General features: G+C 69.4%; 53 protein-coding genes and 2 pseudogenes (1 of these 55 only partly in view). 28 read left to right on the forward strand and 27 right to left on the reverse strand.

Translation table 11 applies throughout. The annotated features are described in order from the left end of the window. Positions 1-823: 823 nt before the first annotated feature. Entirely contained in the window at positions 824-1,096 is a 273-nt protein-coding gene (locus ACWEPL_RS31065) for a TetR-like C-terminal domain-containing protein (RefSeq protein ID WP_452438324.1), read from the forward strand. Positions 1,097-1,179: 83 nt separating this feature from the next. On the opposite strand, the gene ACWEPL_RS31070 is transcribed toward ACWEPL_RS31065, so the two are convergent. The 4 genes from ACWEPL_RS31070 to ACWEPL_RS31085 form a co-directional block, all read right to left on the reverse strand. Continuing rightward, complete coding sequence (locus ACWEPL_RS31070; protein ID WP_363981319.1) at positions 1,180-1,377, reverse strand: ferredoxin; 198 nt, start codon at positions 1,375-1,377, stop codon at positions 1,180-1,182. A 7-nt stretch (positions 1,378-1,384) separates the two neighbouring features. Continuing rightward, the gene (locus tag ACWEPL_RS31075) at positions 1,385-2,608 is read right to left on the reverse strand and encodes a cytochrome P450 (RefSeq protein ID WP_452438263.1); all 1,224 of its coding nucleotides are present in this window, start codon (positions 2,606-2,608) and stop codon (positions 1,385-1,387) included. 151 nt (positions 2,609-2,759) lie between these two features. Further along, the gene (locus tag ACWEPL_RS31080) at positions 2,760-3,857 is read right to left on the reverse strand and encodes a hypothetical protein (protein WP_452438264.1); all 1,098 of its coding nucleotides are present in this window, start codon (positions 3,855-3,857) and stop codon (positions 2,760-2,762) included. A gap of 111 nt (positions 3,858-3,968) precedes the next feature. Continuing rightward, positions 3,969-4,850: an RNA polymerase sigma-70 factor gene (locus ACWEPL_RS31085; RefSeq protein ID WP_452438265.1), complete on the reverse strand. Its 882-nt coding sequence runs from the start codon at positions 4,848-4,850 to the stop codon at positions 3,969-3,971. 317 nt (positions 4,851-5,167) lie between these two features. Between ACWEPL_RS31085 and ACWEPL_RS31090 the strand changes: the two genes are divergently transcribed. The 3 genes from ACWEPL_RS31090 (at position 5,168) to ACWEPL_RS31100 (ending at position 7,593) form a co-directional block, all read left to right on the forward strand. Further along, positions 5,168-6,019 (forward strand): SDR family NAD(P)-dependent oxidoreductase, encoded by an 852-nt coding sequence (locus tag ACWEPL_RS31090; protein ID WP_452438266.1) that lies wholly within the window; start codon positions 5,168-5,170, stop codon positions 6,017-6,019. Positions 6,020-6,070: 51 nt separating this feature from the next. Continuing rightward, positions 6,071-7,312, forward strand: a complete 1,242-nt coding sequence (locus ACWEPL_RS31095) for an NAD(P)/FAD-dependent oxidoreductase (RefSeq protein WP_452438267.1) — start codon at positions 6,071-6,073, stop codon at positions 7,310-7,312. Positions 7,313-7,410: 98 nt separating this feature from the next. Then, positions 7,411-7,593 carry a hypothetical protein gene (locus ACWEPL_RS31100; RefSeq protein WP_452438268.1) on the forward strand — a complete coding sequence of 61 codons (183 nt, stop codon included), beginning with the start codon at positions 7,411-7,413 and terminating at the stop codon, positions 7,591-7,593. Positions 7,594-7,741: 148 nt separating this feature from the next. On the opposite strand, the gene ACWEPL_RS31105 is transcribed toward ACWEPL_RS31100, so the two are convergent. The 9 genes from ACWEPL_RS31105 to ACWEPL_RS31145 all read right to left on the reverse strand — a co-directional run bounded on the left by ACWEPL_RS31105 (position 7,742) and on the right by ACWEPL_RS31145 (position 15,644). Continuing rightward, entirely contained in the window at positions 7,742-8,074 is a 333-nt protein-coding gene (locus tag ACWEPL_RS31105; RefSeq protein ID WP_363981342.1) for a YnfA family protein, read from the reverse strand. A 265-nt stretch (positions 8,075-8,339) separates the two neighbouring features. Further along, entirely contained in the window at positions 8,340-8,786 is a 447-nt protein-coding gene (locus ACWEPL_RS31110; protein WP_363981345.1) for a MerR family transcriptional regulator, read from the reverse strand. Positions 8,787-8,949: 163 nt separating this feature from the next. Continuing rightward, entirely contained in the window at positions 8,950-9,297 is a 348-nt protein-coding gene (locus tag ACWEPL_RS31115) for a hypothetical protein (protein ID WP_452438269.1), read from the reverse strand. 484 nt (positions 9,298-9,781) lie between these two features. Then, positions 9,782-10,534 (reverse strand): hemerythrin domain-containing protein, encoded by a 753-nt coding sequence (locus tag ACWEPL_RS31120; protein WP_452438270.1) that lies wholly within the window; start codon positions 10,532-10,534, stop codon positions 9,782-9,784. 178 nt (positions 10,535-10,712) lie between these two features. Then, positions 10,713-12,509 carry a multicopper oxidase family protein gene (locus ACWEPL_RS31125; protein WP_452438271.1) on the reverse strand — a complete coding sequence of 599 codons (1,797 nt, stop codon included), beginning with the start codon at positions 12,507-12,509 and terminating at the stop codon, positions 10,713-10,715. 178 nt (positions 12,510-12,687) lie between these two features. Next, the gene (locus ACWEPL_RS31130; RefSeq protein ID WP_452438272.1) at positions 12,688-13,956 is read right to left on the reverse strand and encodes an APC family permease; all 1,269 of its coding nucleotides are present in this window, start codon (positions 13,954-13,956) and stop codon (positions 12,688-12,690) included. 195 nt (positions 13,957-14,151) lie between these two features. Then, positions 14,152-14,544 carry a VOC family protein gene (locus ACWEPL_RS31135; protein WP_452438273.1) on the reverse strand — a complete coding sequence of 131 codons (393 nt, stop codon included), beginning with the start codon at positions 14,542-14,544 and terminating at the stop codon, positions 14,152-14,154. Further along, entirely contained in the window at positions 14,541-15,329 is a 789-nt protein-coding gene (locus tag ACWEPL_RS31140) for a metalloregulator ArsR/SmtB family transcription factor (RefSeq protein WP_363981362.1), read from the reverse strand. Before ACWEPL_RS31140 ends, ACWEPL_RS31135 begins: the two co-directional genes overlap by 4 nt. 15 nt (positions 15,330-15,344) lie before the next feature. Next, positions 15,345-15,644, reverse strand: a complete 300-nt coding sequence (locus ACWEPL_RS31145; RefSeq protein ID WP_452438274.1) for a DUF3703 domain-containing protein — start codon at positions 15,642-15,644, stop codon at positions 15,345-15,347. Between the two features lie 62 nt (positions 15,645-15,706). Between ACWEPL_RS31145 and ACWEPL_RS31150 the strand changes: the two genes are divergently transcribed. After that, the gene (locus ACWEPL_RS31150; protein WP_452438275.1) at positions 15,707-15,889 is read left to right on the forward strand and encodes a hypothetical protein; all 183 of its coding nucleotides are present in this window, start codon (positions 15,707-15,709) and stop codon (positions 15,887-15,889) included. Here the strand turns inward: ACWEPL_RS31150 and ACWEPL_RS31155 are convergent. Continuing rightward, positions 15,879-17,060 carry a cytochrome P450 gene (locus ACWEPL_RS31155; RefSeq protein ID WP_452438276.1) on the reverse strand — a complete coding sequence of 394 codons (1,182 nt, stop codon included), beginning with the start codon at positions 17,058-17,060 and terminating at the stop codon, positions 15,879-15,881. The genes ACWEPL_RS31150 and ACWEPL_RS31155 overlap by 11 nt on opposite strands. A gap of 88 nt (positions 17,061-17,148) precedes the next feature. Between ACWEPL_RS31155 and ACWEPL_RS31160 the strand changes: the two genes are divergently transcribed. After that, entirely contained in the window at positions 17,149-17,754 is a 606-nt protein-coding gene (locus ACWEPL_RS31160) for a TetR/AcrR family transcriptional regulator (protein ID WP_452438277.1), read from the forward strand. A gap of 210 nt (positions 17,755-17,964) precedes the next feature. Next, positions 17,965-18,198, forward strand: a pseudogene (locus ACWEPL_RS31165) (Imm21 family immunity protein); the annotation flags it as partial. 55 nt (positions 18,199-18,253) lie between these two features. On the opposite strand, the gene ACWEPL_RS31170 reads toward ACWEPL_RS31165, so the two are convergent. Then, on the reverse strand, positions 18,254-18,682 hold the full coding sequence (locus ACWEPL_RS31170) for a DUF6086 family protein (protein WP_363981380.1): 429 nt from the start codon (positions 18,680-18,682) through the stop codon (positions 18,254-18,256). Positions 18,683-18,916: 234 nt separating this feature from the next. Between ACWEPL_RS31170 and ACWEPL_RS31175 the strand changes: the two genes are divergently transcribed. From ACWEPL_RS31175 to ACWEPL_RS31195, 5 genes are all read left to right on the forward strand, one after another. Next, positions 18,917-20,059 (forward strand): hypothetical protein, encoded by a 1,143-nt coding sequence (locus tag ACWEPL_RS31175; protein WP_452438278.1) that lies wholly within the window; start codon positions 18,917-18,919, stop codon positions 20,057-20,059. 343 nt (positions 20,060-20,402) lie between these two features. Continuing rightward, positions 20,403-20,957, forward strand: a complete 555-nt coding sequence (locus ACWEPL_RS31180) for an EF-hand domain-containing protein (RefSeq protein WP_363981386.1) — start codon at positions 20,403-20,405, stop codon at positions 20,955-20,957. Between the two features lie 395 nt (positions 20,958-21,352). After that, positions 21,353-21,736: a peptidase inhibitor family I36 protein gene (locus ACWEPL_RS31185; protein WP_452438279.1), complete on the forward strand. Its 384-nt coding sequence runs from the start codon at positions 21,353-21,355 to the stop codon at positions 21,734-21,736. 66 nt (positions 21,737-21,802) lie between these two features. Further along, the gene (locus ACWEPL_RS31190; RefSeq protein ID WP_452438280.1) at positions 21,803-22,660 is read left to right on the forward strand and encodes a hypothetical protein; all 858 of its coding nucleotides are present in this window, start codon (positions 21,803-21,805) and stop codon (positions 22,658-22,660) included. Between the two features lie 215 nt (positions 22,661-22,875). After that, positions 22,876-23,766, forward strand: coding sequence for a bile acid:sodium symporter family protein (locus tag ACWEPL_RS31195; RefSeq protein ID WP_452438281.1), 891 nt, complete (start codon positions 22,876-22,878; stop codon positions 23,764-23,766). A 19-nt stretch (positions 23,767-23,785) separates the two neighbouring features. Here ACWEPL_RS31195 and ACWEPL_RS31200 read toward each other — a convergent pair whose 3' ends face one another. Both ACWEPL_RS31200 and ACWEPL_RS31205 read right to left on the reverse strand, forming a co-directional pair. After that, positions 23,786-27,082: an ATP-binding protein gene (locus tag ACWEPL_RS31200; RefSeq protein WP_452438282.1), complete on the reverse strand. Its 3,297-nt coding sequence runs from the start codon at positions 27,080-27,082 to the stop codon at positions 23,786-23,788. Between the two features lie 295 nt (positions 27,083-27,377). After that, entirely contained in the window at positions 27,378-27,593 is a 216-nt protein-coding gene (locus tag ACWEPL_RS31205; RefSeq protein WP_363981401.1) for a 2TM domain-containing protein, read from the reverse strand. Positions 27,594-27,717: 124 nt separating this feature from the next. Here ACWEPL_RS31205 and ACWEPL_RS31210 point away from each other — a divergent pair, with 124 nt between their 5' ends. Beyond that, on the forward strand, positions 27,718-28,515 hold the full coding sequence (locus ACWEPL_RS31210) for an alpha/beta fold hydrolase (RefSeq protein WP_452438283.1): 798 nt from the start codon (positions 27,718-27,720) through the stop codon (positions 28,513-28,515). 431 nt (positions 28,516-28,946) lie between these two features. Here the strand turns inward: ACWEPL_RS31210 and ACWEPL_RS31215 are convergent, their stop codons facing one another. Both ACWEPL_RS31215 and ACWEPL_RS31220 read right to left on the reverse strand, forming a co-directional pair. After that, a complete protein-coding gene (locus ACWEPL_RS31215) occupies positions 28,947-29,453 on the reverse strand; it encodes a monooxygenase family protein (RefSeq protein WP_350733633.1) in 507 nt (168 codons plus the stop codon). A 497-nt stretch (positions 29,454-29,950) separates the two neighbouring features. Continuing rightward, positions 29,951-31,324, reverse strand: a complete 1,374-nt coding sequence (locus tag ACWEPL_RS31220; protein WP_452438284.1) for a serine hydrolase domain-containing protein — start codon at positions 31,322-31,324, stop codon at positions 29,951-29,953. A 324-nt stretch (positions 31,325-31,648) separates the two neighbouring features. Between ACWEPL_RS31220 and ACWEPL_RS31225 the strand changes: the two genes are divergently transcribed. From ACWEPL_RS31225 to ACWEPL_RS31235, 3 genes are read left to right on the forward strand one after another with little or no spacing between them, the layout of a single operon-like run. Continuing rightward, a complete protein-coding gene (locus ACWEPL_RS31225; RefSeq protein WP_452438285.1) occupies positions 31,649-32,266 on the forward strand; it encodes a DUF1989 domain-containing protein in 618 nt (205 codons plus the stop codon). A 7-nt stretch (positions 32,267-32,273) separates the two neighbouring features. Next, entirely contained in the window at positions 32,274-33,401 is a 1,128-nt protein-coding gene (locus ACWEPL_RS31230; protein WP_363981415.1) for an NADH:flavin oxidoreductase, read from the forward strand. Next, positions 33,398-34,300, forward strand: a complete 903-nt coding sequence (locus ACWEPL_RS31235; protein ID WP_363981418.1) for a polysaccharide deacetylase family protein — start codon at positions 33,398-33,400, stop codon at positions 34,298-34,300. Before ACWEPL_RS31230 ends, ACWEPL_RS31235 begins: the two co-directional genes overlap by 4 nt. Here ACWEPL_RS31235 and ACWEPL_RS31240 read toward each other — a convergent pair. Further along, the gene (locus ACWEPL_RS31240; RefSeq protein ID WP_363981421.1) at positions 34,288-35,862 is read right to left on the reverse strand and encodes a PucR family transcriptional regulator; all 1,575 of its coding nucleotides are present in this window, start codon (positions 35,860-35,862) and stop codon (positions 34,288-34,290) included. The genes ACWEPL_RS31235 and ACWEPL_RS31240 overlap by 13 nt on opposite strands. Before the next feature lie 237 nt (positions 35,863-36,099). Here ACWEPL_RS31240 and ACWEPL_RS31245 point away from each other — a divergent pair, with 237 nt between their 5' ends. After that, complete coding sequence (locus ACWEPL_RS31245; RefSeq protein WP_452438286.1) at positions 36,100-36,696, forward strand: hypothetical protein; 597 nt, start codon at positions 36,100-36,102, stop codon at positions 36,694-36,696. 54 nt (positions 36,697-36,750) lie between these two features. Here the strand turns inward: ACWEPL_RS31245 and ACWEPL_RS31250 are convergent, their stop codons facing one another. Next, the gene (locus ACWEPL_RS31250) at positions 36,751-37,407 is read right to left on the reverse strand and encodes a class I SAM-dependent methyltransferase (RefSeq protein ID WP_452438287.1); all 657 of its coding nucleotides are present in this window, start codon (positions 37,405-37,407) and stop codon (positions 36,751-36,753) included. Between the two features lie 163 nt (positions 37,408-37,570). Between ACWEPL_RS31250 and ACWEPL_RS31255 the strand changes: the two genes are divergently transcribed. Beyond that, positions 37,571-38,656, forward strand: coding sequence for a cytochrome P450 (locus tag ACWEPL_RS31255; protein WP_452438288.1), 1,086 nt, complete (start codon positions 37,571-37,573; stop codon positions 38,654-38,656). Between the two features lie 141 nt (positions 38,657-38,797). After that, entirely contained in the window at positions 38,798-40,111 is a 1,314-nt protein-coding gene (locus ACWEPL_RS31260; protein ID WP_452438289.1) for an aminoglycoside phosphotransferase family protein, read from the forward strand. A 3-nt stretch (positions 40,112-40,114) separates the two neighbouring features. On the opposite strand, the gene ACWEPL_RS31265 is transcribed toward ACWEPL_RS31260, so the two are convergent. After that, positions 40,115-41,104: an ArsR family transcriptional regulator gene (locus tag ACWEPL_RS31265; RefSeq protein WP_452438290.1), complete on the reverse strand. Its 990-nt coding sequence runs from the start codon at positions 41,102-41,104 to the stop codon at positions 40,115-40,117. A 68-nt stretch (positions 41,105-41,172) separates the two neighbouring features. On the opposite strand from ACWEPL_RS31265, the gene ACWEPL_RS31270 reads away from it, so the two are divergent. Then, complete coding sequence (locus ACWEPL_RS31270) at positions 41,173-42,354, forward strand: MFS transporter (RefSeq protein WP_452438291.1); 1,182 nt, start codon at positions 41,173-41,175, stop codon at positions 42,352-42,354. A gap of 161 nt (positions 42,355-42,515) precedes the next feature. Here ACWEPL_RS31270 and ACWEPL_RS31275 read toward each other — a convergent pair whose 3' ends face one another. The 5 genes and pseudogenes from ACWEPL_RS31275 to ACWEPL_RS31295 form a co-directional block, all read right to left on the reverse strand. Next, on the reverse strand, positions 42,516-42,875 hold the full coding sequence (locus tag ACWEPL_RS31275; protein ID WP_452438292.1) for a hypothetical protein: 360 nt from the start codon (positions 42,873-42,875) through the stop codon (positions 42,516-42,518). Further along, positions 42,875-43,309 (reverse strand): hypothetical protein, encoded by a 435-nt coding sequence (locus tag ACWEPL_RS31280; RefSeq protein WP_452438293.1) that lies wholly within the window; start codon positions 43,307-43,309, stop codon positions 42,875-42,877. Before ACWEPL_RS31280 ends, ACWEPL_RS31275 begins: the two co-directional genes overlap by 1 nt. A gap of 424 nt (positions 43,310-43,733) precedes the next feature. Next, a complete protein-coding gene (locus ACWEPL_RS31285; RefSeq protein ID WP_363981445.1) occupies positions 43,734-44,483 on the reverse strand; it encodes a hypothetical protein in 750 nt (249 codons plus the stop codon). 392 nt (positions 44,484-44,875) lie between these two features. Further along, positions 44,876-45,517, reverse strand: a pseudogene (locus tag ACWEPL_RS31290) (methyltransferase domain-containing protein); the annotation flags it as partial. Between the two features lie 18 nt (positions 45,518-45,535). Further along, entirely contained in the window at positions 45,536-46,129 is a 594-nt protein-coding gene (locus tag ACWEPL_RS31295) for a hypothetical protein (RefSeq protein ID WP_452438294.1), read from the reverse strand. 163 nt (positions 46,130-46,292) lie between these two features. On the opposite strand from ACWEPL_RS31295, the gene ACWEPL_RS31300 reads away from it, so the two are divergent. The 8 genes from ACWEPL_RS31300 to ACWEPL_RS31335 form a co-directional block, all read left to right on the forward strand. Further along, a complete protein-coding gene (locus tag ACWEPL_RS31300) occupies positions 46,293-46,430 on the forward strand; it encodes a hypothetical protein (RefSeq protein WP_350733660.1) in 138 nt (45 codons plus the stop codon). An 87-nt stretch (positions 46,431-46,517) separates the two neighbouring features. Next, positions 46,518-47,522: an MvdC/MvdD family ATP grasp protein gene (locus tag ACWEPL_RS31305; protein WP_452438295.1), complete on the forward strand. Its 1,005-nt coding sequence runs from the start codon at positions 46,518-46,520 to the stop codon at positions 47,520-47,522. Then, a complete protein-coding gene (locus ACWEPL_RS31310; protein ID WP_452438296.1) occupies positions 47,512-48,549 on the forward strand; it encodes a TIGR04500 family putative peptide maturation system protein in 1,038 nt (345 codons plus the stop codon). Before ACWEPL_RS31305 ends, ACWEPL_RS31310 begins: the two co-directional genes overlap by 11 nt. A gap of 60 nt (positions 48,550-48,609) precedes the next feature. Continuing rightward, on the forward strand, positions 48,610-50,751 hold the full coding sequence (locus ACWEPL_RS31315; protein WP_452438297.1) for a peptidase domain-containing ABC transporter: 2,142 nt from the start codon (positions 48,610-48,612) through the stop codon (positions 50,749-50,751). A 266-nt stretch (positions 50,752-51,017) separates the two neighbouring features. Further along, complete coding sequence (locus ACWEPL_RS31320) at positions 51,018-52,253, forward strand: glycosyltransferase (RefSeq protein WP_363981458.1); 1,236 nt, start codon at positions 51,018-51,020, stop codon at positions 52,251-52,253. A 74-nt stretch (positions 52,254-52,327) separates the two neighbouring features. Next, positions 52,328-54,481 (forward strand): RNA polymerase recycling motor ATPase HelR, encoded by a 2,154-nt coding sequence (gene helR / locus ACWEPL_RS31325; protein WP_452438298.1) that lies wholly within the window; start codon positions 52,328-52,330, stop codon positions 54,479-54,481. A 133-nt stretch (positions 54,482-54,614) separates the two neighbouring features. Further along, positions 54,615-55,034 (forward strand): TOBE domain-containing protein, encoded by a 420-nt coding sequence (locus tag ACWEPL_RS31330; protein WP_452438299.1) that lies wholly within the window; start codon positions 54,615-54,617, stop codon positions 55,032-55,034. Between the two features lie 86 nt (positions 55,035-55,120). Continuing rightward, on the forward strand, positions 55,121-55,725 hold the 5' portion of the coding sequence (locus tag ACWEPL_RS31335; RefSeq protein WP_363981591.1) for an ABC transporter permease. The gene runs 157 nt beyond the window's last position; the window shows 605 of its 762 coding nt (coding positions 1-605); the start codon lies at positions 55,121-55,123; its stop codon lies beyond the right edge, outside the window.

A 55,725-nucleotide genomic window follows, 5' to 3' on the forward strand; every position in this document is an offset into this window, starting at 1 on the left:
GTGTCCCGCGAGGAGAACGAGACCGCGTTCTCGACCAGCTCAGCCAGCAGGTGCACCACGTCGGTGACGGCCTGGCCGGCGATGGCGACGTCCTCGCTTTGTGTCCGGCTGTCTACGGCGATCCCCGGTGTCCTACGGCTTCTCACGGCCAATACCGCGACCAAGTTTGGAAGGGGTGTGGCCGTGTCCCAAGCCGCTCACGCGGGCGACGGAGCCTAGGTCGATCTTGCCGTGGGCGACGGGATTGAACGGTTGTGGTTGGCGCGGGCGTTGATCCGCCTGCCTGGGCCGGCAATGCGTAAGGGCAGCAGTGAAGTCGTTCCGCGAGGCCAGGCAATCGGGATGTGGAGCCCGACGACACAACCGCTGGGAATGTGCGGCGACGCGTCGATCGTTATGCCGCGGCGGCCAGGTGAGAGAGCCTGTCTCCACGGATCACGACCAGTGGTAGCCCAGGTTTACGGCTAGTACGGCTACCGCAGTGGCGAAGAATCCGGCCCAATTCACGAGCTTGCGGGAGCCCACTCGCAGGTGCTCAAGACGCGCGCCGAGGAAGTACAACACAAGGCTGAAGGCGGCGAGTGTTCCCAGCATTGGCACGGCGAACCCGCCCAGCAGCCCCAAGGAGCCGGGCCGGCGTCGGCAAACACACCGTCTACCGCTGCTGGCCCTCTCGGGGGCTGCTGTTCCTCGACGCGGTCCTCAGCTTGAACACGGCAGGCCTGGACCACCCCCGACACCGGCGACATCGTGGCCGATCTACGCGAGGTGATGACCAGGGCCGCCGACCTGCTAGGCCGGGACACCCTGGGGCCAGGACCTCATCGGCGAAGCTCAGCACGATCCCGAGGTCGCCGCCGCACTCAACCGGCGTCTCATCGAGCCACAGACCGCCAACACCCTGGCTGGCCTCCGGGCCGCCAAGGACCAGGGTCAACTCGCTCCCGACTTCGATCTGGACCTGGCGTTCAAGGTCCTGTCTGGCCCCTTGTACTACCGGTTGCTGATCACACAGCAGCCGTTGACCCCCGACTACATCGACCGCGTACTCCATGCCCTCTTCGCCGGGTTGAGCCCCAGACCGCAACCGCGATAGCGGCACCTTGCCTCCGGCGCAGATGCGCTGGAGGCAAGGTGCCGACGTACGGGTACGGACGCGTAGTTCACCCGGGGTAGGGCTTACTCCTGCAGGATGGACAGGGCTCGGGAGGGGCACAGGGTGACGGCGTGGCGCGCCTGTGCGGCGCTCTGGTCGTCGAGGTGGTCGGTCAGCAGGGCCACGATCCCGTCGTCGTCCTGGTCGAAGACAGCCGGTTCGGTCAGGACGCACTGGCCGGAGCCGACGCAGAGACTAGTGTCCGCGTTGATGCGCATCATGTCCGGCCTACCAGGTGACCGGGAGTTCGTGAACGCCGTAGATGACGGCGTCGGACTTGAACGGCAGCTCCTCGGCCGGTGCGGCGAGCCGCAGGGTGGGGATACGGCGGAACAGCGTGTCGAAGACGATCTGCAGTTCCATCCGGGCCAGGTTCTGGCCGAGGCACTGGTGCGGGCCGAAGCCGAAGGCGATGTGGTGGCGGGCCCCGCGCTCGACATCCAGTTCGCCTGGGTCCTTGAACACGGCCGGGTCCCAGTTGGCCGACAGCATCGAGACGATGACGCCTTCGCCGGCCTTGATGCTCACCCCGCCGATCTCCACGTCTTCGGTGGCCAGCCGGGAGGTGACTCCGTCGGCGATGGTGAAGTAGCGCAGCAGTTCCTCCACTGCCATGGGTGTCCGGCCTGGGTTGCCCTTGACCACGGCCAGCTGCTTCGGATGGGAGAGCAGCCCGACCACGCCGAGCGAGATCATGTTCGCCGTGGTCTCGTGCCCGGCGGTCAGCAGCAGGAAGGCCAGGCTCACCAGGCCCGCGTGGTCGAGGGTGCCCTCCTGGCGTTGCCGGGCGATCTGCCGGCCGAACAGGTCGTCGCTGGGTTCGGACTCCTTGCGGGTGACCAGGTCGTCGATGTAGGCGCGCAGCTCGGCGAAGGCCCGCTGGCGGCCTTCCAGCGACGTCCGGCGCACCATCATGGTGGTACGGCTCTGGAAGAAGTCGTGGTCGGCGTACGGGACGCCGAGCATTTCGCAGATCACCAAGGAGGGCACCGGCAGGGACAGCGCCTGCACCAGGTCGACCGGCCGCTGGTCGGCGGCGAGCATGTCGTCGATGAAGTGGTCGACGATGTCCTGGATGCGCGGGCGCAGCGCGGCCAGCCGCTTCACGGTGAACTCGCCGATCACCGAGCGCCGGGCCGCGGAGTGTTCCGCGCCGTCCATGCCGAGCATCAACGGCGGCTGGTTGCGGAGCTGCCGCAGGGTCGCCGCATCGAGGGTGAAGAGCGGGAAGCCGTCCTTGCGCTTGTCGGAGGAGAAGCGGCCATCGATGAGGACGGCCCGGGCCTCCTCATGCCCGGACACCCACCATGCCTCTCCGCCGCTGGCCAGGCGGACCTTGCTGATCGGCGCCTGCTCGCGCAGTTGCTCGTAGGCGGCGGGCGGGGCGAACGGGCAGCCCCGTCCGACCGGCAATTCCAGACCGGCGAGTTCGTCGGCAACGCTCTTCGTCATGAATGACCTCCCAGTACTAGATCTGGCGGGATGTGTTCTGCTTGTGGCGGCCTCCGGAACCGGCGGTGTCCTGCGGAGGCCGAGAGTCGCCTGTCGCGCCACCGTCAGGTCCATGTCGCTCCAAGGCCGTGGGCCGGTTCGTCACCGGTGTTCATCGCAGGCTGAGCGGGGTCTCGGATTCGCTGGGGACAACATCTCCGGGTCGCGGACGCGTAGGAGAGGCCGGTGATGCGGCCGTCCTGGGAAGGTCCGCGGTGGCGGCACGGCGCACGCGCAGGCCGCCGGCCAGGCACAGCACGACACCGAGCGTGAGCCAGGTGACCAGGACGATGACGGAGTGGGTGACGCCGTGGCCGTCGAAGAAGGCGGTGGAGCGCAGCAACTGGCCACCCGCCCCGGGCGGCAGCAGCTGGCCAAGGACGCCGGACCAGCCGGGCAGCATTTCGGGCGCGGTCGCGGCACCTGACAGGGGATTGCCGATGAGCATCATGGCGACGGCGCCGAGACCGAAGCCCGCCACCCCGAACAGTGACTCCAGCCCGAGGATGCTCAGCGAGGTGGCCGCGATGGTCAGGGCGATGGCGCCGCTGTTGGCCCAGTACGCGCCGCCCAGCGAGCCGAGCCAGAACTGCAGGATCGCCGCCGCGGCCAGGCCGCCGGTGATTGCGGAGGCGAGCGCTCCGGTGACCCGGCGGGCGGTGCCGCGGACCAGTCTGGTCAGCAGGAGCGCGGCGAGCAGGCCTCCCATGACCAGGGGAAGGGCTCCGGCGGCCAGGCCGGCGCCGCGCGGGTCGTCGGCCGGCAAGGCGACGAGGTCACGGACGGCGACCGCCGTGCGGGTGCCCGATGCCTGCGCCTGGCTCAGCCCGGTCGCGACGCTCTGCAGGGTCTGGGCGACCGCAGTGCCGGCGGCGGTGGCCATGATGACCTGTGGGGTGCCGGAGCTGACGTCGATCGCCCCGTACACCTCCCGGTCGCGGATCAACCGCTCGGCGGCCGCGGTGCCGGCGACCTCGGTGATCTCGAAGCCGTCCGGTAGACGTCGGCCGAGAGCGGCGCTGACCTGCTCGACCGCGGCGGCCGGCCCGGCGACGGCGATCGGCACATCGTGTACCGACGAGCGCACCGACGGCCAGGCGAAGGCGATGAGCAGCACGGAGATGCCCGCCGTGAGCAGGACGACCGCCCTGGCCACCGTTAACCAGGGTGACTGTGGTGTGTCGGCTGCCAGCGGGGCCTGAACGGCCATATCTGCTCCTCGAATACAACGTTTGCGTGATTTACGTGATGACGGGGCGGGCCGGTACGCGGATGCCTTCGCCCGGAATGCTCCGCACTGCCGCGCGCGGCGGCCGACGGATTACTTCAGCGTGAGCGGGGTCTCGGATCCGATGCGGGTCAGCTTCTGCGGGTTGCGGACGTAGTAGAGGCCGGTGATGCGGGCGTCCTCGACCCGGGCCGCAATGACGCCGTCCATCTCGCCGTCCACGCACAGGAGAAGCGCCGGGTTGCCGTTGACCACGGTGGGCTCGCCGGTGAGCGCGATCTGGGCCTTGCCGAGACCGCTGACGATCATGCGGGCGACCTTGCCGGCGCCGATGATCGGCTGCGGCGCGGCCTGTTTGACGCCGCCGCCGTCGCTGATCAGGACGACCTCGGGGGCGAGCACGTCGAGCAGCCCCTGCAGGTCCCGGGTTTCTACCGCACGCTGGAACGACTCCAGCACCGCCCGGGTCTGGCTCGGGGAGACCACCTCCCGAGGGCGGCGGGCATCGACGTGCCGCCGGGCCCGGTGCGCGATCTGGCGCACGGTCGCCGGGGTCTTGCCGACCGCGGCCGAGATCTCGTCGTAGCTCACATCGAAGACCTCGCGCAGCACGAAGACGGCGCGCTCGGTCGGCGACAGCGTCTCCAGGACGAGCATCAGCGCCATCGACACACTCTCGGCGAGCTCGACGTCCTCGGCCACGTCCGGCGTGGTGAGCAGCGGCTCGGGCAGCCACGGGCCGACGTACGCCTCCTTGCGGCGCTTCAGGATGCGAAGCCGGTCGAGCGAGCGCCGGGTGGCGATCCGCACCAGGTAGGCGCGTTGGTCGGACACCTGCCCAAGGTCGACCTTGACCCACCGCAGCCAGGTCTCCTGCAGGGCGTCTTCGGCGTCGGCGGCCGAGCCGAGCATCTCGTAGGCGACGGTGAACAGCAGGTTGCGGTGGGCGAGGAACACCTCGGTTGCCGGGTCCATCCGGCCACCACCAGCCGTCGGCTCGGCTTTGCCCGTCGTCGCATCCCAGCGCCCGTTCATACCTGGCTCCTGCCTGTTCACCCGCAACTCCTGCTCCATGCACAAGGCGTCGGCAACCACCGCGGTGTGACACCCGCGATCGGTGACACATGTCACACGACCGCGCTGTCACAAAGTTCCGGGCGCTCACGCCACGTGGTCGTCAGGACGCCGCGCGAACGATATGCGCGGCACACAACTTCCCGAGCGATCACTTCGGCCCCATGGCGCGGTGACCGCCGCGCAACCGCCACCGCAGAAAGAACGGAAAGGACATCATGAGCAAGGTCTGGTTCGTCACCGGTTCGTCTCGCGGCCTGGGCCGCAACTTCGTCGAGGCGGCCCTGTCCCGGGGTGACAAGGTGGCCGCGACCGCGCGGACCATCGGAAGCTTTGACGAGCTGGTCGCCGCCTACGGCGGGGCGGTGCTTCCGTTGGAGCTGGACGTGACCGACAAGGCCGCCGTATTCGAGAGCGTGAAGCGGGCCGGGGAGCACTTCGGCCGTCTCGACGTCATCGTGAACAACGCCGGCTACGCCTATGTCGGCGCGATCGAGGAAATGACCGAGCAGCAGTTGCGCGACCAGCTGGAGACCAACGTGTTCGGCGCGGTGTGGGTGATCCAGGCCGCGCTGCCGTACCTGCGTGAGCAGGGTGCAGGGCACATCATCCAGCTGTCCTCGGCGGCCGGGCTCATGGCGTTCCCGCTCAGCGGCGCCTACAGCGCCTCCAAGTGGGCCCTGGAAGCCGTGAACGAATCCCTCGCCCACGAGGTCGCCGACTTCGGCATCAAGGTGACCGTGATCGAGCCCGGCGGCTTCGCCACCAGGTCCGGCAAGAACCCCGATCCCCTCAACAACGGCCACCTGGCCGAGCCCAACCCGGTCTACGACGCTCTTCGCCAGCGCATCGCCGCGTTCGCGGGCAAGCAGCCCGCCGGTGACCCGGCCGCCGCGGCCCAGGCACTCCTCAAGCTCGTCGACTCCGGCAATCCGCCCCTGCGGGTGCTGTTCGGGCAGGGCTTCTACCCGATGCTCCAGCAGGTCTACGCCGACCGGCTCAAGACCTGGGCCGACTGGCAGGACCTTTCGGCGCAGGCGCACGGCAACCTCGATCAAGAAGATCGCTGACCCAGGGCCGAGCCGACTCACCAGAAGCAAGCGAACCGACAGGAGCACCACATGAAGCACCGCATCGTCGTCCTCGGCGCCGGCTATGCCGGGGCCTACGTGGCCGGGAACCTGGCCCGCCGGCTGTCCCCGGCGGACACCGAGATCACCGTGGTCAACGCCGTGCCGGACTTTGTCCAGCGAATGCGGCTGCACCAGCTCGCGGCGGGCCGCGACATCGAAGCTCCGAAACTCGCCGACGTCTTCGCGGGCACGGGGATACGGCTGCGCCTGGCCCGGGTCACCGCCGTCGACCCCGAGCGCCAAGTCGTCGCCGTGGCCGACACCGACACCGACGGCGTTGTCGGCGGCGAGCTCGGCTACGACACGCTTGTCTACGCGCTCGGCAGTCACGGCGCCGACCACGGCGTCCCCGGCGCGGCCGAGCACGCCTTCGACGTCGCCGCCCGGCCATCGGCGCTGCGCCTGCGCGAGCGCCTGGACAGGCGGGGCGAGGGCGGGAGGGTGGTGGTCGTCGGCGACGGGTTGACCGGTATCGAGGCCGCCACCGAGATCGCCGAATCCCGGCCCGGCCTGTCGGTGGCGCTCATCGCCCGCGGCGAGCTGGGTGCCCGGCTCTCCGCCGGAGCCCGCGGCCACCTGCGCCGGGCCTGCGACCGGCTGGGTGTCACCGTCCTGGAGCACACCCGCGTCGAAGCCGTCGAAGCGACGCGGGTGCTGTGCGCCGACGGCACCGCCCTGGCGTCCGACGCGACCGTGTGGACGGCCGGGTTCGGGGTCAGCCCCATCGCCGCCGCCGGCGGGCTGGAGGTCACCGAGAACGGTCAGATCGTCGTCGATCGCACCATGCGGTCGGTCTCGCACCCGAACGTGTACGCCATCGGCGACAGCGCCTATGCCATCGGCGACAACGGCCGGCCGTTGCCGATGTCCTGCGCGTCGGCCGGCTATACCGGCCGGCAGGCTATCGAGGCGATCGTGGGACGCCTGACCGGCCGCAAGATTGCGAAGACCAAGCTGGTCTACACGTACAACCACATCAGCCTCGGACGGCGAGACGGGATCCTGCAGACGGTCAACGACGAAGGGCAGGCAAAGCCGAAGTACCAGGGCGGCCGGAAGCCCGCACGGATCAAGGCGGGCATCCTCAAGGTGGCGCTGTGGGCCACCTCGCACCCCACCTACGGCATGCCCACGCGCAAGCACCGCCTGGCCGCCGCGCCGGACGCGGCCCGTCGAGAAGGCGCTCGCGTAATCGCCTCACGTGGCCCGCGTGCACAGCACCGCCACTGATCGATTGAGCACCGGTCGGTTCGAGGCCAGCCGGAACGAACCGGCTGGCCTCGCGGCCGTACCGGCTGCTGGGCTCCGCCGCCGACGTCGAAGACGCCGTGCAGGACGCGTTCCTGCACTGGCATGCCGACCGGCAGTGGATCAAGGTGCCGGAAGCATGGCTGACCAAGGTCATCACCAACCTGTGCCTCGATGGCACCCGCCCTGCAGGTCGAGCCGACGGGGCGGGTGCCGTCGAGGTGGCCGGCGAGCTGGTCCCATTGGGAGTAGTAGCGGGCTGACTGGGTCTTGCCCACACCTGGGGCGCCGAAGCAGAGACCGACGTAGCGCAGGGATCCCGGACCCGAGGGGACGGGAGATCTTGGACCTAAACAAGATCGTTGACATCTGAAGCGTCTAGGGCCCCGCTGACCACGCGCCGGGATCGGCTCAGCCGCGCGGCGCGTACATGATCATCAGGACTCCCACCAGGCAGACGAGCGCGCCGATGACATCCCAGCGATCGGGACGAAACCCGTCGACGGCCATGCCCCACGCCAGCGATCCGGCGACGAACACGCCGCCGTAGGCGGCCAGGATGCGGCCGAAGTTCGCGTCCGGCTGGAGAGTGGCGACGAATCCGTACAGGCCCAGCGCGATGATGCCGGCCCCGATCCACAGCACACCGCGCTGCTCGCGTACGCCCTGCCAGATCAGCCATGCCCCGCCGATCTCGGCGAGCGCGGCCAGGGCGAACAGCACCAACGAGCGGACGATCGTCATGACCGGTAGTACAGCGCATCCCCGTGAGAGGGTTTGCGCCGGGTCGACGCCGATGTCGTCATAGCTCAGCAGTCGCAGCCGCTCCCGCCGCAGTCACAGCCTTTCTCGGTGGCAGTCGCACGCGAGGCGCGGCGGCGATGCAGCCGCCATATGCCGCCGGCGGCGGCGATCAGCAGCACGGCCATGGCCGGCAGGGTCTGCTTGGCCAGGGCGGCGCCGGAGATGGTGAGGGGAACAGCGGTGGTCGTGATGGGTGCTCACGTGGTCAGTTCTCATTGGAGGCGCGGCTTGCGGCCAGATCGGCGAACGGCAGTGGGCAGTCGGGGCAGGTGCAGTTGGTCAGGTTGTCGCACCCGGCGCTGACCACCTGGGTCAGTGCCTCCCGGATGGTGGTCAAGTCGGCGATTCGTGCGTCCACCTCGGTGATCTTGGCCAGGGCGCGGGCGCGGAGGTCCGGGGTGGGGTGGCCGGGCCGGCCGGTGTCGATCAGCTCGGCCACCTCCGCCAGGGTGAAGCCGAGCCGCTGGGCGGCTTTGATCACGGTCAGCAGGGTGACGGTTTCGGGCGGGTAGGCGCGGTGCCCGCCGGGGCTGCGCGCCGGTTCGGCGATCAGCCCGCGGCGTTCGTAGTAGCGCAGGGTCTGGAGGTTGATTCCGGCCTGCTCGGCCACCTGTCCGCTGCGCAGGTACGGCCCGTCGATGTCCTGTCTCACGCTGATCGCCCCGCTGCGGCGGGTGCGTTCGCGCGGCTGTCCTCGAAGGCAGGCCCGGCCTCCACCAAATGCGCGGCTCCAGGGGCCGGCAGCGCGCGCAACTCTTCACGCGTGATGCGATCCATCACTTTCCGTCCCTTGAGGGCTTGGAGGGGCGTCTTCGTCATGCGGAGGCCGCCGCGCCCGCGCGGGCCTGCAGCGCGTCCAGCACCTCGGCCTGCTCCGGCGGCACCGCCACCTCCAGCGCCAGGCTTCCGGCGGAGATGGCGAGGGTGAAGGTGAAGAACGAGCAGCAACTGTTCTCCCGCGCCGTCAGCTCGGCGGCGTGGGCGGCATTGTCCGGGGTGAAGACGAGCTCCAGGCGTAGCCGGGTGTGTTCCGGCCGGGACAGGGCCTGCACCGCCTCGGCGAACAAGGCGTCGAACTCGGCCACCCGCAGTGGCCGCTCGGCGGTGGGCAAGGTGCAGGCTGAGGGCACCCATTCCTGGTCAAGGGCAATGTCGTGAGTCATGCCTCGACGGTAAGCCTGTACCTAGGTATCGGATGCAAGCCCCCGAGCGACCTTTGTGCGTTTCGGCCGACGGGGCTCCGATTTGCCGGCGGGTGTCGCTGTGCGAGGTGCGTGCGGCGGGCACAGGTATGGGGTCCACGGCGCGCAGGTCTGCCGGGTGTCCGACTTGCGAGGCTGCCATGGCGGCGCTGGTCGGTGAGTTCGTCCACAGTCGGGCAAGCACGTGGAAGTCGCCGAGGCTCGGGGTCAGTGTGCGAGCCGGTCTCGTACCGCGTTTTCGATGAGGACGGGAAGATATGCGTCCGTGCCGGGTGTGGCAGCGCTGGCGGAGGACCGCAGGGCGTTGCTGGAGCTGGCGCGGAAGGTGCTGCCCGAGGCGGAACGGCCATCAGGGGCTGTTTGAGCCCTTGAACGTGGCTATTGCCTCAGCGCGCCTGCGCCCGGCGAGTCTTGGACTCGTCTTCAACGTCCGGCCGGGAAATCGTCATACGCGGGGTGTGAACTGGTTCAGGTCGTAGATGCGGAGCGTCTTTTCGATGTCGGCGACCTGCGCGACGATGCCGGTGAAGCCGGCCGCGCCGAAGCGGCGGTGTTCCTCGTCCTCGAAGGTCTCGGCCATCTGGACGAATTCCCTGGGCGGGATGACGTCCCGCATGGCGGGGAAGACGACGGTGTCCTCGCGGGCCTCGTGTGGCTCGTACATGCGGATGAAGGCGGCCAGGTTCGTGACCAGGTCGCGACGGGACTGCTGGGGTGTGGGTTTGGCGGTGGCGTTCAGGATGCGGCCGGTCAGGACGCGTCCGCGCTGGTGCTGCTGGAGCAGCACCGAGACGGTGTCGGTGAGTTTGCCGGCCTTGACCAGGCGCGGGAAGACGTACCGTTCTTCGAGTCGCTCGTGGTATTCCTCGATGAAGGTTCGGATGATGCCGGCCCCGGCGTGCAGGGCTTGTTGGGGGACCTGTTCGCCGGCGTTGATCCGGCGGATGCCCTCCCGGTAGATCAACAGGACGCGTTTGAGGACCCCGTGTTCCCTCATGAGGTCCTCCGGCGGCGTGACCGGCACCTCTTGCGTCTGCTCCTGGCTGGGGGCAGGTGTGGGCGTTGCGGCGCTGCCGGCTTGTCGTGAGGTGCCGCATCCGGTCAGCACCGCCGAGCCGCAGGCCAGGGCGATGGGCAGGCCGATCATTTCGCGGCGGCGCACGATCGGTGTTTCGCGGTCGGCCCTTGCTTCGTCCATGGCGTTCGGCACTCCGTCTCCTGGCCAGTCCGACGCGGTCCGGCTGGACGGCATCACGCCGGATGCCTGCCCGGTCGCCGGTGATCCGATGCGATGACGTGGGTAATGCTTGCCTCGGCTTGGCCGGTCGCGCGTTGGCCGCCGGGTGTGGGCCCGACAGGGATGAAGCTCACCGGTTCTACGAGATGATCTGCCAGGGGCGCATGATCTCGTTGTCCTCGTGTTCCAGCATGTGGCAGTGCTGGATGTAGGTGGCGGGGAACGCGGTGCCCGTGCCGGGGATGCCGTCGATGGGCGGGGGAACGTCGAAGCGCAGGACGATCCGGGTGACCATGCCGGGAAGGGTGACGACGGTGTCCTTCCAGCCCTCCTCCTCGGCTGCCGGGGGCGTCACCGGGCCGTTGAGGTGGCGGGCGAGGGCGGGTTTGGCCGCAGGCGGGCGTCCCCGCGCGATCCAGGCCTGGTACGCCTTCAGGTAGGCGGGCGCGTCGAAGCGCTGCCGGTTGAGGAGTTGGAACTGGACGAGGTGCACGTGCATGGGGTGGCCGTCGCCGGAGGTGTTGATGTACTCCCAGATCTCGGTGGTGCCCACCCTGGGGAAGTCCTCGATGGGGTCGTCGAAGAGCCGTTGGTTGATGGCCAGGTGGGTGGATTTGTGGTGGGCGTCGCGGTCGGCGGTGATGACGAACTGCCGTCGGGGCAGGCCGGACGTGGGCCGTAGTGGTGTGATCGGCCGCAGCGACAGCCGTTCCGGCGGCGCGCTCGGGTCGGGGCCCGAGAGTTTCTTGCTCACCTGGAGCTGCATGATCTCGGGCATGGGGACGTTCATCCCGCCCTGCGGGAAGGGGGTGGCGGCGTCGTTCATCATGGTGATTTGCGAGACTTGTGGCGCGTCGGTGAGGTCGAGGATGAGGTCCGCCCGCATCGCCGGGCCGAGCAGGAGGCTGGTCAGCCGCAGTGGGGCGGCGCGGAAGCCGCCGTCGGTGCCGATCAGCCAGAACGGCCTCCGCGTGCCGCCATCCTGGAACCACAGGTGGAAGAAGCGCTGGTTGGAGCCGTTGAGGAGGCGCAGCCGGTAGCGGCGCGGCTCGACGGCCAGGTACGGGTAGGCCTTGCCGTTGACCACCGGGACGGCGCCGAAGAAGTTCGGATTCCACTTGGGGTGGTACGGCGTTGGCCCCCTGTCGGGGTAGGACAGGGCGCCGCCGGAGGTGAGGTTGCGATCCTGCAGGACCAGCGGCACCTCGTAGTCGCCGGACGGCAGCGGCAGGCCATCTTCGAGCGAGTCGCGGATCAGATAGAGGCCGGCCAGCCCGGCGTAGATGTTCAGCCTGGTGATGGCCATCGCGTGGTCGTGGTACCAGAGCATGGTGGCCGGCTGACGGCTGGTGTAGGCGTAGACGGTCTCGTTGGGGCGGGCGCCCTGAAGGCTGGCGTAGGCGGGGCCGTGCAGGCCGTCCGGGGTGAACCACGCCTCGGGATGGCCGTCGGACTGCGGTGGGTTGAAGGCGCCGTGCAGGTGAGGGACGGCCCAGACGTTCCTGCCCGAAGGGAAGTCCTGCGGCATCCGGCCACCGGGCGGGTCGGGCGGGTCCCCGGGAACGTTGCGCCACAAGGTGACGTCGACCGCCGGCTGCAGGAGGTGCGTGGTGGGCAGATGGTTGCGGAAGCGGACCACCACCGGGCGGTTCCGTCGCGCTACCAGCGTCGGCCCCAGGTAGCCCAGGCCGATCGGTCCGTCTTCGCCCGCGGCCCAATATCCCCAGGCCTGCCCGGCCGGCAGGTCACGGTGGAAACGCCAGGGAGCCTGCAGCATCGTCAGCTCGTAGTAGTCCGCCCCGGGGTATGCCGACCGCTGCGGCTCCGGTATCGGCAGGCGCGGCACCGCGTCGACGTACTTGGCCAGGGGCATCTCCCCATCGAGCGGCGTGGCGCGACTCAAGCCGGTGACGGCCACCCCCGCACCCACGGTCACGCGTGCGAATTGCCTCCTGGTCAACTCCACCGTGCTCACCCCCTCGCCATCGCGGCACCGTCGGCCTATCCCACTTGTCAGGGTCTGTTACTTTCCGTAGCCTGCTGACTACTTCCCCTCATGCGGACATGCATCCAAAAGTGCGCATCACGGTCACACGGCTCGCAGGGTCTCGAACTTAGGCGGGTTGCTTGATCGCCCGTCGTAGGCCGTATGTGGCGGCGCCAACGGTCAGCACCGCTACTCCCGCGATCACTGAGGAAAGCGGCAAGGCGAAAGCGAGAATCAAACAGCCGGCCAAGCCGACGGCGGGTATCAGCGGCACGGGGCGGCCCTCGCCGGGTGTGAGGGTCCAGGCGCTGGCGTTGGCGATGGCGTAGTAGACCAGCACGCCGAAGGAGGAGAAGCCGATCGCGCCGCGCAGGTCAGCCGTACCGGCCAGGATCGCCACGATGACGCCGATGACCAGCTCGGCGCGGTGGGGGACCTTGAAGCGGGGGTGGACGGCGGCCAGCGCGTGCGGCAGGTGCCGGTCGCGGGCCATGGCCAGCGTGGTGCGGGAGACGCCCAGGATCAGCGCCAGCAGCGAGCCGGTCGCGGCCACCGCCGCGCCCACGCTGACCAGCGGCGCCAGGGCGGGCAGCCCGGCGGCGCGAACGGCCTCGGCCAACGGAGCGGTCGCCCGGCCCAGACCTGTGCTGCCCAGCACGGTCAGCGCCGCCACCGCGACCGCTGCGTACACCACCAGGGTCAGGCCGAGCGCGAGCGGGATGGCCCGGGGAATCGTACGGGCCGGGTCGCGGACCTCCTCGCCCAGCGTGGCGATGCGGGCATACCCGGCGAAGGCAAAGAACAGCAGACCTGCCGCCTGCAGCGTCCCGGCGACAGTGGCACCAGGGGCCACATCCAAGCGTGTGGCGTCCGCGGCACCGGAGGTGAGGCAGACGATCGCGACCGCGGCCAGCACGGCCACCACCACGGCGACGATCGCCCTGGTCAGCCAGACCGTCTTGTGCATCCCGGCGTAGTTGACCGCGGTGAGCGCCACTACGGCGGTCACCGCGACAGCGTGCGCGTGCTCCGGCCAGAGGTAGGAGCCGACGGTCAGCGCCATCGCCGCACACGAGGCTGTCTTGCCGACCACGAATCCCCATCCGGCCAGGTAGCCCCAGAAGTCCCCTAGCCGCTCGCGCCCGTAGACGTAGGTGCCGCCGGAGGCGGGATAGCGCGCGGCCAGGCGAGCCGAGGAGGTCGCGTTGCAGTAGGCCACCACCGCGGCGAGCGCCAGCCCGAGCAGCAGCCCCGAACCGGCCGCGCGGGCCGCCGGCGCGAAGGCGGCGAAGACGCCGGCGCCGATCATCGAGCCGAGTCCGATGACGACCGCGTCGGCCAGGCCCAGGCGGCGCTCCAGTTGCCCCTGACCGGTGGGGGCGGGTGTGCCTGCCACGGCGACCTCCCATGGGAACGGATCCCGGTATCGGGTCACGAGACTGCTTGGCTGGGGGCGCGGCGTTGTGCACGCCGACGAACAGCATCCCGGACGCGGTGGACTCTGATCTCGGTGCGTGCGGTGAGCCGGTCGGTGGCCGACGGGCTCACCCATGGGGCATATGGCTTCGGGCCCGTTGTTCAGAGGCGTCGCTCAGGACGCGGGCCGATGGGCTGGCTGGAACAGTTCGATCAGGTTGCCGGCGGGGTCGGCGAGCAGGATCTGGCGCCCGCCGGGGCCGGAGACCACGTCGCTGTGGAACGACAGGCTCGCGTCGCGCAGCCGGGCGATCTCGGTGTCCAGGTCGTCGACGATCAGGTGGATGCGGTTGCGGCCCGCGCCTGCGGCCTGGTCGGGGGTGGCACGGGCACCGGAGCTGGTGGGCCCGGACAGCAACAGCCGCAGCGGCCCGCGTACCACGTCGGCGAAAGCGGGCGCCGCGCTGAAGTTAAGGGTGAAGCCGAGGTGAGTGGTGTAGAAGTCGATGGCCGCTTGGACGTCGTCGACGATGTAACGGACACTGGCGACCTGGTCGGCTGCTGTCATGGCTGGACCTCCCGGTGCGGGGTGGGCAAAAGGATGGGTTGCAGGTATCGGATGCGGCGGTCGATCTCCGCGGCTGTACGGTCGAAGGCGGGATAGCTGTCCCGGGCCGTGTTGTCGCCGTTGGCGGCGGCGGGGTCGGGGATGCTCCAGTGCAGGCGTTGCGGGTGGTCGTCGAAGTCGCGGCAGACCTCGCGGACCTTGTCGCACAGGCTGATCACATAGTCGAAGGGGCGGCCGGTCATCGTGTCCAGGTGCCGTGGGCGCTGGTCGGCGATGTCGATGCCGTACTGCCGGCGCAGCACCCGCACGGCGTTGGGGTGCAGGTGCGTTTTGGGGTGACTGCCGGCGCTGGTCACCTCGGCGCGGTTGCCGACGCGGTGGCGCAGCAGGGCCTCGGCGATGGGTGAACGGGCGCTGTTACCGGTGCACATGAACAGCACAGAAGGCACCGCCGATGTTCCTGCCGCTTTCGCCGGCTCGGCGGGGAGCAGACGCAGCGCGGGATGCAGGGCGGCACCGGCGGCGGCCATTGCGTGCGCACATTGCTCCAGGTCCAGGTGGTAGTAGCTGTCGCGGCCGTCGAAGCTGCTGCGGCGGGCCTCGACCAGCCCGGCCGAGCGCAGGAGCCGCAGATGATAGGAGACCAGGTTCTGCGGCTGGCCGAGCAGGGTGACGAGTTCCCGCACGCGCAGATCGCTGCGCGCCAGTTCGCTCAGGAGCTGCCAGCGCACCTCATGGGCGGCCAACCGGACGAACGGCGGCGGAACAGCTTGACCGGGCACCATGCTCTGGATAATACATCAAACTGGTTTGATGGAATTTGGTGGGTGCGCTGACATCACCGAGGACCGTTCATCGCAGGCCGCAGCGTCAGTTGGTGGCCTGTAGCAGCAGGGCCAGGTCCTCCGGGTCACTTGGCCGATCGCCTCACGCCGGTCACGTCGGCGTACGGCGAGGACGAACGTGGCGACATGGTTAGCGGTGTGCGGCCAGGGCCACGGCTGGGAGATGACGTGCGCCCGTTCCAGGTGCCGCCAGCGCGCCGCATCGTCGGTGGTGGTGCGGGCGGCGCGCATCTCGAAGCGGTAGGCGGCGGGCATCGGGCGGGCATCGGGCGGCCGATCATAGGGAACCCTCTGAGATAGGCGAGCAGCAGCCGTCGGTGCAGGCGCCGGCCGCGATCGGCAGGAGTGTCCTGCCTGCCGGGGCGAGCGGTGCGGCGACCGGTTGCGGAGTCGGCTGCGGGGCTGTACGCGCGGTGCGGATCGCGGCGGCCATCTTGGGATACATCCGGCCGAAGACCGGCCGCCGTACGGTCGTCTTCACCATGGTCGTCACCAGGTGACGGGCAGGGCGGTGAGGCCGCCGGTGAGCACGTTCGGGTTGAAGGTCAGCTCCTCCACCGCGCAGCCGAGCTTCAGGGTGGGGAAGTGGGCGACGAGCTGGGAGAAGACGACCTGCAGCTCGATGCGGGCCAGTGGCGCGCCGATGCAGTAGCGGGCGCCGTGGCCGAAGGTCAGGTGCGACGCCGGCGGCCGGTCGAGATTGAAGCGGTCGGGGTTGGCGAAGACGGCGGCGTCGTGGTTGGCCGCGCCGGTGTCCAGCAGCACCAGGTCCCCGGCTCGGACGTGGGCTCCGGCGATCTCCAGGTCGGTGCGGGCGTAGCGGGGGATGCCGCTGCCACCCAGACCAGGCGCGCGCAGAATCTCTTCCACGGCAGCGTCGATCCGGGATGGGTCGTCCACGAGGGCCTGCCACTGGCCGGGGGTGGTCAGCAGCCACAGCGCACCGTTACCGATCACGGTGACCGTGGTCTCGTGCCCGGCGAACAGCAGAGTCATGCCCATCGCGGCGGCATCGTCGTCGCTGACGCCGTCGGTGGCGGCCAGCCGGGAGATCACATCGGCGTCCATTTCCCCTGCGGCGCGCTTGCGGGCCACCAATTGCTGCCCGTAGCTGAACAGTTCGGCCAGCCCCTGCTCGGAGCGGGCCCGGTCGGTGATGTCGGCGGCAGCCTGCGTCCAGGCGCGAAACTGCGCCCGGTCCTCGAACGGGACGCCGAGGAGTTCGCAGATGACCGCGATCGGCAGCGGCAGGGCGAGCGCGGCGTGCAGGTCGGCAGGTGGACCGGCGGCGGCCATCTCGTCCAGCAGGTTCGCCGTGAGCGTCTCGACCCGGCCGCGCAGCGCGCGCATGCGCTTGGGCGAGAAATGCGGCTGCAGCAGCGAGCGCATCCGCCGGTGGTCGGCCTGCTCGGTGTCGAAGTCGCCCAGCGGGCCGCCGAACAGTGCTGACTCGCCGGTGCGGGAGGCGCGCTCGGGCTCGCGGTGGGCGCGGCCGAGCCGGTCGTCATCCAGCAGAGCGCGTACCTGCTCATAGTCGGTCACCAGCCAGGCCGGGTCGCCGACGGCGGTGCGGATGGCGTGGATCGGGCCTTGGGCCTGCAGCCGGCGCAGCAGCGGCGCCGGCTGCATCGGGCCGGGCTGCTGGAACGGCAGCCGGACGGGTTCGGACACGACTCCCCCCAAGAGGTAGACGCAGATTTGTATACTTCGATGTCTAAAAAGCTACATGTATACTTCTGCTTCTACAAGTGGAGGTGGGATGAGCAACCCCGAAGCAGGCGGTACCGGCTCTGAGGCCGTCCCGACTTCACCGGTGCGGCGGCTGCGGCGCGCCGAGCGGCGTGAGCAGATCCTGGACGCCGCCACCCGCGCCTTCGCCCGCGCCGGCTACGCCGCCACCGGCCTTGACGACATCGCCGCCGAGGCCGAGCTGACCCGGGCGATGCTGTATCGGCACTTCGACTCCAAGGCCGACCTGTACCGAGCCGTGCTCGACCGGGCGTGCGTGCGGCTGGCCGAGGCCACCGGCACCGACGACTTCGACGAGCGCGCCCTCCCTGCCCTCGTGCGCGCTGCCGCGGCCGACCCCGACGGCTTCAGGCTGCTGTTCCGCTACGCGGCCCGCGAGCCCGACTTCCGCGAACTGATCGACTCCATGACCTCCGCTTCTCGTGAGGTCGCCCGCCGCAACCTGGCCAGGAAGATCCCTGCGGGCCCTTGGCTGGACTGGGCCGCGAACCTGATCCCCACCCTGACACTCGAGGCCGTCATCGCCTGGCTGGATGCCGGCCAGCCCGACCCCGACCAGGCCGCTCGGCGCATCGATCAGGCCGTACACGGTGTCATGGCCGCCGCCCAACCTTGAGCCGTCCGGCAGCGGGTCACCGCGTACGGCCATGATCGGCAGTGATCGGTTCCGATCAGGTCTCGGAACACGTGACTGGATTGGGCGGATCAGCGCTTGAAAGTCCGCAGCAGGGTCCTCTTTACGGGCCAACGCTCCCACGCGGGGACGTCGGACAGCTGGAAAGCATCGAAGGGAGAGAATCGCTCGGCAAAGCGGTGGGGCGAGGCGATGGAAGAGCCGGATAACGGTGTTCTCAGATCGCGCCCAAGGTCATCAGTGCTGCATACCTGGGTCAGCACCGCCGGAGGTCCACTGATCGCCATCCCCCAGTCCGAGCTGAACACGTGGGCGGGTGTCAACGACAACGATGGTCCCGTCGAGACCTGGGGAGACTACGGCCGCGCCTGCGCCGTTGAGGGCTACATCGGTACCGTCACCGTTGGGGCGCGGCAAGCCCTTGTTCTCGGCGACGACCTGAGCCCCGGGGTACTCCGCGTCTGTGCCGGTCGTAGGAGCCTTAGTGCGGCATTGCCCGAGCGTGCTGCCCAGAAAGGGCCGCCCATCGCTCAACATCACGTACCTGGCCACCTGGCGGCCATGCGGAATGCTCGCTCACCTGCACATCCCTCCAGCCGCCATCGTTCGCATGGGGCACGGGCAGTTTTGCTCCGCCGCGCTCAACGAGAACGAGGGCCGTCGCTATGAAGCCCTCCATGAGTGAGTGCAGGATGGGATGGTTCGAACGCTCGTAGCGCTCGATCAGCGCACTCACGAAGGCCGCGAAGGCGGGCAGGTCAACCTCACATTCGTCGCTCACCATAGGGCCGAGCCCCGTCGGCAATCCTGTCTCGGGGGCAAGCGCTTCCGCTGATCGCATGAACAGGCCGGCGACTCCGTTCGAGGGGTTCCAGAGGACTTGATCGCCAACCTGGAAGTACTGGCTCATGTTCTCCTCACGTTCCACCGCGTCCGCCGTTCGGGCCGCGGCGTTGGGTCCGAAGGTTAGCGTTTCCTACGCATCCCCGGGTATCGTCGCGGGTCCATCGCAGTAACCCGGACGAGCTGTCAGGACGGACTCGGTCATCCGATCTCACCTTCTGCGGGAGGCAGGGCAGCACGCGGGCGATCTGGCAGGCTGGCAGGAGGAGGACAGCAGAAGCGGCGGGACGGAGACGAGCGCGTGGCCGGTTGGAGCGCGATGGCGGGGATGCACGACTTCGTCGTGCCCGACGAGGGGGCGGCGCAGGTGTTCGCCGAGCGGCTCGCGGCGTACGGGTTCCCCTGCGTTTTCGCCCGTCCGCACCCGGACGGCGGCTGGCTGGTGATGGCGCTCGACGAGGGGCCCTACCCGGTCGACACCGTGGGTCACCGGCAGATCGAGGCGGTGAGCCGGGAAGCCGCGGCGATCGCGCGGATGCATGGCGGCCGGCCCAGTGGCGGCAGCCGGTTCGACGTCAGCAGGATGGCCGAGTATCGCAGCTGGACCGCCCCGATCGAGGTGAAGGGGACGAAGGCGCGTCCGCCGGTCCCGGAGGTCACCGTCGTTCCGGCGCCACCGCTGGCACCACTGGCGCTCACACCGGACTTCGCCACCCCGGGGATCGTGGAGCTGGCCGGTCTCGACGACGTGCCGTGGGGCGACCTGGAGCATGCGCACGGCTCCGCCGACGACGTCCCCGGCCTGCTGCGCGAGCTGGCGGACGGGACGGGGGAGTGGGACGAGGTCCTCGACGAGTTGTTCGGCGACGACCTGCTGCACCAGGGCGACTGCTATGAGGCCACCGCCCCCGCGCTGCCGTTCCTCACCGAGCTGATCGTCGCCGACACGGTGCCCGCGCGTCAGCGCCGGGACCTCTATCTGTGGCTGATGGTCGCCGGTGGCCGCCGCAACGACAACCTGGTCGCGTTCGCCGACCTCGCGCTGGACGAGGGGGAGCCACTCCTGTCGGGTGCATGGACCGAGGAGGTGTTCCGGACCGTCGGCGACCAGGTTCCGGTGCTGCTGGACCGGTGGGACGCCGAGCCGCCGGGAATCCGTTTCGTGCTCGCGGTCCTTGCCGCGCAGCATCCCGGGCACGGTGTGCGGGCCGCCGACCGGATCGCTGCGTTGGCCGCCGAGCTCGACGGGACGCGGCAGGGTGCGTACCTGCGGCTCGCCGTGGAACTCGTGCACGGCCGCGACGCGCAGGCGCTGGCTCTCGCCTCCGAGATCATCGACTGGGCGGATCACCTGGAACCGAAGTGGCTGGAGGCCCCGGGCGTGCCCGACGGCATCAAGGCGGCGCACGTGCTGGCCGAGGGCGCGCTCCGCACGATCGAATAGCGGCATCGCTCCTGGTCACCAGCATGTACGGCCTGGCCACGTGATGCTCGAATGTGATGGGTGGCGGCCCATTGTGGCCGCTGTGCCGCCGGGTGGTGTTGTAGACATTGGCGATCCAGGTAGCGATCTTCATGCGAGCCTCGGCTTTGGTAACGACACACCGGTGTCGGACTCTCTCGGAGGCCGTGCTTTCGCGAACACCGGCGTACTGCTCCCACGCGCTCCCTCAAGGCACATTAGTGTTGCCGCGTCGCCACCATGACGCCATCTGTCACTGAGCGGAGCCATCCGGATACTTAGGGATCGGTCGCGATCCACGCCGTTCGATCCGGGAGGTACACCTGTGACCCGCTCTCTGCACGAGTCCAACGTCGCTGCCCTGTTCGCACTGCTCGACAGCACTGGCGACGGGCAGATCGCTGCCGATGACTTCAAGCGCATCGCGGACAGGGTATGTGCCGCGGTGGCCCCTGACCCGGGCTCGCGTCAGCATCAGGCCATTCAGCAGTTGTGCGCGGACTGGTGGGAACACATCCGCGAGGACGCCGACCTCGATGGCGATGCCGCGGTGAGCGAGGCGGAGTTCGCCCAGGCGGTGGACCACTTGGTCGCGAGCCATCCGCAGTTCCAGCAGATGACCAGCGCGTTGTCGTGCGCCGCCTTCGATGCCGCCGACACCGACGAAGACGGGTTCATCTCAGCGCCGGAACTCGATCACTTCTTCAGCGGGATGGGTATCCCCCACGAGGTGGCCGAGGGTGCTTTCGCCCAACTGGACACCGACGGCGACGGCAGGATCTCCCGCCAGGAGTACGCCGAAGGCGTTTGGGTGCTGCTCACAAGTGAAGACCCCGTTGCCCCTGGATCGGCGATCCTGGGGCAGACGGGTGCGGGCTGAGCTCTCCCGCTGCGGGTTGCGGCCTGGTCAGTAAGGTTGGCTGCCACGATCCATAACCGGTCGAGCTCGTACGGCGCGTACCCGAAAAGATCGCCTAGCCGCACGCCACGGTCCCGTTCTGGCGGGACCGTCGGCTCGGCCTACGCAAGTTCGGACCTTGCAGGCCCGTCACCAGCGGAAACGCGGTGACGGGCCGCTCGCTTTGTGTCCGGCCGTCCACGGCCGCCGCCGGCACAGGATCGCCCCCACAGGCGTACGTTCCGGCCATAACGCGTGTAGGTGGGGTCACCTCCACGAGGTGGGGCATGCTCGCCACTTAACCGAATTCGTGGAATTTTCCGGCATGTACCTGACTATGATCACAACAATTTCGGCTCCACGAAGATGAGGTGTGCATGAAGCGAGCGAGGGTGCGCAGCGCCGGTGTGGTGGCGCTGGCCCTGGTCAGCCTGGTGGGGGTCGGCTCCACTGCGCAGGCCGAGGTGGACCCGGCGGTGAGCTCCTGCGAGCTGGCCTTCTGCCTGTACGAGCACGACAAGTTCAAGGGCGCAGAAGAGGAGTTCATGTTCGAGGGCTGGGGCCTGTGCTACAACGCACTCAAAGTGAACAACAAGGCGAGCTCCATGCGGAACAACAGCGCCGCCAGGGTGCAGTTCTACAACTCCGCCAACTGCTCCGGCGCGTACGGCTACGCGGCGAAGCCGTCCTCCTCGGACGGCGACCTGACGAACAACGGGTTCGACAACAAGACCAGCTCCGTCAGGTACGTCAGGCCGTAAGGCCCTGAACCGCTCGCAGGACACCGAGTTCGGTACCCGGCCCCGCGGCCGATCGGAGGAATCAGCGTGTCTGTTCGGCTGCGGGGAGCGGTCGGGGTGCTCCTGACCGCGGCGACAGCCGCCTGTTCGACGGCGGCGGCGACGGAGCCGCGGATTCCGGTGCCGACGCCGGGGGTGGAGGCGCGCGAGCTCTCGATCCCCTTCGACCAGTACAACTTCTCCCCGTCGGACATCGGCATCCTTGAGGGCGCCGAAGAGCTTCTCATCCGCGACTGCATGCGGCGGCGGGGCATGGCGTGGGAGGTGCTGCCGCAGAGCGCGGCGGAGGACGTGGAGCCGGCCAACCGCCGCCGCTACGGTGTCGTCGAACCGGAGATCGCTCGCCTCTTCGGCTATCACAACCCGCCGGACCGCCCGACCGTGGCCAGGCGCGCCGCCGCACGTGCCGGCCGGATGCGAAGCCTGTCGGCGAAGGAACGGCAGGCGGCGTACGGCGAGAAGGACGGCTGCCTGAAACAGGCGCGGGACCACCTGGAGCAGGGCACCCCGCAGGTCGACGAGGCCCTGTTCAACAGGCTCATCTCGGAGACCTTCGAGCGCTCTCAGGGGGATCCGGAGGTCGTCCAGGTTTTCCGGGCCTGGAGCACGTGCATGCGGGAGCAGGGCCGGCAGTACGCCGACCCGCTCGCCGCCATCACCGACCGGCAGTGGATGAAGGGCGGCCCCGCCTCCCAGGAGGAGATCCGCGCGGCGCAGGCGGACGTGGGGTGCAAGGCGCGGACCGACCTCGTCTCCATCTGGTCCGCCGTGGAGAAACGCATCCAGGACGATGCCGTCGCGGCTCACCCCGCCGAGTTCCATGCGCTTCAGGAGACCAAGGATCGGCAGCTCGCGGCCGCCCGCGCCGTCCTCGCCCGCGGCTGACCGGCACCTCGTGCCTGCCCTTGGGCCGCGCAGGCCGGCGAGGCGGCTGGGACGGTCGCCGTCACAGTCCCCGCGGCTCGGAATGCCTCACGCTGATCACGCATGGCCGACCTGAGCAATGGCCAGGCTGCTGACGAGTGGTAGCCACCGTCCCCCGCCCGACAAACCTTGCGGCGACCTACCAGAACTTGTAGGTATGCCCGAGAATGTCCGCTATGGGTTCCGCGTTGATCTTGGCCAGTCTGCCGTTCGCCATCGGCATCGTCATGCTCGGCCTGGGTCTCAGCCTGACGCTGGACGACTTCCGGCGGGTGGGCCAGTATCCGAAGGCGGCCGTGGTCGCACTGCTGTGCCAGATCGTGCTGCTGCCGGCGATCTGCTTCGGCGTGGTGCTCGCCTTCCGGCTTCCGCCGGAGCTGGCGGTCGGGTTGCTGCTGGTCGCGGCGTCGCCCGGTGGCCCCGCGGCCAACCTGTTCAGCCACCTGTTCGGTGGGAACGTCGCGCTGAATGTCACGCTCACCGCGATCAACTCGGTGCTGGCGGTGGTCGTCCTGCCGATCGTGGTGAACCTCTCGGCCGGGTACTTCTTGCCCGATGGGGCCGCCCTCGGGCTGCAGTTCGACAAGATACTGCAGGTCTTCGTGATGGTGCTCGTACCGGTCGCGATCGGGATGCTCGTGCGCGCATGGGCGCCGGAGGCGGCGCGGCGGCTCAACCTCCCCGTCCGGGCGCTGTCGGTCGTGGTCCTGGTCGGGGTCATCTACGCCGTTCTGTACGCGGAGCGGGAGAACCTCGTCGGCTATTTCGTCTCGGTCGGGCTCGCCGCGTTGGTCTTCAACATCGTGAGCCTGCTGATCGGCTACGGCGTGCCGCGCCTGGCCGGCGTCGACCACCGCGCGGCCACCGCGGCCGGGTTCGAGATCGGCATCCACAACACCGGGCTCGCCATCACGATCGCGCTGAGCCCGACGCTGTTGAACAGTGCCGAGATCGCCATCCCGGGCGCGGTGTACGGCATTGTCATGTTCTTCACGGCGACCGGATTCGGCTGGTTGATCAGGAGTCGAGCTCGATCGAGCTCGATGGCATCCACAGATCCAACGTGACGGTGTGGCCTGAGCGCGGTCAAAGCTCGGTGAGGAACTTCTCGGCGCGCCGGGCGAAGAGGTGGGACCCGCGTTCGTCGGACCGGTCGCGGGCCGTTTCGGCAGCGGCTCGTACGACTTCGGCCGGTTCGCCGCGGGCGTGGAGCAGGCGCGCCCGCAGCAGCAGGACCAGTCCTTCGGCGTAGCGTTGGCCGTAGGCCTCGAGGGCCTGGTCCGCTCGGTCGAGGGCGATGCCCGCCTCGTCCGGCATCCCGGCGGCCAGCCACATCTCGGCGATCAGCGCGTGGTGGTACGCGACGCCCCATCGGGGCGGGTCGACCAGCGTCCCGGTCAGGAGCTGGTCGGCCTCCGCCGCGATACCGGCCGGGTCATCGCCTGTGAGGGCACGGGCCCAGTACCAGTTCAGGCGTACGTAGTGCTCCTGCTGGACGGCGGCGCGGCCAGCGCCCACGGCCATCCACCGCTCGATCGTGCGTATCACCCAGGCCGCGTCACCGGCCATCGAAGCAATGATCGTGGTGTAGTAGGCCCAGGTCGCGACCGCATACGAGTCGTCGGGGCCGTTCCACTTGTCGATCATGGTCTCCGCCGTCCCGGCGTCACCGTGCAGTGCCGTTATGACGGCCTGCCAGCCGGGCCACTCACCCGAGACGTCACGCCGGATCGGGGTCTCGCTGTGCGCGGAGACAACCCCGTCGAGAAGGGCGGGGTTGTTCTCGCTGAAGCACCGGTATGCCTCGCCGATGTTGCCGATGTCCCACTGGTGCAGGCCCCAGGCTTGCCGGCCGTACACGCGGACGACCGGATCGGAGGACGCCTCCCCTTGCTCGTACAGCCGGCGGACCAGACGAACGCGGTCCCACTCCAGGAAGGTGTAGGCCCCGAACAGGCGAGCGAAGAGGAGGCCGGCGGCCTCCACCTCCCGGCCGAGCGTGCGGGCCAGGTGTTCCGCACGCTCCAGCAGATCGAACGTCGTGCCGCCGAACCCGGCTTGCCGGCGCGGGGCGATGGCGAGCAGCGAGAGGGCGGAGAGCTCGAGTTCCGGGAGCCCGGCGTTCCGCGCGATCTGGGCGGCCGCTTGCAGGTGCCGGTCGGCGGCGGCGAACGCGAGCTTGGTCGTCGCGCGACGACCGGCGCGCTTCAGCGCCTCCACGGTACGAACCGGATCGGCGAGGGGACCGGCGGCGGACAGGTGGAAGGCGAGACGTTCGGTGATGGACTCGTCGTCCGCCTGGCTCTCTTCGAGCGCGTCCGCGACTCGCAGGTGCAGCCGGATGGTCCGCAGCTGCTCCGTTGTCTCCATGATCGATTCGCGGACCAGGTCGTGCGCGAAGCGCCACGAGAACGGGTCCTCCGGCCCCGTTTCGAGCAGGCCCAGCGCGCGCAGCGGTTCGAGGCGTTCGAGGCAGTCTGCGAAGTCGACACCGGCGGCGCGGGCGAGCAGGCCGAGGTCGACCTCGCGGCCGATCAGCGCGGCGACCCGCAGCAGGTCGCGAGCGCTCTCGTCGAGGCCCGCCATCCGATCGCGGACGACGTCTCGCACGGTGGACGGCACCCCGGCCCGGGCCGATGCGTCGCCGTCGCCGAGCGCGCCGCGGTCGCTGAGGAGCCTCGACAGTTCGCGGACGAAGAAAGGATTGCCGGCGGTGCGAACGTGGATGTTGCGGGCGATGTCCGTACCGGGTTCGTGGCCGGTCTCGCGGCGGATGAGTTCGGCCACGTCGGTCAGGCTGAGCGGGCCGAGCTGGATCCTGCGGTGGTTGGGCAGCCGGCTGGCGGCGGCCAGGACCCGCGAAAGGTCGGGGCCGGGGGTGGGCGCGCGGTCGCGAAGGGCGCCGATGATCGCGGTGCCGGCGGGCAGCCGGCCCGCCAGGTGGTTGAACAACTGGAGCGAGGTGGCATCGATCCATTGAAGATCGTCCATGACGAGCAGCATCGGTCGTTCTGCCGAGGTCTGGCCGATAAAGGTGACGACCTGCTCGAACAGGCGGAACTGGGCGCGGCCGCCGGAAACCGGCGGCGCGGCGTCATCGTCCCGAGATTCGAGGAGGCGACCGAGTTCGCTGGCCAGCCACTTCTCGCGCGCCAACGCGGGCAGGCTGTCGAGGACAACGGTGAGCGCCTGCTCCCATGGCCACATCGAGGGTGTTCCGTCGCCTTCCAAACAGGAAGCCCAGACGACGAGCGCGCCACGCCGGTCCGCGGCGGCGGTGGCCTCTTCCAGCAGGCGCGTCTTGCCCGCGCCCGGTTCGCCTTCGACGATGGCGAGCCCGGTGCGGCCGGTGAGCGCCGCCTCGATGGTCTGCCGCAGCACGCCGAGTTCCTCGCCGCGGCCGACCAGGCTCGCCGGTGCGCGGTCACTCTCACTTTCCGTGCTCGTCACCGCCGGCGACGTCGGGGTCTGCGTCAGCACTCGCAGGTGCGCGGCCTGCAGCGCCGGGCCGGGGTCGATGCCGAGCTCCTCGGCGAGGCGGTCACGGACCGCGTGGAACGCTGACAGCGCCTCCGCCTGCCGTCCGGCGGCGCCGAGGGTGGTGATGAGGCCGGCATGTACGGGTTCGTGGAACGGCGCCATCGACGCGGCCAGCTGCAGTGACGGGATCACCCGCTCCGGACGGTGTAACGACACGGCCAGCTCGGCCGCCGCCGCGCAGGCGGCGTAGAACTCGTCGTCCAGGGTGGCCAGGATCGACATCGCGGCCGATCCGTAGGACAACCCGTCACCCGCGGGGCCACGCCAGAGGCCGAGCGCTCTGACGTAGTGGTCGAGCGCCACTTCGCGAGCCTGCTGGGCGAGGGCGGTCTGGGCGGCTTCGAGGAGTTCCCGGAACGTGACGAGGTCCAGCGTGCCGGGGCCGGCGCTGAACGCGTACGTGTTGCCGCGGCGGTGCAGGTACGTACCTGCTGCCCGGGCGGGGACCGCGGGTTCGAGCACCCGCCGCAATGCCCCGATGTACTTCTGGATGAGGTTGAGCGCGCTGACGGGAGCGTCATCGGCCCAGAGCAGGTCGATCAATTCCCTCGTGCTGACCGGATGGCCCACGCGCGCCAGGAGCAGGGCCAACAGCTGCGCCTGCTGCCGGGGGCCGACGTCCAGTTCGGCGCCATCGCGCCACAGCCGCAGCGGACCGAGGACCTGCAGGCGCAGCAAACCGGCACCGGTCGGCGGATCTTCGCCGTCGGGCCGAACGGGATGGGCGGGCCCAGTCACGTCGACTCCCGGATGGACATGACAGATTGGTCCGCTTGCGACCCGCTTCGGGACGCAGCGTGCACCGAGTATATGGGCCCAGGATTGGTCGTAGAAGGGATCCACCTGCCAGGCAGGATCGTCTCAGGCGCTCGTCCAGTTTGGCGGGCGTGCCGGACATCACGGCCGCGGTCACCTGGATACCGCAACCTCCGTCCTGCTCAGTTGCGGCGACGCCGAGGACTTGACCGCGAGTCTGGCGCCACCTTCGGCCGTCTCACCGGCGTCAGCCAAGCGGGTGAGCAGGTGAATGGGGTGTGCCAAATCGGATTCGAGCTTTCTGGCGCCGGCCTGTGCCCACTGACCGCCCGCCCCGGGTGGCGGACCGGTTCAGCCATCCCCACTTCTCCAACTGCTCGGCTCAGTGCGCGGTATTCGATTGGGGCGGTGAGTAGACGCTCCAGGCGTGAAAGGCCAGCCCGATGCCCCAGAAGACTATCGACCACACAGGCCAGAAGTGGTTTCCCGAGTCGTAGAGAGACCAGACCACGACCTGGACCACATTGGACAGCACATAAAAGAGCAGGTGAATCCGCAGACCCCACTTCCGGGCGGTCTCGCTCTTCTTTGTATTCATGCCTGCAGGCTAGGTCGACGTACTTCCCAAAGACTGAATTACCGGGCTCAGCGATCGTCAACTACCGGGATCTATTCTGACCCGCAATTGAGGTGCAAACTGCATACGTTGAAAGGACCACACTATGACGACGACCCGCCGAGCGGTGCTGGCCGGATCCGCCGCGGTCGCGGCCGGCACCCTGCTGGGAACGTCCGAGGCGCAGGCGCAGCCCCGGCCGGAAGCCAAGCCCAAACCCACCGTGGTGCTCGTGCACGGCGCGTTCGCCGATTCCTCCGGCTGGAACGACGTCAGCGCCAGGCTCATCCGCGAGAACTATCCGGTGATCGCCCCGGCGAACCCACTGCGCAGCGTGGCCGCCGACTCCGCCTACCTGGCCTCCATCCTCGCCACCCTCAGCGGCCCGATCGTCCTCGCCGCGCACTCCTATGGCGGGATCGTCATCACGAACGCCGCGACCGGCAACCCGAATGTGAAAGCGCTGGTCTACGTGGCGGCGTTCGCCCCCGACCAGGGCGAGTCGCTGCTGGACCTGCAGACGAAGTATCCGGGAAGCAAGCTCAATGAGGCGGCGCTGGACTTCCGTCCCTACGGTGAGAACCTCGTCGACGGATACATCAAGAAGGAGTTCTTCCACGACGTCTTCGCCGGGGACGTGCCGCGGGCGACCACCGACCTGATGCAGGCCGGCCAGCGGCCCGCTGACGCGCGCACGCTCGGGGAGCCGTCCGGCGCTCCGGCGTGGAAGACCATTCCCTCCTACTACCTCGCCGCTCGGAACGATCAGGTGCTCCCCGTCGCGGCCCAGCGGTTCATGGCGCGGCGGGCCAGAGCACAGGTCCACGAGGTCGGCGCCTCGCACGTCGCGATGATCTCGCAGCCTGCCGTGACTGCCGACCTCATCAAACGCGCCGCGCGCTGACGCCGGATCAGGGCCGTACCGATATCGCCTGACGGCCCGGCGGGCGGCGCCCGCCGCCCGCCCCTGACTCTCCTGGTGCTGATCGGCGTGCCCAGGGGCAACTTGCCGATACTGCTGCCCTGCCTGTTCGGCGCCGGGCGACCATGATGTTCGTGGTTCCCACGGTCCGGCTGACCTACAAGCTCGACCTTTCCGGCAGCCCCGGCTACGACGCCCAGCACATCGCGCGACGGCGGCATCATCGTCGCACTGATGGTCATGCCCACCGAGGCGGGCTGTTCCGGCGCGCCATCGGGCAGAGCCTGCACGTTCTGCCGGCCACGATCGCGTCATTCGCGGGCCCGGCGAACCTTTGTGGGTACCCATGAATTTCGCCAACCGTCCGTGTCACCAGGCGGACCCCCTGCGATCATCGACGACGGGCCGAGCGGCTAGGACCCGTAGAGGTCCGTCTCGCTCAGGACCGGGCTGCTGTCATCGGAGCGTCCCAGGCGGGCCGCGGAACCGAACATGGGTCCACGAGCGCGCTTGATCCCAGCGAACCGTCCAAAACCGATCGGCTTGGGCACGTCGTCGTAGACGGCCTCCATGCCACCCTTGACCGAGTACGTCTCATGCCAGAAACCGGTGCCGCCCGAGTCCCGCAGGAAGTCCAACCACCACTCCCTATGCGGCTCGGACCGGGCAAAGGCGAGCAGCGACGGCAGGTCCCGCCAGTACTGTCGCATCCCCATGTTCATCGGGAAGAACGAGTAGTAAACGGGCTCGTGCAGTAAGAGCCCGTCCGGCTTGCCCGCGACCGACTCACTGATCTTCCGGCCGAAGCTGAAGAAGGTCCGGATCCCGTACAGATGATTCACCCGCATGCCGAGGTACAGGACGATGAGGTCTGGATAGGCGGACAGATCGACGGTCTGCCGGTTCACGCGAGTTGGCATCCAACGCTCCTTTTGGCTCGGGTTACGCATGGGCTGGTCATGTGCCGGCGTGGGCGGGTCGTCGCTTTGATGGAGGCCACGGCGAGCGTAGAAGCGCCTCTTCAGCGCCGGTGCCCAACAGTTCGCGGGTGGCCGAACCATTCGGGGATCAACGTGCCGAAGACCCGCCTGCCCTGAACACCGCCGCGGATGAGGGATCCGGCCGGCAGTGTTCGGCGGGTGGTCGTCATCGTTGTGGCCCCTCCACGCTTGAGTTCGATCCTCAGCAGCCTCAACGTACGAAAGCGAACTTGACTAGCACTGAACGAAACCCGAGAGGAGTGAACGGCGACTTCCCTGTCGGCTGGTGTCCGGACGTAGACCGCGTGGCACAGGGGTCACGTCGTCGGCCATCAGCCGTGGCTTGTGCCCCCGGCACATTTGATTTTGAATTTGTCGAGCCACGCGCCCCGAACGTTCGTTGTCACCTCGCGTTAGGTTGTGCCGGCTTCCGCGGGCTAGGCGCCGGTGATCAGGCGTCGTTCCAGGTCGATGATCGGCTCGATGCTCTGCAGGTCATAATTGCTCAGAATGACGGCCGTCCAGTCCATGTCAAGGTAGATGGACCAGCTCGTCGATATGCCGCCCGCACCGCCTCCGTGGGTGATGATGCGCTGGTTGTTGTAGGTGGCGGCCACAGGCCCGTACGCCTGGAAGGTCTCCCCGCGGAGGGAGTTGCCGGAGGTGTCCGGCTTCAGCGGCTTGGCGGAGATCTTTCCGTTCACGTACAACTCGGTGTAGGGCCGGGCGGTGAGCTTGCCGCCTTGCAGCGCGATCGCGAAGCGTACAAGGTCCGGGGCGGTGGCGAAGCCGTTGCCGCCGCCTGTTCCCATCCATCCCCGGGCGGAGTTGCTGCCTTGGCCGGCGTCGCCGTAGACGGAGCCCTTGTCGAGGTTGCGGACGGCGTCGACGCGCGTGCCGTCCTTTTGATACATGTACGGGTGAGCGATGCGCTTGTCGGTCAGCCACTGGCGGCGGTCGTAGTAGGCGGAGTCCTCCATGCCGGCCGGGAGGAAGATGTTCTGGCGGACGTAGTCCTGGAACGACTTGCCGGAAACCTTCGCCATGAGTTCGCCGAGCAGGGTGTATCCCATGCTGCTGTAGGCCTTCTTCGTCCCCGGGGCGAACTCCAGCTCGAAGGTCTTCAGATTCGTCCAGAAGCTTGCCATCTGCTGCTCGTAGCTGTTGTGGATCTGCTCCGGTGGCGGCTGCTCGCCCGGGCGCCGGGCGTCGCCCAGGCCACTGGTGTGGGTGAGGAGGTGGTGCACGGTGATGCGTTCGGCCATCTCCGCCGGCAGGCCGTCCAGATGCTTGCTCACCAGGTCGTAGAACTTGAGCTTGCCCTGCTGGACGAGCTGCACGACAGCCAGCCCGGTGAACGGCTTGGAGGACGAGGCCAGAGCGTAGATGGTGTCGACCTTGTTCGGGATCTTGCTTTCCTTGTCCGCCCAGCCATAGGCGCGGGCCAGGACTTGGCGGCCGCGGTGCGCGAGCATCACGGTGCCGGAAAACTGATCCTTGTCCGCCAGTTCTTTGATGTGCTGGTCGAAGGCGCCTCCAGGACGCAGGTCCTTGGGAATGCGGCCAGAGCCTGAGGATCGGTCGGCGTTCGCCTCGGCGGTTCCTTGCGAGGCGAGCAGACCACCGGCCGCCAGCGGGACCGCGCCCAGGAACCCGAGGGCGGAGCGGCGCGAAGGGCCGTGGTCAGACGAGGAGGGATACGACAACGCCATGGAAATCCTTTCACGAGGAAAGATCTGCGAGGGGGATGCAAGCACGCAGTTTGTTTCTTCGGCGTTTCTGCGGCCTTCTTTGACTGGCTGAGCCGTCATCGTTCCGAACCCTCGAATTTCCTCTCATAGGGTCGTTGTAGTAGCCGGGAAGATCGGAAGGATGCGGCTCTGACCTGCCGTTTTGATAATTCAGGCGGAGTCGGGTCTCGGCCGCCCCGCCGTCCGCTTGCCTACGGGCATCTGTATGGCGAGGCCAACCGGCGGACTTTGCGGACCACCATGCTGTTCAGCTATCTGGGCGTGCCCGGTGGACGGAGGGTCCCAGCGGATGACCTTGCGAGACTGTAGGTTCATCCACTTCCTCGTACAAAAGCGGGGGAAATCTCCATGGCCTGACCGTGTGCCGGCTGGTTGGCTGTCGGTATGCGAGTTTTCGTGCCCGCCACCGAAGGGCGGGCGGTAAGGGTCAGGACCGGTCAGCGCGTACGGGTCACTGACCTAGAGGGAGGTCAGGTCGGCGACGTGTTCGCGTTCGCCGCGGACGACGTGAACGAGCACCTCAGCGCGTCACACACCCGAGCCGCCACCAGCCGCCTGTTCCCGGCGATCGGCGAGCAGTTCGTCACCGACCGGCGCAGGCCCATCCTCACCCTGGTGGAGGACACCTCGCCCGGGCGGCATGACATGCTCATCGCCGCCTGCGACCCGGCCCGCTACCGTGCTCTGGGCGTGTCGGGGTTCCACGCGTCCTGCGCGGACAACCTGGCCACGAGCATGGCTGGACTCGGTCTCGCCGTCCCGGTCACTCCGCAGCCGGTCAACGTGTTCATGAGGATCCCCGTGGCGGACGACGGCCGGCTGAGCTGGCTGAGCTCGATCAGCCGCCCGAACGACGCGATCACGTTGGAGGCGGCGATGGACTGCGTGTTCGTGGTCTCGGCCTGCCCGCAGGACCTGGTCGGAATCAATGGGCACAAGCCGACACCGTTGGCGATCGATCTCCTCAACGGTCAGGACGACACAAGCGACGTCAAGGAATGAGCGAACGATGAACGACATCCAGCATCCCGCCCTGCGACCGGACCGCATCGGCGAGCTCCACCTCGCCAACCGGCTGGCCGTCTCGCCCATGACCAGGGTGTCCGCCGCCGCCGACGGAACGCCGACGGCCGAGATGGCGGACTACTACGCGGCTTTCGCCCGCGGTGGTTTCTCCCTCGTCCTGACCGAGGGAACTTATACCGATACGCGCTACAGCCAGAGCTACGCCAACCAGCCCGGCATCGTCACCGACGGTCACGAGGCCGCCTGGCGGGACGTCGTCAGCCATGTGCACGACGCCGGAGCGCCGGTGATCCTTCAGCTCATGCACGCGGGCGCGCTGTCGCAGGGCAACCGCTACCGCGACGACACGGCGGCGCCGTCGGCCGTCCTGCCGCGCGGGCAGAAGATGCCGGAATACGGCGGGTACGGTCCTTGGCCGACGCCCCGCGCGATGAGCCAGGACGACATCGACCAGGTGGTGCACGGCTTCGTGACGTCGGCCGTCCGCGCCCGGCGAGCGGGTTTCGACGGGGTCGAGGTGCACGGCGCCAACGGCTACCTCGTGGACCAGTTCCTGACCGACTACACCAACCAGCGCGGCGATCGCTATGGTGGCACGGTCGCCAATCGGGTACGACTCGCGGCAGAGATCGTCTCCGCCATCCGCGCTGAGGTCGGTCCGCGTTTCTGCGTGGGGATCCGCTTGTCGCAGGGCAAGGTCAACGACTTCACCCACAGATGGGCGGGCGGCTCCAGGGAGGCGGAGATCATCTTCGCCGCGCTCGCCGAAGCGGGGGCGAGCTACCTGCACATCGCCAGTGAAGGACGGGACTGGGTGGAGACCGCGACCCTGGACGGGCAGGTGACGATCACGGGCCTGGCCCGGAAGGTGACCGGGCTGCCCGTACTGGCCAATGGCGGCATGCACGATCTCGCCCGGGCCGCCATGGTGCTGCAGGACGGTCACGCGGACGTACTGACCCTCGGCCGGGGAGCGCTCGCCAACCCGGACTTCCCGCGGCGCCTGGCCCAAGGGCTGCCCATGGCGGACTTCGACCGCCAGATGCTCCAGCCCATGGCGACGCTGAGCAACGCCCGCCTGTGGCGACCGGCGGCCGGAGTGCCGGCTTGAGCGCGTCCGGGCGAGTCGAGCCGGCGGGCGAGATCCGCGGCGGCTGGCGTGGCCGGTCCGCCGCGGTCGTGGCGCTCACTTTCGACGTGGACGCGGAGACCCCTGTGCTCGCGCAGGGCCGCGGCTTCGCCGACCACGCGAGCACGATGTCCCACCAGGCATACGGTCCCGAGGTCGGCCTGCCCCGTATCCTCGATCTTCTGGACGAGCTGGGCGTCCCCGCCACGTTCTTCGTGCCCGGCTGGGTTGCCGAGCACCGCCCCGCACTGGCCCCGTCGATCGTCGAGCGGGGCCACGAGGTGGCGCACCACTCCTACAGCCACCGGCCGCCCACGTCGATGACCGCCGAGGAGGAACGCGCGGACTTCGAGCGCGCGCTGGCGGTCTTCGACAGCCAGGGCATCGAGATCCGGGGACACCGAGCGGCGCTGTGGGAAGCGTCCTGGCGGACGGCCGACCTGGTCGCGGAGTACGGTCTGCGCTACGACTCCTCTCTCATGGGGGACGACAAGCCGTACAAAGTGGCCACGCCCGCCGGCGAGATCGTCGAGCTGCCCGTCCACTGGTCGCTCGACGACTGGGAGCAGTACGCGTTCCTGCCCGCACCTCATGTGGGCTCCGTCATCGAGTCTCCGGTGAAGGTGCTGGAGCTGTGGCGGGCCGAGCTCGACGGGATGCGCCACTACGGCGGCCTGTTCAACCTGTGCGTTCACCCGTTCCTGTCCGGCCGGCCCGGCCGTGCGCTGGCGTTGCGGCAGTTCCTGGAGTACGCGCAGAGCTGCGCGGACGTGTCCTTCGCCCGCTGCCGTGACGTCGCCGAGCGTTCGGCCGCCGACGCCGGCCTGACCGTGCGCCGGCCCCGGCCCCCGGTGGTGGATCCGGACGTCTACCCGGACTGAGCCCAGTCCATCGCCTCGACGGTCAGCGCCAGGAACAGATCGACCCGGTCCTCCGTACGCCCCACGTCTCTGCCGGTGAGCTCGGCGATCTTGGCCAGCCGGTTGCGCAGGGTGTTGACGTGGATGTGCAACGCTCCGGCCGTCGCCGCCCATTGCCCGTCATGATCGAGGAACGTACGCAGCGTCAGCTCGAGCTCGCCGCTCCGCCGCGCGTCATGGTCCTTCATCGGGCCGAGGATCTTGCCGGCGAACTCGTTCAAGGTCTCGGCGTCGAGCAGCCCGAGGAGCAGCCGGTGCGTGCCCAGCTCGGCGAAGGCCCGCACGGACGGACCCGTGCGGGTGCGCCGCAGCACGCGGCACGCCTCCCTGGACTGCAGGAGCTGAGGGCGCAGCTCGGCCGCGTGGGCCGCGAGTCCTCCCAGGCCGACGACCGGGCGCAGCCCAGGGAAGCGCCGCTCGATGCTCCGTACCAGGCGCTGGGCGAGCGACGGCAGCTCATGCTCGGGATGGCGCCACGGCAGGACGGCGACGACGTCCTGCGTGCCGCCGGCCACGACTGCCGGCACTCCCTCGACGGCGTAGAACTCCACGATCACCTCCGCGAGCCCGTGCATCGTCGCGGCCTCGCCGTCCGCGAACGCCACGGCGCACACGGCCAGCGGACCGCTCGGATCCACGCCGAACGCGCGGAGCCGGCCAGGAACCTCCGTCGCCCGCCAGCCTCCCGAGAGGACCATCTCCAGGAGCTCGCTGGCGAAGCGCATCTCGATCGCCTGGACCGCCTGCTGTTTCGCCACCTCCAGGCTGAGGAACCGAGCCGTCTGCTCCAGCGCCTGCCGCTCGGGCGTGGTGAGCTCACGCAAAGGGCGCAGGCAGATGAGAGCCGCGTCGATGTCGCCGACGGCACCCACCGGAAACAGCGCTGCCTGTCCCAAATCTCCCAGATCCACCTCCAGCGCCGGAGGTTTCTTGGCCAATGCCGTGGCCACGGCATGCAGCTGGTCGCTGTCCAGGCTCGCGCCGGCCACCGCGAGGGAACGCGCCATCCTGTCGACCACCGCCAGGGGCAGGTCATGCTCACGGCGCAGGACATCGAGCACGCCGGAGGCACCGGCACCCCGGGAGATCGCCGTGGCCAGGGCGTCTCCCCGCCGCACCATACCCACCAGCGACTGCTTGCGTTCGTCGGTCAGCATGTCGGCCATGGCCTGCGAGACCGCCGTGAACGGCACCGCGACGGAGATCTCCAGCAACGGCAACTCCGCTTCGCGACAGGCTTCGACCAGCGCGTCGGGAGTCTCCGGCATCTCCGCGCGCAAGCCGAACACGATGCCACTGGCCTTGGCCTTCTTGACGTTCGTCACGAACTGCGCAGGTGGCACCCGTTCGAGCCACAACCCGTTGGTCAGCACGATCTCCCCTTCGCGTACGTAGTGCGAAGGGTCGGGCAGCTCGGTGTTGTGCACCCATGCGACGGGCGCGTCCAATGCGCCCGGTCGGCCCGGCACCAGCACACGGAGTTCGAGCGAGGCGCGATCCAGCAGGGATTGGAGCGTGAACACGCTGTAACTATATACAGCGATTGATTCAATCTATAGAAGATTATCCACTCATCAATGGACGGTCTCGCCTGCTTGTTCCGCTCTGAGCGGCCCTCCCGCAGGGGTTGCCGCGCCGCTGCACAGATTCCCTCTCACGATCGCCATGTCGTGGCCACCGATCCCATGCCGCATTCCTCACCGTCCAATAGAGGAGCTGAGGAGCGTTTCATTCCTGGCAGCTTCCGCGACAATCATCACGTGATCGATCACTACCGCAATCTCTTCGACCGGCAGCAGTGGTTTGAGGACGGGCTTTCCTGGACCGTGGTGCAACCCCTCGACGAAGAGATCACCGTGGGGGATCTCCTGTGGCGGCTGAATGGAGGCCGTGATCCCGAGGAACGCATCATGGAGTACCCCATAGAGAAGGCCGGCGAAGAGTTCGTGCCCGTGCTCTTCGTTTACGCGGGTGAAGGAGCCTGGGGTTTCCTCGAGTTCACCTACGGCTTCACCACGCCGGACCACATCCTCACCGAACTCAGCAAGCAGTCACGTGTGTGGATGACGACCTGGCACTTCAACGGGGGATACACGATGCTCTACGCGGCCGACGGCAAGATCAGGGCGCGGATGCGCAACTTCATCTTCGCCCAGCACGCCATCCAGGAGGGCGATCCGAGCATCCTCGCCGAATTCCGCGCCATGCTCGACCGCCTTGACCCGGAGGATTACCGAGGCAAGCGCAGTGCGGCGTTCGCCTTCATCGAGGCGTCCACTGGCATGGGTATCGAAGCCGAATGGCTGGACGTAGAAGAGGCGCCCGTCATCATCCTCGACAACTGGAATGAGACCTGAACCGCAGCGGTCCGACTTCAGGGCTGATATCCCCACGACGGCTGAGGAGACTCCTCAGGTTTCGGCGTTCTCGGTTCTCAGCACGTCATAGCCGGCGAAGGTAAACATGCGCCGTCCCGAGATCAGGGGACGCGACTGACCCGTGAAGCGGTGGACGCCGACGCCGAAGCCGGCATCCGGCTCCGATAGCCATTCGCGTTCGAAGCCACGCTCCTCGAACCAGCGACAGATCAACGGCACCCGGTCAGGAGCCCCGCGGTGCCGCGTCCAGATAATCGTGCCGTCGGTCTTGCACAACTGGGTACAAGTGTCGATTGTGCGCTCGATGTCCTCATCCGTGATGTTGCCGAACACCCCACACACGAGCACGATCTCGGCGGGCACCGAATCCCGGTAATTGTCAGTGAGCGCGGCATCGGCCGTGACCACTTCGACCTGCCGGAGTCCCGCCGATTTGATCGCCTCCTCGGCGATGGCGGTGTTGCCCGGGTCCAGTTCGACCAGGCGCGCCCGAACATCGTCACGGCGGGGATGATCGGTCAGCACCTCCAGCACGTCGCGGCCCTGACCCGAGCAGAGACTGACGAGCTTCAGCGGACCGGGCGGGCAGCCGTCCAACGCCAGCCGTATCCGTTCCTGGACGACCTGCAAGCGCCGCGCCAACTGTGAACCGGGGACGTCGTACTCATCGTGCCAAGTCTGCCAATCCATGAACGAACCCTACGAGGGCACACAGCCGAAACGCACTCCTTCGCCTCCGGCGCGGGCCTCAGGCTCCGAGATGATCGACTGATGGCCATGCAGGTCGTCGCCCTTTCCAGTACGGCAGCGATCCGGCAGCGGTTTGCCAGGCCGTTCGCCCAGGGTGGAGGGCATGTCTGTCAAAGAACGTATCTTCGCCCATCCACCCGCGCCCGGCCCGGTCCAGTTCGATGAGCGGTTCGAGGCGTGCGTGGTCTCCCGGCACGCTGATGTCCGCAGGATCCTCAGCGACCACGCCGCCTTCTCCTCCGACGAACTCGCCCACGGCGCACATCCGGCACCTCACCACGACAATCCCGTGTTGCGCAGCCTGCCGTCGCTCGATCCGCCCCGCCATCACGAGCTGCGCCGCCTGGTGGCCAGGGTTTTCACTCCCCGCGCCGTGTCGGCCCTGGAGCCCTCCATCGCCGAGACCGCCAGGGAACTGCTGGTCGAGGGGTCCGGTGAGGTGGTGGACGGGTTCGCTTCGCCGCTGACCGTCGCCACGCTCGCGGGGCTGCTCGGCATCTCACCAGAGCGCAGGGCCGACTTCGTACGCTGGACGATCACGATCTCCGAGTTCGCCGGCGCCAACGCCGAGGACCCCGTACGGCAGGCGCGCTTCCACCAGGACCTGACCGAACTGCGCACCTGCATCCGCGAGGTGGTCGCCGAGCCGAGGGGCGGCATGATCCCGGCCCTGGCGGCGGCGCTCGACGAGAGCGAACTGCTCGATCTGGCCACCACACTCATCGTCATGGGCCACGAGACGACCACCAGGTTGATCTACCACGCGGTCCTGTGCCTGGAACGCTTTCCCACGGCGCCGACGCCCGGCCTGGTGGAGGAGGTGCTGCGCTACCTGCCGCCGGTGGGCGGCACGGAACGCTTCACCACGGCCCAGGTGGACGTGGACGGCGTCACGATCCCACCCGGGGCGCGGGTGGTGGCCTCGATCCGCCGCGCCAACCGGGACCCGCTGGTGTTCGCGGCCCCCGACGCGTTCGACGCCACGCGCGACCCCAACCCGCACCTGTCCTTCGGCACGGGCATCCACGTCTGCCTGGGCCTGCGACTCGCCACCAGCCAGGCGGCCGTCGCGATCCGGGCGCTGCGGAAGGCCTTCCCCGGCCGCTGGCGCGTGCCCGAGGACGGGCTGGAGGCTACGATCTCCCCCGTCGGGGTCGACATCCAGCGGATGCGCCTGATCACTCAGTGAAGCGAGCTGTGATCATGCCGTTCATGAGTTGCGGCTTCTGCCGCATCAAGCCCTCGCAGACCGTCCACCAGGACGAATACAAGTCATGAACGACGCCGGCGCGCTATCCCGTGAACTCCGTCGATCCTTGGAGGGTTGATCATGTCGTCAGAAGCCGTGCTGGCAATCGTCGACCAGGACGGCGCCGTGCTGTGCGACATGGCCGGCGGCAATCCGGCGCTGCCGCGGATGCGGTTCGACGGCAGGTGGCCGCCGATGGACAGTGAGCTGACCGATCGCGTTCGTCGCGAACTCGGGCTGTCCACGGTGGTCCTGGAGCCGTTGGACTTTACGACGGTGGTGCTGCTGGCAGAGGGCAGGGCGCGGCCGGTCTCCGCCGATGGGTTCGTGTGGCACGGTCAGGATGCGGTGACCGGGCAGAGCCTGGCACTCGACTGCCGGGCGGCGCGATCCCGGCCGCCCGCCTCCGACTGGTTCGGGCCCGGCTGGTTCGAGCGAGCCGAGTCCTACATCGACGGGGAGATCAAGGCTGCCGGTCGCGTTCGGCTCGGTCCGAGCCGCCAGATCAAGCACTGGAGCATGTCAGCCGTGCTGCGCACGCCGACTGACCGGGGTGACCTGTACCTGAAGGCGGTCCTGCCGAGGCTTGCTCGCGAACCGGACATCACTCGGTACCTGGCGTCATTGCGCATCGCGCCGTTCGCCACCATCACCGCGACGTCACCCGGTGACCGCTGGTGGCTCGCGGAGGACTTCGGCGGCGTGGACGGCTGGGCGGTCTCCCCGGAGCAGCGTCGCGCATGCCTGGCACAGCTGGTCACGGTGCAGAAGGAGACCATTCACCGCGGGGACGAGCTGATCGCCGCGGGGTGTGTCCCGCTCACCCCGACCTCGCTGGCCGACGGCGTACGGTCGACCCTGGCCCGCGACGACATCTGGCGGGCGCCCAAGCTTGCGAAGAACCTGGACCGGGCGCTGACCGAAGAGGAGGCCGACCGGCTGCAGGCACTGACGCCGTATCTGGTCGAGTGCGCCGAGCGCCTGGACGAGGCGGCCGTCCCGGCGGCGATCGTCCACCGCGATTTCCACCCGGGCAATGTGGTCGTGCGCGACGACGGGATCCTGTTGCACGACTGGAGCTTCGCCACCGTCACGAACCCGTTGTTCGATCTGGCCTCATGGCTGCACGACGCGTCCGAGCCGGACGCCGCGGCCTACCTCGACGCCTTCTTCGCCGCCTGGGCCGACACCGTCGCTCCGGAACGGATGCGGAGCGCATGGCGCGTGGCCAAGCCGCTCGCCGCAGTGGTGGAGATGATGAAGCTGATCGAGCTGGCCGACATCGTCGGACCGGATCACGACTTCAACTGGCTGCCGATGACCTACGGTTGGGGCCGGCGGCTGCTGAACGCGGCCACCGACCCCGACCTGACCGTCAACGGTTGGCGATCGTAGGGCTCACTCGAGGCCCGGCACGGGACCGGTCCCCGATGCCTCCACGAGCACCTCCCCGGCCGCCGTCCGCACGTACAGCACCGACCGCCCGGCCCGCCGCCGCTCCACCAGCCCCGCGTCCAGCAGCACCCGCAGATGCCGGCCCACCGACCCCAGCCCCTGACCGGTCACGGCGACCAGCTGGGTCGTGCTCATGGGAGTCCCCAGCAGCACCAGCAATCCGGCCCGCGCGGTCCCGATCAGCGCCCCGAGCCCGGCCGGGAGGGGCCGCCGGTCGTGGTCCTCGGCGAGCACCCCGAGACACGAATAGACGACGGCGTACCGCTCCCGTCCCTCCCACGACACCCACCCGGTCCTCGGCGTCACCGGCATGAACAGCAGGTCGGCCCCGGCGGCGATCTCCCGCGGCTGATACGCGTTCAGGTTGACCTGGAACCGGCTCTCCCCGAGCCACCGCGTCCCCGGCTTCAGCGAGTCCAGCACGGCCGCCCAGCCGCCCTGGCTCACCCGCGCGGTCCGCGCGACCATGTCTGCCTCCAGGACGCGCCGCCGACGCTCCCAGTACGGCCGTACGGTCTCCTCCCAGACGTACGTCAGGAGCGCGGTCGCCCGCTCGGGCAGGTCGTCCCGCTCCAGGGCGGCGGGGAGCGGGCCCCGGAGGGACACGCGGAGGTTGGCCCGCGCCTCCTCGGCCCCGGTCGCCCGCACCCGGGCCACGGTCGTCTCGAAACTCTCCCCCTCGCACGAGGTGGGGCAGAAGAAGTCGGCGATCCACGACCTGCCGAGTGCCGCCCGTACGACCAGCGCGGCCACCGGGTCGGCCGCGAGGCGCGCGCGGTAGCCGGACAGGTGCGCGCGCAGCCAGGCCTCCTCGCCCGGATGGGCACCGGTCGCCGCGTGCAGCAGCTTCAGGCTCGCGAAGGTCTCGGCGAACGGCGAGAGCACGAACCGGCTACGGGCGAGGACATCGGTGTCGATCTGCCACAGGCCCATGCGTGCAACCTTTCGCGCGTCGGCGAAACAGTAAACACGACCCCCGGGCCGCTCCGAGACTCCGACGTATGCGCAGCTATCGAACCCTGTTCCGCACCCCGGAGTTCACCCCGTTCCTGCTCTCTTATGCCGCTTTCGCCGCCGCTCAGACGATCGGCGCCCTGGCCCTCGGCACGCTGGTCTTCCAGGCCACCGGCTCCCCGCTGCTGTCGGCGGTGAGCATGTTCGGCCCGCAGCTGGCGAAGCTGGCGGGGGCCACGTTCCTGCTCTCGGGCGCCGACCGCCTGCCCCCGCGCGCGATCCTTTCCGGCCTCTCCCTCGCCTTCGCGGCCGGTACCGCGGTGCTGGCGCTGCCCGGTCTGCCGGTCGCGGCGGTCTTCGCCGTCGTGCTGGCGCAGGGCCTGATCGCGTCCCTGGGCGGGGGAGCGCGCTCAGGACTGTTGACCGAAATCCTGTCGAAAGACGGCTACGTCCTGGGCCGTTCGGTGTTCAACATGCTCTGGGGCCTGATGCAGGTGGCCGGGTTCGCGACGGGCGCCGCGCTGCTGACGCTTCTGACCCCGAGGACATGCCTGCTCCTGGCGGTGGCGCTGTACGTGATGTCGGCCCTCGCCACCCGCCTGGGCCTCACGGCCCGCCCGCCGCGCTCCTCCGGACGCCCGTCCGTCTCGGCGACCTGGCGCACCAACGCCCTCCTGTGGTCCTCGCGCTCCCGCCGCCTGACGTACCTGGGCCTGTGGATCCCCAACGGACTGGTGGTCGGCTGCGAGTCGCTCTACATCTCGTACGCCCCCGGAGCCGCCGGCACGCTGTTCGCGTGCGCGGCGCTGGGCATGTTCCTGGGGGACGTGGCGGTGGGCCGCCTGGTGCCGCCCGCGTCGCGCCCCCGGCTCGCGGTCCCGCTGCGCCTGCTGCTGGCGACGCCGTACCTGTTCTTCGTCCTGCAGCCGGGAGTGGCGCTGTCGGCCGTGGCCGTCGTCGTCGCCTCCGTCGGCTTCGGCGCGAGCCTGGTCCTGCAGGAACGCCTGATGTCCCTCACCCCGGACGACCTCGCGGGCCAAGCCCTCGGCCTGCACTCCGTCGGCATGTCCACCATGCAGGGCGTCAGCGCGGCCCTCGCGGGCATGGTGGCCCAACTGATCTCCCCGGCCGCGGCGATGACGGTGCTGGCGTTCGGGTCGGTCGCCGTGACCCTGACCCTCGCGGTGCTGGGCAGGCACGAGGAACGGCAGCCGGCCATCCCCACCTGATCGGTCGGAGCCTGCGCGACCTCCACGACCTCCACGACCTCCACGGACCTCCACGGCCTCCACGGGGAGGAGCGGGTCGAGCCCGCGGAGGCGCCGCGCGAGCTGCCGCCAGCCGGGCGCCAAGCGCTCCACGGCTGCTCGCGCCGGATTCGCGTCGGCGGTCAGACGGGGATGAACAGCGCCTCGAACGGCGGGTCGCCGACGCCGGTCGTGACGTGCCCCATTCCTGTGGTGTCGGCGGCGAGTACGAGGTCGCCGGGACCGAAGCGACGCCGGCCGCCGTCGCTGACCGTCACCTCGATCATCCCGCGCAGCATCACCACCCACTGCTCACGTGGCGCCGGGTGCGCGGTGCTGTCGAACGCGGCACTGCGCAGGAACTGCACGCCATCTCTCGACGGCAGCCCACCGACGGCCATGGCCGGCACCCCGTCGGCCACCTGCCGGTGTTCCAGTGCGATCTCGCCGTCCTCGAACGCTGATCCGCCGTCCTCCGTGCGGGTGATCCTGGTGAAGCGCATCAACTCACTCCGATGAACTGGTGGTCGGTACGGATCCGCCCATCGCTGTCCAGGGCGAGGATGTCCAGGCCGCCGCCGACGGCCTGTCCCGTGTGGGTCGACACCATCGACCACCGGATGCCGAGCACGTTGGACATGAGGAGGGACGCCTCTTCGGCGCACTCAAAAAGGTGCTCGCCCGACGCGACGAACATCTCGTACGCACGGGTCACCCTGGCGTTCAAGGCGTCGTGACCCCGGACTTCCAGCGGCGGCACCGGAAACGCCAGCCCCGCGGCGGCCTCACGGATCTCCTGCGGCGGGTCGACCAGCACCTGGACCCCGTCGAGCGCCCACATTTCGCGGATGAGCGCGGCCCGCGCGGCCGGATCGGGTTCGTTCCACTGGGCGACGTACCGGTCGGCCCATTGCTTGATATCGAGTGCGTTGCTCATGCACAGCAGTGTGCTGATTCCCCCGCGCCACCGCGATTCCCTGCAGGGAATCGCGCCGCTGCCGGTTCGGGCAGGTGGGTGGGTTCGTGGCCGCGGTCATCTTCACTGCTGCGCCCGTCCTCGCCACCGGCATCTGCGTCTTCACCGGGAGAGTCGTACGCGCGTGGGTCTTCGGCCTCGTCGCAGTGGCGTGCGCCGGTTTTGTCCTGCGAGGCCTGTACATGGATGCGCGCCAAGCGAAAATGCCGTGGCAAATAATTTGCCACGGCATTTTGTCACCCGCGTTTTCGGGCGGCCGAGAGCGATTCCGACTCAATCGCCGATCACAGTGCCAGGGGATGCCCTCGGTCTCGACGGAGGACGTCGTCGCCGGGCTCATCCCCGGGCGGGCCTTCGCACCTTGGTTCGTACCGTGCGTTACGACTTACCAGTCGTGGTGGTGGTCAAACTTCTTGTCGTGCTCGTCCTCGTCGTGGTCGAACTTCTTGTCGTGCTCGAATTTTCTGTCGTGCTCGAACTTCTTGTCGTGCTCGTTCTCGTCGTGCTCGAACTTCTTGTCATGCTCGGACTCGTCGTGCTCGAACTTCTTCTCGCGCTCGGCCTCGTCGTGCTTGAACTTCTTGTCGTGCTCGAACTTGTCGCGGTCGAACTTCTTCTCGTGCTCGAACTTCTTGTCATGGTCGAACTTGACGTGGTCGATCTTGACATGGTCGAACTTGAAGCGATCGGACTTCTTGTCGCGGTCGAACTTCTTGTCGCGGTCCATCTTCTCGCGGTCGAACTTCTTGTCGTGCTCGAACCTGTCGCGGTCGAACTTCTTGTCGTGCTCGTTCTCGTCGTGCTCGAACTTCTTGTCGTGCTCGTTCTCGTCGTGCTCGAACTTCTTCTCATGTTCGAACTCGTTGTGCTCGAACTTGTCGTGGTCGAACTTCTTGCCGTGCTCGAACTTCTCGTCGTGGTCGGACTTGTCCTCGCGACCCCACCAGAGGACGTCGCACACGCCCCACTCGCTCGCGCAGCCCGCGGCCGGCTGCGTCGGGACGTAGCCCACGCTCGCGCTCGCCACTGCCTGGCCGAGCGGAACGAACATGAGACCGGTGGCCGCAGCGGCCAGAGCCAGCTTGGCGATACGGGCGCTGCGCGGCGTCGGCAAATGCCGAATTTCAGTATTCACGTGCTCTCGTTTCCATTCATGGATAAATCGACGCGAAATCCGACGCCCACATCTCGGTAGGCATTCAGACAGAAGCGTACATACCCGCAAGGATTATCTCATTCACCTCAATGAACCCCAATAACCCGTCAAATTCGATACCTTTAAAGAAGGCGTCGTCACACAAATATTTTGGCGTTTCTTTGCATGTCGTGAGACATGCCATGACGCTGATTCCGATTAATTCACATTTGCGAATACGCGGCGATTTGCCGTCCAGAACGGCACCACCCGCGCGGGCTGACGGCGGAACCGTGTCTCGCCGGCACAGCCTCGACGAAGCGGCCGTGCCGGACCGCGCGCCGGCGGTGGGCTCGGCCGCCGCTACGCGCTGCCCGGCGTCTCGGCGTAGTTCACTCCGGGGCGCGTCCCCAGGCCGACACCATCGGCGCGGTCGCCAGGTCCATGCCACCGGCCGCCACGTTGGCCAGGTGCCGCTCGACCTCTTCCTCGGTCGCGTGGCCGCCGGCGACCAGGCCCTCGCGGATGTGCGCGATGGTCGCCGTCTCCAGCAGGTCGCAGGCGGGGGAGGCGATCGGGAAGTACGCCTCGGCCGCCACGTCGACCAGCCCGGCGGCGCGGAGCAGCCCGGGAAGCCGCCGTCCGTACGCGAGGTCGGCGCCGCGCCCGGCCAGCATCGCGCGGAACCCGGCACGGATCCGGTTGGCCGGCCGCTCACGCTCCCCCTGCTCGTACGGGGAGCTCAGCGGTTGCAGCGCGGGGTCGGCGTCCTCGAGAAGGAGGCGGCCGCCGGGCTTCAGCGCCGCGACCATCGACCGCAGGGCACGTTCGCGGTCGGCGACGTGCACCAGCACCAGGCGCGCGTGCACGAGGTCGAACGCCTCATCGGGAGGGTCGGAACGGGCGACGTCATGCCGGCGTACCTCCACCACCGGGCCGGCCGCATCACGGATCCAGGAGACGTCGATGTCGGTCGCCAGGACGCGGCCCGTGGGACCGACGCGTTCGGCCAGCCCTCGCGGGACGGACGGCCCCCCGGCGCCGAGTGCGGGTCATCGTGACGGGGCGAGGCGATCCCAGACCAGGCGCTGCCGTTCCGCCGACAGACCCTGGCCGCTCATGGCCCGATGCAACAGGTCGAAGTCGCACCCCTGCGCGCTCATGTGGTCGAGGAGGGGTTCGTAACGGTCGGCCCTGTCCCGTACGAGTTCCGTCGCCAGCCGTAGTTCCAGACGAACCGCAGGAACCTGGTGCGAGCCGCATGCGATCCACACGCAGTGCTGCCATGGGCCGCGACCGACGCATTCCATCGCGTCGGAGTCGGTCTGCCTCTCGACGGTGCTCATCTCCACCTTGACCCCGTGCACCTCGTACCTGGCGAAGTATTGCGCGGACGCCGGAATCCACGAGGCGGCATGAAGGCAGGGGAACGAGGCGAGCGCGGCACCGAACTCATCCACCTCCTCCCGCCGCGCCACCAGGAGGTCGATGTCCCCGACAGGAAGCTGAACCCCCTGGAGGAGAGCCGCGCTCGTGCCCCCCAGGCGGTAAGCGATGTCGGCACCCGCGGCTCGCATGGCGGTGAGCACCGTGTCCAGCGCCGCAGTGATGTCCGCCGCTCGAAGAGACGTTCCGCCGTTGTCCATGGCGAGCAGCCTAAGAGCGCGAGGACGCGGGATGTCAGTCGTGCTGACCTGCGTTCGCAGTCAGCTTCAGCCGCCTTTGCAGTGGATCACAAGTCGTGATCGCCACGATCACTCGCAGGGCCGTAGATCACGGCCCTGCGCAACCAGAAGGGGGGTGAACAGCATGCTGAACATCGAGGACCTTCCCGCCGGTGTCTCCGAGCTCGACGGCGAGGAGCTGGAGGTGATCGCGGGCATGGAACCGGACTGGAGCACCTATCTCTGCACCGCCAGCCAGAAGGGCGACTGCTGGAAGACGTGATCCGACCGCGATGACCGCGGCCCGGTGAGCAGCGGGGAGCCCGTCAAGCGGCTCCCCGCTGTTGCGACAGCAAAGGACCGAACGACCGTGTTATTGATCATCAGCAGCCACCGCGACGACTCGATACACGTCGTGCTGCCCAAGCTGCGCGAGCGCGGCGTGCCGCTGCTGTGGTGGGACGAGGCCGACTATCCCGGAGCCTCCACCCTCACCACCAGCTGTCTCGACGGCCGCTGGCGCCAGGTGCTGACCTATCGGGGCGAGACGTACGACCTGTCGAAGGTGAGCGCGGTGTGGGACCGGCGCCCCGACCGGCCGTCCGCGCTCGATGTTCCGGAGCCGTCGCAGCGTGCCTTCGCCGAGCACACGGCCAAGATCGCTGTCACCGGCGCGTACGACCTCATGGTCGGGGCCCGGTGGATGCCCGCGCCGCCGCAGTACACCGCGGCCGTCGACAACAAGCTCCTGCATCTGTACCGGGCCGCCGAGCTCGGGTTGACCGTGGCCGACACGGTGGTGACCAACGATCCCGAGGTCCTGGTGCCGCTGTGGAACCAGGCCGGCGGGCGGATGATCACCAAGACGCTCGGATTCCACCCGTTCACGCTGGACGGGGAGGCTCGTCACCTGTTCACCGCGACGGTGCCCAGGCGGCGGCTGACCGGGCGGCACCGGCTCCGGCACGGCCCGGCGATACTGCAGCCGAACCTGCCCAAGGCGTACGAGCTGCGGGTGACCGTGGTGGGCGAGCAGGTGTTCGCCGCCCGCATCGACTCCCAGACCTCGCGGCTCACCACCGTGGACTGGCGGCACTACGACGACACCAAGGTGGGCTACGCGGCCTACGACCTGCCGCAGGACATCGCCGACCGTTGTGTCCGGCTGGTGGCCGGGCTGGGCCTGAGCTTCGGCGCGCTGGACTTCATCGTGACCCCGGACGGCCGGTACGTCTTCCTGGAGCTCAACGTCAACGGCCAATGGGCCTTCGTCGAGCTGCGTACCGGCATGCCCATCAGCGACGCCATCGCCGACTGGCTCACCACCGCCGCCACCACCGGCCCCGATTCGAAGGACTCCGCCGATGCCCACTGACCAGCGCACCGCCGTCCGTATCTCCTTCGCCGACGACCTCGCCGGGGCGGTCGCGCTCCTGCAGGGGTTGCCGACCGCGCAGGACCAGGTGGGAGAGGCGCGGCGGCGCGCGCGTGACTGGGCCGCCGCGCGGCCGCACCTGCGCGCCCAACTGGTCGTCGACGAGCCGCCGGGGACGACCCGGGTCGGTTACGACCTGCTCCTCGACCACCCCGAGGGCGGCACCGTCGCGCTGTCGGCCGAGGCGGAGGACGGCGTCCCGTGGCTGGTGGACCACTCCACCCACTGGGCGGCGGCCAACGTCCTCAGCGTGGACGGCGTCGGGCTGTCCATCGCGGTGGCGCTGTCCACCATCCGCGCCCTGGGCGTGCGCGACCAGCAGCTCCACGAGCGGCTGGTGGACCACCGCATCCTGCTCAACGAGCTGGACGGCGCCCTGCAGTCGCCGACCGAGGCCGAGATCCAGGAGGCCGCCGACGAGTTCCGCCGCCGCCGTGGGCTCACCGGCAAGGCGCAGACGCTGGAGTGGCTGGCCGAGGCGGGCATGTCGCCGGAGATGTTCCGGACCCACGCCCGTACCCAGGCGATCATCGCCCGCATCCGCGACCGCTTCGCCGGCGAACCCGCCCGCCGCCACCTGGCCGAGCACCCGGAGGACTTCACGATGCGGCGCGCGGTGTGGGTGACCGGCCCACACGCCGACGAGCTGCGCGTCCTGTCGGAGGGTCCGGTGCAGGACTTCGCGGCCCGTTCCCTGGCCGCCCTCGAACGCCCCGGGCACAGACTGCAGCTGCACGCCGCGACCGCGCTCACCCCCCGGCTGCCCGAGCCCCTGCGGACGGCGGCCGAGCGAACGGCGATCGGGCCGGTCCCCTACGAAGGCGGCCATCTGGCCGGGGCGGTCCACGAGGTCGTCCCGCCCGACCCCGGCGCGCCGGAGGTGCTGGAAGCAGCGCGGGACGCGGCCTTCCAGGCGTGGCTGGACGAGCGGCGGCGTAATGCGGAGATCCAGTGGTTCTGGCTCTGAGCGCGATAGGGCGGATGTGACGGTGAGGGAAATGGCGTACCGGATCGGGGAGGTGCGGCGGTGAGACGCCGCGTGCCGCTGCGGATGCAACTGGCCCGCAGCGACTGCGGCGCCGCCTGCCTGGCCATGGTGCTCAGCGCGCTGGGCCGCCGCACGGGCCTGGCGGAAGTACGCGAGCACCTGGCCGAAGGCGTGGACGGGGTGAGCCTGCGCGAGATGATCCAGGCCGGGGCCCGGTTCGGGCTGCGGTTACGGGCCTGCCGCGCCCCGATCGACACCCTTCGTGCGCTGCCCGCGCCGTTCATCGCCGTGTGGGAGAACAACCACTTCGTCGTCGTCGAGCACATCGGCCCACGCGGCGCCACCGTGATCGATCCGGCGCGGGGCCGGCGGAGACTGTCGCAGCAGCAGTTCCAGGCCGGATACTCCGGCAAGGTCCTGCTGGCCGACGCCCCCGCCGGGCTCACCCCCGCCGCCCGGCCCCGGCCCTGGCGCGTGCTGCGCCCGCTGCTGGCACCCGCGCTGGCCAACCGGGGGCTGATCGTCGCGGTGCTGCTGACCTCGCTGACGGCGCAGCTGCTCGGGCTGGCCGTGCCGCTGTTCACCAAACTCGTGGTGGACCGGCCGGTGGCGATGGACGCGACGACGCTGGCGGCCGCCGCGCTGTGCGTCGTGCTCGTGTACGGGCTGACGTCCTGGACCCGCGCCCGGATGCTGATCCGGCTGCAGACCTCGGTGGCGGCCGAGGGGATGCGCGCACTCGTCGGCCACACGCTGGCGCTGCCGTACCGCTTCTTCCAGCGCCGCTCCAGCGGTGACCTGCTGAGCCGGCTCAGCGGGGTGGCCATGCTGCGCGATCTGCTCACCGAACAGTCGCTGGCCTTCCTGTTCGACCTGGCCACCGCGGTGACGTACCTGACCCTGCTCATCCTCGCCGCGCCCGGGCTCGGGCTGGTGACGCTCGCGGCGGCGGCGCTGCAGGCCGGTGTGGTCCTGGCCACCGCCCGCCGCGGCATGCACCTGGCCTTCGCCGCCCTGCACACCACCGCCGCCACCCAGGCCACCATGGTCGACAGCCTGGCCGGCATCGAGGCGATCAAGGCCTCCGGCGGGGAGGCGGCCGCGGCGGACCGCTGGCGCGTCCACCACGAGGAGGAGCTGACCACCGGGGCGGCCCGGGACCGGCACGTGGCCGCGGTCCAGACCGTCACCACCACCCTGCAGATCGCGCTCCACCTGAGCCTGCTGGTGACCGTGTTCGCCTCGACCTCCGGGACGCTGGGCGACCGGCTCGCCCTGGTGTCCCTCGCCGTCGCCGCGACCACGCCGCTCGCGTCGCTCCTGGGCATCGTCTACCAGCTGCAACTGGCCGCCGCACACCTGGGCCGCATCGCCGACCTGATGGGTACGCCGCAGGAGCGCATCGGCGGCGTCCGTCCGGACGGCGGGTTGCGCGGCAGCGTCACCGTCACCAAGATCAGCGTCGGCTACGACGCCCGTACGCCGGTGCTCCGCGACCTCTCCCTGCGCATCCCGGCCGGCGCGCGGGTCGCCATCGTCGGCGCGTCGGGATCCGGCAAGACCACCCTCGGCCGTACCCTCATCGGCCTGACCGAGCCGACCGCCGGGCAGGTCCGCTTCGACGACATCCCGCTGCAAGAACTCGACCGGCAGTGGCTGCGCCGGCAGGTGGGCGTGGTCACCCAGCAGCCACACCTGTTCTCCGGCACCATCGCCGCCAACATCGCGGGCTTCACCCCCGTCAACCACCAGGCGGTCGAGCACGCCGCCCGCCTGGCCGAACTCCACGACGAGATCGTGCGCCTCCCGCAGGGCTACGACACCAACGTCGGAGAGGGCGGTACGCGCCTGTCCGGCGGCCAGCGCCAGCGCCTGGCGCTGGCCCGCGCCCTGGTCCACCGCCCTCGCATCCTGCTGCTGGACGAGCCCACCGCGGCGCTGGACGCGGTCACCGAGGAACGCATCCGCCGCAACCTGCTCAGGCTCGGCCAGACCCAGGTCATCATCGCCCACCGGCTGTCCACGATCCAGGACGCGGACCTGATCGTCGTGCTGCACCGCGGCCAGATCATCGAGGCGGGCACCCATCACCAACTCATGACCCACGACGGCCACTACGCCTACCTGGTGCGGCACCAGCACCAGTCGCCCGGCCCCACACCGGCCCTCAACCCCCGTTGACACGCACCCGGGCGGCCGATTGCCGGCTCGTCCTGCCATGATCACCGTGCGGGAGGTGTCCCCCGGGAGGCCCTGCGGCGGATGGGGGTTACCTTGTGTTCGGTGGCTGAGCTGTCCGTATGTGGCGTCGCGGCCGACGGGGGAAAGGGGAGACCCGCGCCTTTCCACTCTCAACGTATAGCGCACCGGGGGGCTTGCCACAAGACCCGGGTCATGCCGCAGAATCGTCCGCCGAGGCCAGAACCTGCGGAAATGGGGGACGCGAAGTGCGTGTGGTGTTGTCGACGTACGGGTCGCGCGGGGACGTCGAACCGATGGCGGCACTCGCGGTGCGGTTGCGGGAGCTCGGCGCGGAGGTGCGGGTGTGCGCGCCGCCGGACGAGGAGTTCGCGCAGCTGTTGGCCGGGGTCGGCGTGCGGCTGGTGCCGGTCGGTCAGTCGGCGCGTGCGCTGACGACCGCGGCGCCGCCGCCGTCATCCCTGCCCGAGCGCGCGGCCGAATTGATCGCCGGCCAGTTCGACGCGGTCACTGCGGCGGCCGAGGGGTGTGACGTGCTGGTGGCGACCGGCATGATGCCGGCCGCCGCCGGTGCGCGGTCGGTGGCCGAGAAACTGGGCATCCCTTCCGTGTCCGTGACCTTCCAGCAGCTCACCCTGCCGTCGCCGCACCGCCCGCCGCTGGCCTATCAGGGCCGGCCGTTCCCGCCGGAGGTGACCGACAACCGGGTGCTGTGGGACCTGGACGCCCAGAGCATCAACGCGCTGTTCGGTGCGGCGCTCAACACCAGCCGGGCGTCGAACGGCCTGCCGCCGGTGGACGACGTTCGCGACTACGTCATCGGCGACCAGCCGTGGCTGGCGACGGACCCGGCCCTGGACCCGTGGCAGGGGATGCCGGAGCTCGACGTCGTACAGACCGGCGCGTGGATCCTGCCGGATGCTCGCCCGCTCCCGGCCGAGCTGGTGGCGTTCCTGGAGGCCGGCGAACCGCCGGTGTACGTGGGCTTCGGCAGCATGCCCATGCACGCTTCCAAGGACGTCGCCCGGGTGGCCATCGAGGCGGTCCGGGCGCAGGGCCGCCGCGCGCTCGTCAGGCGCGGCTGGGCCGACCTGGCTCTGATCGACGACCGGGACGATTGCTTCGCCGTCGGCGAGGTCAACCAGCAGGCGCTGTTCGGCCGGGTGGCCGCGGTCGTGCACCACGGTGGCGCGGGCACGACGACGACGGCCGCGCGGGCCGGCGCGCCTCAGGTGGTGGTGCCCCAGGCGACGGATCAGCCGTACTGGGCGGGTCGGGTGGCCGAGCTGGGCATCGGCGCGGCACACGACGGTCCGGCTCCGACCGCCGAGTCCCTGTCGGCCGCGCTCAGGACGGCTCTGGCCCCCGAGACCCGCGTACGAGCGGCTGCCGTCGCCGGCACGATCCGCACCGACGGGGCGGCGGTGGCCGCGAAGCTGCTGCTCGACGTGGTCAGCCCGGAAAGGCGGTCCGCATCCGCGTGACCCCCGGCGACCGGGTTCGTCACGCCGGTCCAGACGCCGACCTTCGCAAGCGACCTCACATCGGAGCTGATGACGTGAATCCCCTGACCACCGGCGTGTTCGACCTGCCCGAGCATCTTGCCCCCAAGGCCGACCCGGCGCTGATCGCCGGCGATGAGCGGCACTTCGCGGCCATCGCGGAGAGCCTTGAGCAGTCGATCTCCGAGCTGTCCGACCGCCTCGACGCCGAGCGCAAGGCGCCCGGCGGAAAGGGGCGGGCGGCCCTGGACCGGGACCTGGAGATCCACCGGCTCTCCGCCCGCCTGCGCGCGCTGCGTCGCTTCGGTCTGGACCTGTGCCTCGGACACATGGTCAGCGCGGACGACCCCGAGCCCGTGTACATCGGACGACTCGGCCTCACGGACAGCGAGGGCCGCCGGCTGCTGCTCGACTGGCGTTCCCCCGCGGCCGAGCCGTTCTTCGGAGCCACCCACGGGAACCCGATGGGTCTGGCGAGCCGCCGCAGGTACCGCTGGACCCGCGGCCGGATCAGCGACTACTGGGACGAGGTGTTCACCTCGGACGGGTTCGAAGGGCACCACGCCGCGCTCGACGACCAGTCCGCCTTCATCGCCAGCCTGGGCAGCAGCCGGTCGCCACGGATGCGAGACGTGCTCGGCACCATCCAGGCCGACCAGGACGCCATCATCCGCGCGGGATCCAGCGGCGCCCTCGTCGTCGACGGCGGTCCGGGTACGGGCAAGACCGTCGTCGCCCTGCACCGCTCCGCGTATCTCCTCTACTCCGATCCTCGCCTCGGTCACCGCCGGGGTGGCGTGCTGTTCGTCGGCCCGCACCAGCCGTACCTGGCCTACGTCGCCGACGTCCTCCCCAGCCTCGGCGAGGAGGGCGTACAGACCTGCACCCTGCGGGACCTCGTCGCCGAGGGAGCCACGGCGGCGATCGAGACCGATCCGGACGTGGCCCGCCTGAAGTCGTCCGCGAACCTGGTCAAGGCGATCGAGCCGGCCGTCAGGTTCTACGAGAACGCGCCCACCAAGGGGATGACGGTCACGACCCACTGGTCCGACATCTGGCTGAGCCCCGAGGACTGGGCCGAGGCGTTCGAGGCGGCGGAGCCCGGCACCCCGCACAACGAGGCGCGCGACCAGGTCTGGGAGGAACTGCTGACGATCCTGGCGGACAAGCACGACAACGAGGACATCTCACCTGACCTGCTCCGCAAGTCGCTGCTGCGGAACAGGGAGCTGCTCACGACCTTCAACCGCGCGTGGCCGCTGATCGAAGCGGCCGACCTCGTCGGAGACCTGTGGTCGGTACCTGCCTACCTGCGGATGTGCGCCCCCTGGCTCAGCCCCGACGAGGTCAGGCGGTTGCAGCGCGCGGACGCCCAGGCCTGGACGGTGTCCGACCTGCCGCTCCTGGACGCGGCGCGGCAGCGGCTCGGCGACCCGGAGGCGGCGCGGCGCAAGCGGCGGCAGGAGGCCTCCGTCGCCGCTGAACGCGAGCGCATGGCCGGCGTCGTCGACAACCTGCTCGAGGCCGATGACGACGGTGAAGGCGCGGTGACGATGCTGCGCGGACAGGACCTGCGGGACGCCCTGGTCGACGAGAACGCATCACCCGGTATCGAACCGGACCAGCTCGCCGGCCCGTTCGCGCACATCGTCGTGGACGAGGCTCAGGAGCTGACCGACGCGGAGTGGCAGATGCTGCTGCTCCGGTGCCCGTCCCGGAGCTTCACCATCGTCGGGGACCGGGCCCAGGCCAGGCACGGGTTCACGGAGTCGTGGCAGGAACGGCTGGAGCGGGTCGGGCTCGACCGCGTCAACCTGGCGTCCCTGAGCATCAACTACCGAACGCCGGAAGCGATCATGGCGGCGGCCGAGCCGGTCATCCGGGCCGCGCTCCCGGACGCCAACGTGCCGACCTCCATCCGCAGCACCGACGTCCCCGTCGTACACGGGGCTGTTACGGAGCTGAGCTCGATCCTCGACACCTGGCTCGCCGCGCATGCCGACGGGATCGCCTGCGTGATCGGCGACCCCACGTTCCAGGGGACGCCCCGCGTGCGGTCGCTGACTCCGGAGCTGTCGAAGGGGCTCGAGTTCGACCTGGTCGTTCTCGTCGACCCGGAGGCGTTCGGCGAGGGCATCGAAGGAGCGGTCGACCGTTATGTCGCGATGACCCGGGCGACCCAGCAACTGGTCATCCTCACGAGCTCCTGACCTCGGCTCCGGGGCGAGGCCAAGGTAGGACACCGGCACGAGGGCTTCACGGCGTGGCCCTGACGGCTCGGCCGTGGATGCCATGGCAGAACCGTACTTGGGCTCGAATGTGCGAAAGGTATGGTGAGGGCCTATGACGACGTTTCGGATCAGCGAGGCCGCGGCGCTGCTCGGGGTCAGCGCCGACACCGTCCGCCGGTGGGTGGACGCGGGGCGGCTGGCGGCCGAGCGGGACGAGCACGGTCATCGCCAGGTGAACGGCGCCGACCTGGCCGCCTTCGCCCGGGCTCAGGTCGAGGAGATCGAGAGCGGCAGCCGTTCCTCGGCGCGTAACCGCTTTCGGGGGATCGTGACCGAGGTGATCCGGGACGCGGTGATGGCGCAGGTGGAGATCGCCGCCGGGCCGTTCCGGGTGGTGTCGCTGATGAGCCGCCAGGCCGCCGACGAGCTCGGCCTGGAGGTGGGGGTGATGGCGGTCGCCGTGATCAAGTCCACCAACGTCGTCGTCGAGATCCCCGGTCACGAGCGCGTGAGCAGCAGCCAATCCGCATGACCGATCCCGTGCGCACCCACCAGGCGGACCTGAAAGGCGGGTCCGCCGGCCGTCCGGGCCGTCGGGCTTCCGGGCGGCTGCCGTGGATGCTGGTCGTGCCCGCGCTGGTGGGCCTGGCCTTCCTGGTGCTGCCGCTGGCCGGGCTGCTGATCCGCGCGCCGTGGGGCACGCTGCTGGAGCGGCTGGCCGAACCGCAGGTGCTGGAGGCGTTGCGGCTGTCGCTGGTGTGCGCGACCATCGCGACGGCTCTGTGCCTGGTGCTCGGGGTGCCGCTGGCGTGGCTGCTGGCCAGGGTGGACTTCCCGGGGCGGCGGGTGGTGCGGGCGCTGGTGACCGTTCCGCTGGTGCTGCCGCCGGTGGTGGGCGGTGTGGCGCTGCTGCTGGTGCTGGGGCGGCGCGGGCTGGTCGGGCAGTGGCTGGAGTCGTCGCTGGGGATCACGCTGCCGTTCACCACGGCGGGGGTGGTCGTCGCGGAGGCGTTCGTGGCGATGCCGTTCCTGGTGATCAGCGTGGAAGGCGCGCTGCGCGGCGCCGACCGGCGCTTCGAGGAGGCGGCCGCCACGCTAGGGGCCTCGCGCTGGACCGTGTTCCGGCGGGTGACGCTGCCGCTGATCGCGCCGGGTGTGGTGGCCGGGGCGGTGCTGTGCTGGGCTCGGGCGCTGGGGGAGTTCGGCGCGACGATCACGTTCGC

It is taken from the genome of Nonomuraea sp. NPDC004186, assembly GCF_053603495.1.

What these genes read in the sequence shown, in the direction of transcription:
- ACWEPL_RS31195 (WP_452438281.1), top strand. Translation starts at nt 22,876, where the DNA reads ATGGGTTCCGCGTTGATCTTGGCCAGTCTGCCGTTCGCCATCGGCATC.
- ACWEPL_RS31095 (WP_452438267.1), top strand. Translation starts at nt 6,071, where the DNA reads ATGAAGCACCGCATCGTCGTCCTCGGCGCCGGCTATGCCGGGGCCTAC.
- ACWEPL_RS31205 (WP_363981401.1), bottom strand. Translation starts at nt 27,593, where the DNA reads ATGAATACAAAGAAGAGCGAGACCGCCCGGAAGTGGGGTCTGCGGATT.
- ACWEPL_RS31310 (WP_452438296.1), top strand. Translation starts at nt 47,512, where the DNA reads ATGCCCACTGACCAGCGCACCGCCGTCCGTATCTCCTTCGCCGACGAC.
- ACWEPL_RS31115 (WP_452438269.1), bottom strand. Translation starts at nt 9,297, where the DNA reads ATGACTCACGACATTGCCCTTGACCAGGAATGGGTGCCCTCAGCCTGC.
- ACWEPL_RS31215 (WP_350733633.1), bottom strand. Translation starts at nt 29,453, where the DNA reads ATGCCAACTCGCGTGAACCGGCAGACCGTCGATCTGTCCGCCTATCCA.
- ACWEPL_RS31170 (WP_363981380.1), bottom strand. Translation starts at nt 18,682, where the DNA reads ATGAGCCAGTACTTCCAGGTTGGCGATCAAGTCCTCTGGAACCCCTCG.
- ACWEPL_RS31080 (WP_452438264.1), bottom strand. Translation starts at nt 3,857, where the DNA reads ATGGCCGTTCAGGCCCCGCTGGCAGCCGACACACCACAGTCACCCTGG.
- ACWEPL_RS31085 (WP_452438265.1), bottom strand. Translation starts at nt 4,850, where the DNA reads ATGGACCCGGCAACCGAGGTGTTCCTCGCCCACCGCAACCTGCTGTTC.
- ACWEPL_RS31260 (WP_452438289.1), top strand. Translation starts at nt 38,798, where the DNA reads ATGTCGTCAGAAGCCGTGCTGGCAATCGTCGACCAGGACGGCGCCGTG.
- ACWEPL_RS31220 (WP_452438284.1), bottom strand. Translation starts at nt 31,324, where the DNA reads ATGACGGCTCAGCCAGTCAAAGAAGGCCGCAGAAACGCCGAAGAAACA.
- ACWEPL_RS31255 (WP_452438288.1), top strand. Translation starts at nt 37,571, where the DNA reads ATGTCTGTCAAAGAACGTATCTTCGCCCATCCACCCGCGCCCGGCCCG.
- ACWEPL_RS31135 (WP_452438273.1), bottom strand. Translation starts at nt 14,544, where the DNA reads ATGACAGCAGCCGACCAGGTCGCCAGTGTCCGTTACATCGTCGACGAC.
- ACWEPL_RS31075 (WP_452438263.1), bottom strand. Translation starts at nt 2,608, where the DNA reads ATGACGAAGAGCGTTGCCGACGAACTCGCCGGTCTGGAATTGCCGGTC.
- ACWEPL_RS31090 (WP_452438266.1), top strand. Translation starts at nt 5,168, where the DNA reads ATGAGCAAGGTCTGGTTCGTCACCGGTTCGTCTCGCGGCCTGGGCCGC.
- ACWEPL_RS31145 (WP_452438274.1), bottom strand. Translation starts at nt 15,644, where the DNA reads ATGCCCGCCGCCTACCGCTTCGAGATGCGCGCCGCCCGCACCACCACC.
- ACWEPL_RS31140 (WP_363981362.1), bottom strand. Translation starts at nt 15,329, where the DNA reads ATGGTGCCCGGTCAAGCTGTTCCGCCGCCGTTCGTCCGGTTGGCCGCC.
- ACWEPL_RS31295 (WP_452438294.1), bottom strand. Translation starts at nt 46,129, where the DNA reads ATGGACAACGGCGGAACGTCTCTTCGAGCGGCGGACATCACTGCGGCG.
- ACWEPL_RS31280 (WP_452438293.1), bottom strand. Translation starts at nt 43,309, where the DNA reads ATGAGCAACGCACTCGATATCAAGCAATGGGCCGACCGGTACGTCGCC.
- ACWEPL_RS31270 (WP_452438291.1), top strand. Translation starts at nt 41,173, where the DNA reads ATGCGCAGCTATCGAACCCTGTTCCGCACCCCGGAGTTCACCCCGTTC.
- ACWEPL_RS31250 (WP_452438287.1), bottom strand. Translation starts at nt 37,407, where the DNA reads ATGGATTGGCAGACTTGGCACGATGAGTACGACGTCCCCGGTTCACAG.
- ACWEPL_RS31300 (WP_350733660.1), top strand. Translation starts at nt 46,293, where the DNA reads ATGCTGAACATCGAGGACCTTCCCGCCGGTGTCTCCGAGCTCGACGGC.
- ACWEPL_RS31070 (WP_363981319.1), bottom strand. Translation starts at nt 1,377, where the DNA reads ATGATGCGCATCAACGCGGACACTAGTCTCTGCGTCGGCTCCGGCCAG.
- ACWEPL_RS31210 (WP_452438283.1), top strand. Translation starts at nt 27,718, where the DNA reads ATGACGACGACCCGCCGAGCGGTGCTGGCCGGATCCGCCGCGGTCGCG.
- ACWEPL_RS31105 (WP_363981342.1), bottom strand. Translation starts at nt 8,074, where the DNA reads ATGACGATCGTCCGCTCGTTGGTGCTGTTCGCCCTGGCCGCGCTCGCC.
- ACWEPL_RS31330 (WP_452438299.1), top strand. Translation starts at nt 54,615, where the DNA reads ATGACGACGTTTCGGATCAGCGAGGCCGCGGCGCTGCTCGGGGTCAGC.
- ACWEPL_RS31265 (WP_452438290.1), bottom strand. Translation starts at nt 41,104, where the DNA reads ATGGGCCTGTGGCAGATCGACACCGATGTCCTCGCCCGTAGCCGGTTC.
- ACWEPL_RS31225 (WP_452438285.1), top strand. Translation starts at nt 31,649, where the DNA reads ATGCGAGTTTTCGTGCCCGCCACCGAAGGGCGGGCGGTAAGGGTCAGG.
- ACWEPL_RS31160 (WP_452438277.1), top strand. Translation starts at nt 17,149, where the DNA reads ATGAGCAACCCCGAAGCAGGCGGTACCGGCTCTGAGGCCGTCCCGACT.
- ACWEPL_RS31120 (WP_452438270.1), bottom strand. Translation starts at nt 10,534, where the DNA reads ATGGACGAAGCAAGGGCCGACCGCGAAACACCGATCGTGCGCCGCCGC.
- ACWEPL_RS31275 (WP_452438292.1), bottom strand. Translation starts at nt 42,875, where the DNA reads ATGCGCTTCACCAGGATCACCCGCACGGAGGACGGCGGATCAGCGTTC.
- ACWEPL_RS31185 (WP_452438279.1), top strand. Translation starts at nt 21,353, where the DNA reads ATGAAGCGAGCGAGGGTGCGCAGCGCCGGTGTGGTGGCGCTGGCCCTG.
- ACWEPL_RS31230 (WP_363981415.1), top strand. Translation starts at nt 32,274, where the DNA reads ATGAACGACATCCAGCATCCCGCCCTGCGACCGGACCGCATCGGCGAG.